Origin of the sequence: Winogradskyella sp. (assembly GCF_965656915.1) — a bacterium.
In the GTDB taxonomy this organism is placed as follows: domain Bacteria; phylum Bacteroidota; class Bacteroidia; order Flavobacteriales; family Flavobacteriaceae; genus Winogradskyella.
The window spans coordinates 1-57,671 of sequence record NZ_CBFHMI010000001.1; the positions used below are offsets into that span (position 1 = coordinate 1).

Annotated in this window: 50 protein-coding genes and 1 pseudogene (1 of these 51 running past the window's edge); 29 read left to right on the forward strand and 22 right to left on the reverse strand. The window is 33.3% G+C overall.

Going from position 1 to position 57,671, the window contains the following annotated elements; genetic code table 11:
* Positions 1 to 552 (forward strand): RNA polymerase sigma factor (locus tag ACTG3Y_RS00005; protein WP_439150868.1); only part of this gene is annotated, 552 nt, incomplete at its 5' end.
* The gene (locus tag ACTG3Y_RS00010; RefSeq protein WP_439150869.1) at positions 539 to 943 is read left to right on the forward strand and encodes a hypothetical protein; all 405 of its coding nucleotides are present in this window, start codon (positions 539 to 541) and stop codon (positions 941 to 943) included. The genes ACTG3Y_RS00005 and ACTG3Y_RS00010, both read left to right, overlap by 14 nt.
* Positions 944 to 1,050: 107 nt before the next feature.
* Here the strand turns inward: ACTG3Y_RS00010 and ACTG3Y_RS00015 are convergent, their stop codons facing one another.
* Positions 1,051 to 2,127, reverse strand: a complete 1,077-nt coding sequence (locus tag ACTG3Y_RS00015) for a hypothetical protein (protein WP_439150870.1) — start codon at positions 2,125 to 2,127, stop codon at positions 1,051 to 1,053.
* Between the two features lie 245 nt (positions 2,128 to 2,372).
* Between ACTG3Y_RS00015 and ACTG3Y_RS00020 the strand changes: the two genes are divergently transcribed.
* The 3 genes from ACTG3Y_RS00020 to ACTG3Y_RS00030 are packed head-to-tail and all read left to right on the forward strand — an operon-like array spanning position 2,373 to position 4,558.
* Positions 2,373 to 2,921, forward strand: coding sequence for an RNA polymerase sigma factor (locus ACTG3Y_RS00020; protein ID WP_439150871.1), 549 nt, complete (start codon positions 2,373 to 2,375; stop codon positions 2,919 to 2,921).
* Entirely contained in the window at positions 2,905 to 3,417 is a 513-nt protein-coding gene (locus ACTG3Y_RS00025) for a hypothetical protein (RefSeq protein ID WP_439150872.1), read from the forward strand. The genes ACTG3Y_RS00020 and ACTG3Y_RS00025 overlap by 17 nt, the downstream gene beginning before the upstream one ends.
* A complete protein-coding gene (locus ACTG3Y_RS00030) occupies positions 3,401 to 4,558 on the forward strand; it encodes a hypothetical protein (protein ID WP_439150873.1) in 1,158 nt (385 codons plus the stop codon). Before ACTG3Y_RS00025 ends, ACTG3Y_RS00030 begins: the two co-directional genes overlap by 17 nt.
* Before the next feature lie 79 nt (positions 4,559 to 4,637).
* On the opposite strand, the gene ACTG3Y_RS00035 is transcribed toward ACTG3Y_RS00030, so the two are convergent.
* From ACTG3Y_RS00035 to htpG, 6 genes are all read right to left on the reverse strand, one after another.
* The gene (locus ACTG3Y_RS00035) at positions 4,638 to 5,873 is read right to left on the reverse strand and encodes a DEAD/DEAH box helicase (protein WP_439150874.1); all 1,236 of its coding nucleotides are present in this window, start codon (positions 5,871 to 5,873) and stop codon (positions 4,638 to 4,640) included.
* 35 nt (positions 5,874 to 5,908) lie between these two features.
* Positions 5,909 to 6,862, reverse strand: coding sequence for a 23S rRNA (adenine(1618)-N(6))-methyltransferase RlmF (gene rlmF, locus ACTG3Y_RS00040; RefSeq protein WP_439150875.1), 954 nt, complete (start codon positions 6,860 to 6,862; stop codon positions 5,909 to 5,911).
* A 226-nt stretch (positions 6,863 to 7,088) separates the two neighbouring features.
* A complete protein-coding gene (locus ACTG3Y_RS00045) occupies positions 7,089 to 7,673 on the reverse strand; it encodes a Crp/Fnr family transcriptional regulator (protein WP_439150876.1) in 585 nt (194 codons plus the stop codon).
* A 692-nt stretch (positions 7,674 to 8,365) separates the two neighbouring features.
* Complete coding sequence (locus tag ACTG3Y_RS00050) at positions 8,366 to 9,019, reverse strand: transglutaminase domain-containing protein (RefSeq protein ID WP_439150877.1); 654 nt, start codon at positions 9,017 to 9,019, stop codon at positions 8,366 to 8,368.
* 14 nt (positions 9,020 to 9,033) lie between these two features.
* Positions 9,034 to 9,714: a carboxypeptidase-like regulatory domain-containing protein gene (locus tag ACTG3Y_RS00055; RefSeq protein ID WP_439150878.1), complete on the reverse strand. Its 681-nt coding sequence runs from the start codon at positions 9,712 to 9,714 to the stop codon at positions 9,034 to 9,036.
* Positions 9,715 to 9,916: 202 nt separating this feature from the next.
* Complete coding sequence (htpG, locus tag ACTG3Y_RS00060; RefSeq protein ID WP_439150879.1) at positions 9,917 to 11,830, reverse strand: molecular chaperone HtpG; 1,914 nt, start codon at positions 11,828 to 11,830, stop codon at positions 9,917 to 9,919.
* Between the two features lie 180 nt (positions 11,831 to 12,010).
* Between htpG and ACTG3Y_RS00065 the strand changes: the two genes are divergently transcribed.
* Entirely contained in the window at positions 12,011 to 13,015 is a 1,005-nt protein-coding gene (locus ACTG3Y_RS00065; RefSeq protein ID WP_439151095.1) for a 3-oxoacyl-ACP synthase III family protein, read from the forward strand.
* Between the two features lie 333 nt (positions 13,016 to 13,348).
* On the opposite strand, the gene ACTG3Y_RS00070 is transcribed toward ACTG3Y_RS00065, so the two are convergent.
* Positions 13,349 to 15,823, reverse strand: a complete 2,475-nt coding sequence (locus ACTG3Y_RS00070) for a TonB-dependent receptor domain-containing protein (protein ID WP_439150880.1) — start codon at positions 15,821 to 15,823, stop codon at positions 13,349 to 13,351.
* Between the two features lie 101 nt (positions 15,824 to 15,924).
* Here ACTG3Y_RS00070 and ACTG3Y_RS00075 point away from each other — a divergent pair, with 101 nt between their 5' ends.
* The gene (locus tag ACTG3Y_RS00075; protein WP_439150881.1) at positions 15,925 to 16,287 is read left to right on the forward strand and encodes a CoA-binding protein; all 363 of its coding nucleotides are present in this window, start codon (positions 15,925 to 15,927) and stop codon (positions 16,285 to 16,287) included.
* A gap of 5 nt (positions 16,288 to 16,292) precedes the next feature.
* On the opposite strand, the gene ACTG3Y_RS00080 is transcribed toward ACTG3Y_RS00075, so the two are convergent.
* The 3 genes from ACTG3Y_RS00080 to ACTG3Y_RS00090 form a co-directional block, all read right to left on the reverse strand.
* Positions 16,293 to 17,582, reverse strand: a complete 1,290-nt coding sequence (locus ACTG3Y_RS00080; RefSeq protein ID WP_439150882.1) for a vanadium-dependent haloperoxidase — start codon at positions 17,580 to 17,582, stop codon at positions 16,293 to 16,295.
* 45 nt (positions 17,583 to 17,627) lie between these two features.
* On the reverse strand, positions 17,628 to 20,888 hold the full coding sequence (locus ACTG3Y_RS00085; protein WP_439150883.1) for a VCBS repeat-containing protein: 3,261 nt from the start codon (positions 20,886 to 20,888) through the stop codon (positions 17,628 to 17,630).
* A gap of 101 nt (positions 20,889 to 20,989) precedes the next feature.
* Positions 20,990 to 22,432, reverse strand: coding sequence for a sodium:solute symporter (locus ACTG3Y_RS00090; protein WP_439150884.1), 1,443 nt, complete (start codon positions 22,430 to 22,432; stop codon positions 20,990 to 20,992).
* A gap of 77 nt (positions 22,433 to 22,509) precedes the next feature.
* On the opposite strand from ACTG3Y_RS00090, the gene ACTG3Y_RS00095 reads away from it, so the two are divergent.
* The 4 genes from ACTG3Y_RS00095 to ACTG3Y_RS00110 all read left to right on the forward strand — a co-directional run bounded on the left by ACTG3Y_RS00095 (position 22,510) and on the right by ACTG3Y_RS00110 (position 28,733).
* Positions 22,510 to 25,497: a VPS10 domain-containing protein gene (locus tag ACTG3Y_RS00095; protein ID WP_439150885.1), complete on the forward strand. Its 2,988-nt coding sequence runs from the start codon at positions 22,510 to 22,512 to the stop codon at positions 25,495 to 25,497.
* Between the two features lie 82 nt (positions 25,498 to 25,579).
* Positions 25,580 to 26,197 (forward strand): recombination mediator RecR, encoded by a 618-nt coding sequence (recR, locus tag ACTG3Y_RS00100; RefSeq protein ID WP_439150886.1) that lies wholly within the window; start codon positions 25,580 to 25,582, stop codon positions 26,195 to 26,197.
* A gap of 6 nt (positions 26,198 to 26,203) precedes the next feature.
* A complete protein-coding gene (locus tag ACTG3Y_RS00105; RefSeq protein WP_439150887.1) occupies positions 26,204 to 27,304 on the forward strand; it encodes a glycosyltransferase family 2 protein in 1,101 nt (366 codons plus the stop codon).
* A gap of 88 nt (positions 27,305 to 27,392) precedes the next feature.
* The gene (locus ACTG3Y_RS00110) at positions 27,393 to 28,733 is read left to right on the forward strand and encodes a dihydrolipoamide acetyltransferase family protein (protein WP_439150888.1); all 1,341 of its coding nucleotides are present in this window, start codon (positions 27,393 to 27,395) and stop codon (positions 28,731 to 28,733) included.
* Positions 28,734 to 28,949: 216 nt separating this feature from the next.
* On the opposite strand, the gene ACTG3Y_RS00115 is transcribed toward ACTG3Y_RS00110, so the two are convergent.
* Positions 28,950 to 29,501: a MarR family winged helix-turn-helix transcriptional regulator gene (locus ACTG3Y_RS00115; RefSeq protein ID WP_439150889.1), complete on the reverse strand. Its 552-nt coding sequence runs from the start codon at positions 29,499 to 29,501 to the stop codon at positions 28,950 to 28,952.
* 216 nt (positions 29,502 to 29,717) lie between these two features.
* Between ACTG3Y_RS00115 and ACTG3Y_RS00120 the strand changes: the two genes are divergently transcribed.
* Entirely contained in the window at positions 29,718 to 30,020 is a 303-nt protein-coding gene (locus ACTG3Y_RS00120) for a hypothetical protein (protein WP_439150890.1), read from the forward strand.
* A gap of 176 nt (positions 30,021 to 30,196) precedes the next feature.
* On the opposite strand, the gene ACTG3Y_RS00125 is transcribed toward ACTG3Y_RS00120, so the two are convergent.
* Positions 30,197 to 31,282, reverse strand: coding sequence for an NADH:flavin oxidoreductase (locus tag ACTG3Y_RS00125; RefSeq protein WP_439150891.1), 1,086 nt, complete (start codon positions 31,280 to 31,282; stop codon positions 30,197 to 30,199).
* A 122-nt stretch (positions 31,283 to 31,404) separates the two neighbouring features.
* On the opposite strand from ACTG3Y_RS00125, the gene ACTG3Y_RS00130 reads away from it, so the two are divergent.
* From ACTG3Y_RS00130 to ACTG3Y_RS00140, 3 genes are read left to right on the forward strand one after another with little or no spacing between them, the layout of a single operon-like run.
* Positions 31,405 to 32,181, forward strand: coding sequence for an exonuclease domain-containing protein (locus tag ACTG3Y_RS00130; RefSeq protein WP_439150892.1), 777 nt, complete (start codon positions 31,405 to 31,407; stop codon positions 32,179 to 32,181).
* On the forward strand, positions 32,181 to 32,792 hold the full coding sequence (locus tag ACTG3Y_RS00135) for a fumarylacetoacetate hydrolase family protein (protein ID WP_439150893.1): 612 nt from the start codon (positions 32,181 to 32,183) through the stop codon (positions 32,790 to 32,792). The genes ACTG3Y_RS00130 and ACTG3Y_RS00135 overlap by 1 nt, the downstream gene beginning before the upstream one ends.
* A complete protein-coding gene (locus tag ACTG3Y_RS00140) occupies positions 32,793 to 33,134 on the forward strand; it encodes an Hpt domain-containing protein (RefSeq protein WP_439150894.1) in 342 nt (113 codons plus the stop codon).
* Here ACTG3Y_RS00140 and ACTG3Y_RS00145 read toward each other — a convergent pair whose 3' ends face one another.
* Positions 33,135 to 33,587, reverse strand: coding sequence for an acetamidase/formamidase family protein (locus ACTG3Y_RS00145; RefSeq protein WP_439151096.1), 453 nt, complete (start codon positions 33,585 to 33,587; stop codon positions 33,135 to 33,137).
* A 62-nt stretch (positions 33,588 to 33,649) separates the two neighbouring features.
* Positions 33,650 to 34,165, reverse strand: coding sequence for an acetamidase/formamidase family protein (locus ACTG3Y_RS00150; protein ID WP_439150895.1), 516 nt, complete (start codon positions 34,163 to 34,165; stop codon positions 33,650 to 33,652).
* Positions 34,166 to 34,260: 95 nt separating this feature from the next.
* Between ACTG3Y_RS00150 and ACTG3Y_RS00155 the strand changes: the two genes are divergently transcribed.
* The 6 genes from ACTG3Y_RS00155 (at position 34,261) to ACTG3Y_RS00180 (ending at position 39,169) form a co-directional block, all read left to right on the forward strand.
* A complete protein-coding gene (locus tag ACTG3Y_RS00155; RefSeq protein ID WP_439150896.1) occupies positions 34,261 to 35,508 on the forward strand; it encodes a competence/damage-inducible protein A in 1,248 nt (415 codons plus the stop codon).
* Between the two features lie 79 nt (positions 35,509 to 35,587).
* On the forward strand, positions 35,588 to 35,824 hold the full coding sequence (rpmB, locus tag ACTG3Y_RS00160; RefSeq protein ID WP_439150897.1) for a 50S ribosomal protein L28: 237 nt from the start codon (positions 35,588 to 35,590) through the stop codon (positions 35,822 to 35,824).
* A 28-nt stretch (positions 35,825 to 35,852) separates the two neighbouring features.
* A complete protein-coding gene (gene rpmG, locus ACTG3Y_RS00165; RefSeq protein WP_439150898.1) occupies positions 35,853 to 36,035 on the forward strand; it encodes a 50S ribosomal protein L33 in 183 nt (60 codons plus the stop codon).
* A gap of 49 nt (positions 36,036 to 36,084) precedes the next feature.
* The gene (locus ACTG3Y_RS00170; RefSeq protein WP_155089338.1) at positions 36,085 to 36,237 is read left to right on the forward strand and encodes a DUF4295 domain-containing protein; all 153 of its coding nucleotides are present in this window, start codon (positions 36,085 to 36,087) and stop codon (positions 36,235 to 36,237) included.
* Between the two features lie 139 nt (positions 36,238 to 36,376).
* Positions 36,377 to 37,351: a signal recognition particle-docking protein FtsY gene (gene ftsY / locus ACTG3Y_RS00175; RefSeq protein WP_439150899.1), complete on the forward strand. Its 975-nt coding sequence runs from the start codon at positions 36,377 to 36,379 to the stop codon at positions 37,349 to 37,351.
* A 144-nt stretch (positions 37,352 to 37,495) separates the two neighbouring features.
* A complete protein-coding gene (locus tag ACTG3Y_RS00180) occupies positions 37,496 to 39,169 on the forward strand; it encodes an amidase family protein (protein WP_439150900.1) in 1,674 nt (557 codons plus the stop codon).
* On the opposite strand, the gene ACTG3Y_RS00185 is transcribed toward ACTG3Y_RS00180, so the two are convergent.
* Positions 39,166 to 40,245 carry a serine hydrolase domain-containing protein gene (locus ACTG3Y_RS00185; RefSeq protein WP_439150901.1) on the reverse strand — a complete coding sequence of 360 codons (1,080 nt, stop codon included), beginning with the start codon at positions 40,243 to 40,245 and terminating at the stop codon, positions 39,166 to 39,168. The two genes, ACTG3Y_RS00180 and ACTG3Y_RS00185, sit on opposite strands and share 4 nt — an antisense overlap.
* An 83-nt stretch (positions 40,246 to 40,328) precedes the next feature.
* Here ACTG3Y_RS00185 and rimO point away from each other — a divergent pair.
* A pseudogene (gene rimO / locus ACTG3Y_RS00190) lies at positions 40,329 to 41,633 on the forward strand (30S ribosomal protein S12 methylthiotransferase RimO).
* Between the two features lie 5 nt (positions 41,634 to 41,638).
* On the opposite strand, the gene ACTG3Y_RS00195 reads toward rimO, so the two are convergent.
* The 6 genes from ACTG3Y_RS00195 to ACTG3Y_RS00220 form a co-directional block, all read right to left on the reverse strand.
* On the reverse strand, positions 41,639 to 42,445 hold the full coding sequence (locus tag ACTG3Y_RS00195; RefSeq protein ID WP_439150902.1) for a hypothetical protein: 807 nt from the start codon (positions 42,443 to 42,445) through the stop codon (positions 41,639 to 41,641).
* Between the two features lie 150 nt (positions 42,446 to 42,595).
* The gene (locus ACTG3Y_RS00200) at positions 42,596 to 43,282 is read right to left on the reverse strand and encodes a hypothetical protein (protein WP_439150903.1); all 687 of its coding nucleotides are present in this window, start codon (positions 43,280 to 43,282) and stop codon (positions 42,596 to 42,598) included.
* A 142-nt stretch (positions 43,283 to 43,424) separates the two neighbouring features.
* Positions 43,425 to 43,799, reverse strand: coding sequence for a VOC family protein (locus tag ACTG3Y_RS00205; RefSeq protein ID WP_439150904.1), 375 nt, complete (start codon positions 43,797 to 43,799; stop codon positions 43,425 to 43,427).
* 45 nt (positions 43,800 to 43,844) lie between these two features.
* Complete coding sequence (locus tag ACTG3Y_RS00210) at positions 43,845 to 44,204, reverse strand: bleomycin resistance protein (protein ID WP_439150905.1); 360 nt, start codon at positions 44,202 to 44,204, stop codon at positions 43,845 to 43,847.
* 3 nt (positions 44,205 to 44,207) lie between these two features.
* A complete protein-coding gene (locus ACTG3Y_RS00215; RefSeq protein WP_439150906.1) occupies positions 44,208 to 47,048 on the reverse strand; it encodes a M16 family metallopeptidase in 2,841 nt (946 codons plus the stop codon).
* 19 nt (positions 47,049 to 47,067) lie between these two features.
* The gene (locus ACTG3Y_RS00220) at positions 47,068 to 49,548 is read right to left on the reverse strand and encodes a M14 family metallopeptidase (protein ID WP_439150907.1); all 2,481 of its coding nucleotides are present in this window, start codon (positions 49,546 to 49,548) and stop codon (positions 47,068 to 47,070) included.
* 114 nt (positions 49,549 to 49,662) lie between these two features.
* Between ACTG3Y_RS00220 and bshC the strand changes: the two genes are divergently transcribed.
* The 7 genes from bshC to yidC form a co-directional block, all read left to right on the forward strand.
* Positions 49,663 to 51,258, forward strand: a complete 1,596-nt coding sequence (bshC, locus tag ACTG3Y_RS00225; protein WP_439150908.1) for a bacillithiol biosynthesis cysteine-adding enzyme BshC — start codon at positions 49,663 to 49,665, stop codon at positions 51,256 to 51,258.
* 55 nt (positions 51,259 to 51,313) lie between these two features.
* Positions 51,314 to 52,849: a glutamine-hydrolyzing GMP synthase gene (gene guaA / locus ACTG3Y_RS00230; RefSeq protein ID WP_439150909.1), complete on the forward strand. Its 1,536-nt coding sequence runs from the start codon at positions 51,314 to 51,316 to the stop codon at positions 52,847 to 52,849.
* A gap of 57 nt (positions 52,850 to 52,906) precedes the next feature.
* A complete protein-coding gene (locus tag ACTG3Y_RS00235) occupies positions 52,907 to 54,811 on the forward strand; it encodes an amino acid ABC transporter substrate-binding protein (RefSeq protein WP_439150910.1) in 1,905 nt (634 codons plus the stop codon).
* Positions 54,812 to 54,902: 91 nt separating this feature from the next.
* The gene (locus ACTG3Y_RS00240) at positions 54,903 to 55,421 is read left to right on the forward strand and encodes a DUF922 domain-containing protein (protein WP_439150911.1); all 519 of its coding nucleotides are present in this window, start codon (positions 54,903 to 54,905) and stop codon (positions 55,419 to 55,421) included.
* A gap of 1 nt (position 55,422) precedes the next feature.
* The gene (locus ACTG3Y_RS00245) at positions 55,423 to 55,653 is read left to right on the forward strand and encodes a DUF3820 family protein (protein ID WP_439150912.1); all 231 of its coding nucleotides are present in this window, start codon (positions 55,423 to 55,425) and stop codon (positions 55,651 to 55,653) included.
* A gap of 280 nt (positions 55,654 to 55,933) precedes the next feature.
* The gene (locus tag ACTG3Y_RS00250) at positions 55,934 to 57,550 is read left to right on the forward strand and encodes a CTP synthase (RefSeq protein ID WP_439150913.1); all 1,617 of its coding nucleotides are present in this window, start codon (positions 55,934 to 55,936) and stop codon (positions 57,548 to 57,550) included.
* Positions 57,551 to 57,636: 86 nt separating this feature from the next.
* Positions 57,637 to 57,671: the 5' end (the start) of a membrane protein insertase YidC gene (yidC, locus tag ACTG3Y_RS00255; RefSeq protein ID WP_439150914.1), read on the forward strand. The gene runs 1,873 nt beyond the window's last position; the window shows 35 of its 1,908 coding nt (coding positions 1-35); it begins with the start codon at positions 57,637 to 57,639; its stop codon lies off the right edge, out of view.

Sequence of the window (57,671 nt, forward strand, 5' to 3'; positions counted from 1 at the left end):
GCTATTAAAAATGGCGATACTAGAGCTTATGCACAATTAGTTGATCGCTACAAGAACTTGGTCTATACTTTAGCGTTACTTATGTTAAAACACACAGAAGAAGCTGAAGAGGTTGCGCAAGACACGTTTATTAAGGTTTTTAAGTCGTTAGATAAGTTTAAAGGTGATTCTAAATTTTCGACATGGATCTATAGAGTAGCTTATAACACCTGTTTAGATAATATCAAGAAGAACAAGAAGCATCTAAATAATGTCGCTATAGATGAGTATACATTTAATAAACTAGATACTATAGATAATGCTTTAGATACTATTATTAATGAAGAAAAGAGTGCTCTAATAAAAAATTGCATCAATAAGCTACCAGAAGACAGTAGCGCATTATTGACACTTTTTTATTTTGAAGAACTATCTCTAGAAGAAATTTCTAAAATTATAAATGTTGAAGCGAAAACAGTAAAAGTGAAACTTTTTAGAGCTCGAAAAAAACTAGCTGTAATCTTAGAGCAGTATTTTCAACTACAAAACAACATCAGTTATGGAAAAGGATGATAAAAGAATTGAAGACTTGGTAAATAAGTTGATGGAAGCAGATGCGTTAGAATCACCTTCATTTGATTTTACGGATAAGGTAATGTCTAAAGTTGAAGCTTTAAACACTTCTGAAGTAACGGTGTATAGACCTTTAATTCCTAAATATATCTGGTGGTTAATGGCTTCAGGTTTTATAGCTTTGGTTGGTTATATGTTCTTTAAACAACCTAATGAAACGGCAAGTTTATCTGAACGCTATAATCTACCGGACGTGTCATTTAATCTGCTAGAAAGTTTATCACTTAATTTTTCTAGTACAATGATGTATGCTACAGTATTATTGGCAATTATGTTAAGTGTACAAATACCATTATTAAAACAATATTTTAATAGTCGATTGTCTTATTAGTTTGGATAATACCAGAATGGAATACGCGCTTCGTACACATTCATAGTATCTTTTTTCGTAACTCGTTTTCTCAATAAGTTCATAAGATGTTTTCCCTCTGGCAAATCTTAAATACTTATATAGGTTTCAATTCCTTGTTGCTTCCGTTTGCTTTCTGTGAGAATAAATTTGCTGTTATAAACTACACTATCAATTTTAATTGTAAATATTTCGTTTAATGTCATCATGTATAGGCGTCTGATACTATCTCTTTTATTCCAGGACATTTCATTAATAATAATCATGTCAGAGCTAAAGCCCCTAATGTCTTTTTCGGGTTTTAAACTGGGCTTATAATTAAAGATATAATCATCAACAGAGTCGTCAAAAACCATAAAAATTTTTAAGAAATTATCAGTAATTACTTTAGAGGGAATCACTACATCTTCAATAAAATCTTTTTCGTCTATTAAGTGATCTTCGTAGTTTGTGCCATTACCAATAATTTCGCTAGAGTTGAGGTTTCTATTAAAATAGTTGGATGTTTTGTTATTATAAGACGATGCAATTATTAAACAAATATAAAGAGGTAGTAAAAGAAAGCTTAATCGTCTACCAAATTTATTATCTAAAAAATTATATACTAAGGGACGATAAAGAAAAGAAAATGTAATAAAACTAAAAACCCAGTAAAACGGAAAATAAATTTTACTTAACCATTTTTTCTTTTTTAACCAACCTTGTGTCGCAAAATCAATAAAGACTAATAACATACCAATAATCATGAAAATGATTAGAGGTATTCCAATGATTTTTCCGTAAGGTAAAGCGTCATTATCTATTAGAAAGTTTACAATTAAGACAATAACACCTAAGGTAAAAACAAATGCGAAGACATAGAATACTAATAAAAATGAAATAGCGAAAATAACACTACAATAATTCTCTAAACGTCCAATATACCTATCAAAAGACCCAACTTTTTTTCGAAGATAATTACTGAATTTTTCACTATAATTTAAAACATCATAATCTATATCACCTGAAACATACCTTAATCCCAACGCTCCAATCCATAAACCTCTTAGTATAACATGAAGCAACAAGTTAAAAACTAGAATAACACAAGAAATTAAAGCCACCACATACATAAAAGTAATGAGTTTATTGCCATCTGCCACAGCCTCAGTATACAATAAATCCAATGGAGTATAGGTGCTAAACAAACCAAAAATCGCAAAACCAGAAATCAGCAACTCTAATTGCCAGCTTTCTTCCTAGAGCTTTTTTAGCAGTTTCTTAAATGCAGGATTATTATAATCTTGACTCATGTTAAGGTTGGTTTAATTTCCTCTAAATTTAGGCATAATACATTAAATTCAATTTTTATTCAAAATTTGAAACCCTATTACTTTTTTTTCGTTTTTAAAATAGAACGCTAACCAATTACATGCAAAATAAAGATAGTAAACTAATAGAAGCCTGTGCAAAAGGGAATGAAATTGCTCAAATGCAAGTTTATGATATGTACTGTCAGGCTATGTTTACAGTGGCTTGCCGCTATCTAATTAATGAAGAAGATGCCAAAGATGCTATGCAAGACGGGTTTTTAAAAGCATTTAGAAGCATAAATACCTATAAACCACAAGCTACATTTGGAGCTTGGTTAAAGCGAATTATTATTAATCAATGCTTAGATGTTTTAAAGAAAAGATCGTTAAAAATTAGTGATGATGAGGTTGAAGATTTAAAAATTATTGAAGACGAGGACTGGAATTTTCACAGCACAATATCTAAACAAGACATCTTAAAAGCTTTAGAGCAACTAAAAGAAAAGCATAAGATAGTTGTGAAACTGTATTTAATTGATGGTTACGATCATCAGGAAATTTCAGAGATTTTGAAAATTCCAGTGAAAACATCAAGAACACATTTAAGTAGAGGTAAAGCCACATTGCGAGACCTTTTAAAACCAAAGTATAATGAAGCGAGATATTAGAGATTTATTTAAAAAGGAAGATGAGTTAAAAACACTTCCTGAGAATCACAGAGTAGAGTTTTTAGATAAACTTAAAAAGATACCAAAACAAAAATCAAATACGTTCTTTTGGTTCAGTAGCGCGGCAGTTGTTTTGATAGCATTAACCATTGGTTTCAATATGTTTTTCAACCAAACTGAAACAGAAGTGTCTCCAATGATTGCACAAATAGAAGCTGTTGAAGCTGAGTATTTAAAGGATATAGAAAACGAGTGGAATAATTTTGTTGCTCTCGCCAAAGACGAAGTTTTGGTTGAAAGGTTTAGAAAACGATTTGTTGAGTTAGATAAAGATTATCAAGAGATTTCAATTCAGTTTAAGAACGATACAAATAATTTATTGGTCATTGAAGCACTTATAGACAACCTACAAACGCGATTAAAACTTTTAAAAGATATTCAAAAGCACATCAAAATATTAAATCAAAATAACGAACAAAATGAAAACAAAATTTAAAGTATTACTACTGTTGCTCATCACATCGGTATTACTAAACGCACAACAACATGATATTTATAAAAATAGCTTTGATGCAGAAAAGTTGACAACCTTAGTTCTAGATTTAAATAGCTCCTATATTCAGATTGAAGAGTCTAATGATGGCAGGGTATATATAGACTATACCATAGAATTTAAGAATTACTCAAAGAAAGAAATTGAAGATATTATTAGTAAAATAGAGACATCTGCTGTTTTAGAAAACGAAAAACTTGTTCTTAAGTCTAATAGCCAGAGTACTATGGGAGATGTAGTTTATAGCATAGAAACACTCTTCGGAATTACTTTTGAAGGTAACAATATTACTTTTAAAGAACCATCAACACGAATGTTTAGAAAAGGGAAACAGTATTTCATGAATATAAACGACGGTTCAAGAACTAAAAGTCTTAAAGAGTATCTGAAAAATATAAGAACATTTGATAGTAAAAAGAAAAAGAAAAAAGTAAAAATTAAGAACGTAAAGAGCTACCGAACTAATTTCGTAATTAAAATACCAAGTCGCGTTAGCATTAGAGCAACAGCCATAAACTCTAATATGACATTTAAATTAGACCTAAAAAACCAAATGACATTAAATGCCAGAAATACAAAGTTGCAGTTTCAAAGCTTAAGTAACGTTTTAAATAATTTTGATATTGTTAATGGCGAGTTTAGAGCAAATGCGTTAGAAGGAGGTACATACAAGTTTAATCATGTAAGTAAAGTTCAGTTTTCAGAAATAAGAGCTGTAAATATAGATAGCGAGTTTACCGACATACGAATTGGAGAGGTAGGTGAGAATGTGAAAATTGTGGATTTTAATAGTGAGTTTTGGTTGCATAATTTCTCAAACAATTTTGGGGATTTTAAAATGACAACTGAATATTCGGAAATCAATTTATTTTATCCAGAAGACATGGAATTTTACATTGAAACATTTGGGCATGACACGGTTCATTATTGGGATAATTTAACAACAGAAAGTCAACCAAGCCGAAAAAACAAATCATCTAAAATGATGATTATAGGAAAGGAGGTGGCACCTAACAAAATTCAGATTAACACCATACACGGTATCATAAGATTTGGAGAAGACTTTATAGATTATGGAGAGTAATTATATAGAATTTTAATACTAAAAAGTACTTAGGTTGTCTAAGTGCTTTTCGTCTTCATTCTTGGTTCTAATATCTATTTTAATACCAACGTTTTTTCTTTTTCTTGGAAGCTACACTTTTTCTGCCTTTTTTATACTTACTGCCTTTCTTTTTATGAACAATTGGTTTTGCCTTTGGGTCTAAAGGATAAGGATGTTCAGTCTCAATAGGAATTTGAACATTGATATATTGCTCAATCGTTTTTACGTAGTTTTTTTCGTCTGCAGAACACATAGAGTAAGCTTTACCCATATTACCAGCACGACCTGTTCTGCCAATTCTATGCACATAGGTTTCGGCTTGGTTTGGCATGTCAAAATTGAAGACATTATCGAGCTCATTAATATCAATTCCTCGAGCAGCAACATCTGTTGCAATAAGGATTTTTACGTAGCCATTTTTAAATTTGTTAAGTGCAGTTTGCCTGTCACTCTGGTTTTTATCACCATGAATGCTGTCAACCTTATAACCATTTTTAATTAAGGTTTGTTCAAGCTTATTTACACCAAATTTTGTACGTCTAAAAATTAGAACATTGCCTTTTATGGTGTTTCGCATTAAGTGTAAACACAATTCTATTTTATTACGTTTTGGCACGTAGTATAGTACCTGGCTAACATCTTTTGCTACCGATTTTGTTGGTGTAACATCAATCCGCTCAGGATTTTTGAGAATAGTATTGGCGAGTTGTTCTATTTTATAAGGAATGGTTGCTGAGAATAAAAGTGCCTGCTTAACCTCTGGACAAAGGCGTTCAATTTTTTTGACATCGTCAATAAAACCCATAGCTAACATTAAATCCGCTTCATCGAGGACTAAAGTTTCTATATAATCTAAGTTGATATAATCTTGTTTATGCAAATCGAGTAGACGTCCAGGAGTCGCTACTAAAATATCTACACCTTTTTTGAGAATGTCAATTTGTGGTTCTATAGATGTTCCACCAAAAACCACTAAAGACCTTAGGTTAGAGAACTGGGCATACGTTTTAAAATTTTGTTGAATCTGAACTGCTAATTCTCGAGTAGGACTTACAATTAATGCTCTTATTTTTTTACCACGTTTTGGCGCATCTTGCTTATCAAATAATTGTTGAAGAATAGGCAATGCGAAAGCTGCTGTTTTACCTGTTCCTGTTTGTGCAGAAACAATAACATCTTTGCCTTCTAATATTACGGGTATAGTGCGCTGTTGTACCAAAGTAGGCTCAACATAACCTGAGGCTTCAATCGCTTTTAAAAGCGGTTTTATAAGTTTTAAGTCTTTAAATGACATTTAATTTTATTTAGTGTAAAGGTAGAATAATAGTTTTACCAACGTTCTTCCATCCATTGCTTTTGTTCTTTTGGAGATAAAAACGTCCAGGCAATAAATCGACTTACTTTTTGTCCTTGCCTCATTTCAATAGTTTTTACGTCTAGCGCTTTTACGTTTTCTAAAATCTTATAATTTGGTTTTAGAGTCACTTCTTTTGAAATTAAACTAGTAAACCACAAACATTGCTTCCCAAAGTTTCTACTTTCATAAATCATGTCTTTAACAAATCGGGCTTCACCACCTTTGGTCCAAAGCTCGTCTTGTTGTCCGCCAAAATTTAAAAGTGCTTTACTTGGTCGTTTTCCTTTTAGGTTCTTAAGTTTTCTCAAACTTGCTTTTTGAGCCTCTTCTAGTGAGGTATGAAAAGGAGGGTTGCACATGGTGAAATCAACGTTTTCCTCGGGTTTTAGAATATCTTTAAAAAATGCATTAGATTGTTCCTGGCTCCTAATTTCAACAGTAGATTTTAGTTTAGAATTGCCTTGTTCTATGGCTTTTGCAGAATTAATGGCAGTTTCGTTGGCGTCACTTCCAATGAATGACCAACCATATTCATAATTGCCGATAATAGGATAAATACAACTTGCGCCAACACCAACATCTAGTCCTTTGATATGATTTCCTTTCGGAATTTCAGTACTATTTCCTTTTAAAAGGTCTGCAATATTATGAATGTAATCTGCACGGCCAGGAATTGGTGGACATAAATAATGTTCTGGTATTTCCCAAAAATCAATACCATAGTGATGCTTTAAAAGTGCTTTATTTAGAGCTAAAACTGCTTTTGGATTGAAAAAATCAACAGAATCATCACCATATTTATTGGGTGCTACAAATTTTGCTAATTCTGGTGAACTTTTTATTAGTCCGTCAAAATTATAACGTTCTCTATGTTGACTTCTAGGATGAAGTTGTGATTTTACTTTGGGATGTTGTTTTTTTTGCAAGTTACATGCTTTTATTGTCGCAAAGGTATAGTAATCTTAGCAGCATATCATTTTATTTCGTCATCTGCTTTGACATAGGTATCTAATGTTACAAAAAAAAAGCGCGAGTTGAATGAACTCACGCTTATTAGCTATTAATTAATAAAGGAACTACTTAAGCTCTTCTTATTAGTTATCGCGAAACTAAGTTTAACTAGTGATTTAAAAATTGACTTATGTTAATTAATTAAGATTGAGAAAGGTCCTTTCGTATTCTGCTCAGACTTTCTGCAGTTATACCAAGATAAGAAGCAATGTGATAGTTCTTTACCACTTTTGCAATTTCAGGATAGGTTTTTATAAAATTAAGATATCTTTCTGTGGCATTTTGAGACAAATTCCTTAAAATTCTGGATTGAAACCCCGCAAATGCTTTTTCTAGTTTTAATCTAAAGAAGTGTTCAATTTTAGGTATTTGCGTATATAAGTATTCTTTATCTTTTTTACTGATTTTGTAGATCACAGCATCTTGAATAACTTCAATTGCCATAATAGATTTTGAAGACGTGAAAAAAGAGGTATAATCGCTAATCCACCAATCTTTAATGCCAAATTGAACAGTATGTTCTTTACCATCTCTATCGATATGAAATGCTCTCAAACAACCATCTAAGACATAATATTGATCAGTTGTATTATAACCAGGTTGTAGTAAAGTAGTTCCTTTTTTTACATCTTCTTTATGAAATACAGACGTTATAATTTCTATTTCGTTTTCAGTGAAAATAAGGTCTTTGAAGATTTCTTTTATTTTGGAAATATCGGTGCGCACAACAACACAATTAATAACCCACACAATATAGGTAAAAACTTTTAAATGAGAAGTTGATTTATTTGGTAAAGCTAGAAAAAAAAAGGCTTGTTTGATAAGTTAGTTTTTCACAAGTGATATTGTCAACTAATTTTTGATTATTCTATATCCTCTGGTTTTTTGAGTTTCATTTATGAGATTTATTGTAAAAAAGAACGCTAATTTTATATGAGTATATATCAGCATAGTTCTTTACAATTAGTAGTTGAAGTTCTTAATTTGTTTATCAGAAATATTGTAAATCTATAAACCTACAGGCGTTTATTAGTGACTTAAGTATTAAAATTATATTTCTAAATACTAGGTCTGGTAACTTCAAAACTATATGAGGCTACTATATCATTCTTTATTTTTAAATGCACATCATGGAAGCCTTTGTATTTAAATTTATACTTGAAAGTAATGACTCCTTCAACATTTTTTAAGTCATATATTTTTAAAGAATTATGAGTTTTGCCAGCGAGCTCTACTAATGAAATATTTTCAATAGAAATTGCTTCTAACGCTCTAAGTGTAAAACTGATCTCCTTGTTTCTTTCAATAACAGTATTTAATTGCTCCGGACCAATTGGAATAACTTTGTGCCTAAAAGTCTCACCATAAACAATTGGTTCTGGGATAAAATTACTCGCGATAATGCTATCGTTTAAAAACTATTTTTGTCTTAGGGGATAGTGGTTTTTGGCAAAAAGTATAGGGTCGGTTAAAAAGTAACCATTGTTATAATCCTTTACAAAAATACTTCCGTTAATCATATAACCACTAGACCATGTTGCATCACACAAGTACCATTTGTTATTTAGTTTTACAGCGTTCCATGAATGATTAATAGACTTCAATGCTTCTACATTAGTTTCAAAAGATCTTGCATAGCCATCGATAATCTCACATTCAATATCAGCAATAAAACATAATTCTTTTATAAGATATGCGTAACCTGTACACATGATTGTTTTATACTTCAATAACTTTTTAAAAGCGATTTTTTTAAAATCTTCATTCCATGCTATATAGCCTAAACTATCATTTTTGAATTTTTTTCGTTTTCTACTTACTTTATTGTGTTGGTAAGCATCACCATTAATATTAAGACAAACCCATAAGTAAATGGCTCTAAATTTCTCCACACCTGTTGGAAGCTTGGAAGTTAGCTTATGAGCCAATAAGGGCAAATTATTCAATTCATTACCTTCATGCAGTTTTACAATATTATCTACTTTTGTAAAATCAATATGTTTAAAATCTGAAATTTGAGCAAGCGTTAGTTTAGAAAAAATAATAAAAGCCCAAATAAATAAATATTTCATAGGGCTTAAAGCCATTAGTTTCTCTTTGATTTAAAAACCTCTTTAACAGCCACTTTGCCCATAATGATGCAAGTTGTTTCATTCATATTAATTTTTAATGCAATATTAGAAGCAAATTTTTTGTTTTCTATAATCACTTTTTGAGATTCCATGCCAACATAACTTATTATTAAGACATCACCTTTTTTTAGTTTTTGAGGAAATTCAAAATAACCTTCAAAATCCGTTTGAACACCTACTTCTGTGCCTTGTAATACTATACTTGCACCTGGTAATGGTAGTCCATCAATTTTTGTGGTAACGGTTCCTTTTACAGTTATTTTTTGCTTGTTTTTTAAATCTTCTACTTTTGAGTCGTCTTTTAAAGTTCCTGTTTTGTCTTGCTCTTGAGCTTCAGCTAATGTTATGGAAAAAAATGATAAAACAGCCATTGCAATTCCTGTAAAGAAGCTGTAATAGTTGCTTCTTTTATGAGTATTAAATGAAGAGTTAAGTTGTTGCTCACTAAATCGGCCACAGGTGTTTTGTGAAGATTTAGTTTTAAAATAAGTAACAATCTCTTCACTATTCATTTTGGTAAAATTAATAACTTCTTTTTGGCAAGAATCACAAAAGCTACCTTTTTTTGTAGGCTGAAATTGATCATAGTTCTCCGAACATGGTTTTTTAATGTCTAGCCTAAATTGCGTATTCATAATATGTTCATTTAATGTTAGTATACATCAAACCTATAGAACTTAATAGTTAAGAAATACCAATATTGAGTTAACGATACTTTTCGAATAGTAAAAGGTGCATTTTAATGAGTTTGTAAATCAAAAAAAACCACTTTGAATACACAAAGTGGTTTTTGGAATATGTGAGATGCTAAAACAAGTTCAGCATGCCAAATAATGCTTACTTAATCATATCATAGCTACGCTTAATAAAGTTTGTTAGTTCTTCACCTTTTAAAAGGCCTTGAGATAAACGTGCTAAATCTAAACTCTGATTAATTAAGCGTGTCTGCTTTTTCTTGGTTTTGGTGTTAAGAATCTCACCAACTAATTCAGAATTTGTATTGACGATGAGGTTATACATTTCTGGCATATTACCCATGCCAAACATTCCACCTCCACCACCTGTGGCTTGCATCTCTTTCATACGGCGCATAAACTCTGGTTGTGTAATGATAAATGGTGACGCATCACTATCCATAGCTTCTAACTGTACCATAAACTTTTCAGATGGCACAACGTTTTTCAATAACTCATCAAGTTTTGTCTTCTCTTCATCAGTTAATTTAGAAATCGTGGTATCGTCTTTCTTAATTAAGTTATCGATATGATCACCATCTACACGTGCAAAAGAAATATTTTCCTTAGTGGTTTCTAATTTCTGAATCAAATGCGATACGATAGGTGAGTCTAGCATTAAGACTTCATAATCTTTTGCCTTAGCAGATTCAATATAACTGTGTTGCTCATCCTTATTAGACGCATAAAGAATCACCATTTTATCATCCTTATCTGTCTGCTTGGCTTTAATAGCGTTGGTTAATTCTTCAAAGGTGTAATACTTTCCGTCTACTGTTGGGTAAAGCGCAAAAGCATCTGCTTTTTCAAAGAATTTCTCTTCAGATAGCATACCGTATTCTATAACGATTTTTATGTCGTCCCACTTCTTTTCGAAATCTTCACGACTGTTGTTGAATAACGATTTGAGTTTATCAGCTACTTTTCGCGTTATGTAAGATGAAATCTTTTTTACGTTGCCATCAGCTTGCAAGTAAGAACGTGATACATTCAATGGAATATCAGGTGAATCTATTACACCGCGTAACATCGTTAAGAATTCTGGCACAATACCTTCTACATTATCTGTGACGAATACCTGATTTTGATACAATTGAATCTTATCCTTTTGAATGTTGAGATCATTCGTCATCTTAGGGAAATATAAGATTCCTGTTAAGTTGAACGGATAATCAACATTAAGATGAATGTGGAATAAAGGCTCTTCAAATTGCATAGGATACAACTCTCTGTAGAACGTGCTATAGTCTTCATCTTTTAAATCTGTTGGCTGCTTTGTCCAGGCAGGATTAGGATTATTAATAATATCATCTACTGTAATCTGCTTGTGTGGTTCAGTAGTTTCTTTACCGTCTTTATCTTTGGTTGTTTTAGGAGTAAACTCTGGATCGTTTATTTCCTTTGTTCCAAATTTAATCGGAATAGGCATAAACTTATTGTATTTCATTAAGAGTTCACGGATTTTAGTTTCTTCTAAAAAACTCGTTTCATCGTCAGATATATGCAGAATGATTTCAGTTCCTCTATCTTTTTTATCAGATTCTACTAAGTTAAATTCCGGACTTCCATCACACGTCCAGTGTGCAGCTGGCTCATCTTTGTGAGATTTAGTAATAATTTCAACCTTGTCTGCCACCATAAACGATGAATAGAACCCTAAACCGAAGTGCCCTATAATACCAGAGTCTTTTTCAGAATCTTTATATTTTTCTAAAAATTCTTCAGCACCTGAAAATGCAATTTGATTGATGTATTTTTCAACTTCTTGAGCCGTCATCCCTAAGCCTTGGTCTATGACATGAAGTGTTTTTTGGTCTTTATCAATCTTAATTTCAATTTGCGGATTACCGTATTCAGATTTAGATTCGCCAATACTGGTAAGGTGTTTTAATTTCAAAGTAGCGTCAGTGGCGTTACTGATGAGTTCACGTAAAAATATTTCGTGATCACTGTATAAGAACTTTTTAATTAACGGAAAGATATTCTCAACCGATACATTAATACTTCCTTTTGTCATAATTTATAGTTTTTTGAATAATTAATTTTAATCAATTAGTTATAGTCAAATAAAATACCAAGACTGATAATATGACAAACTGACACAGTTGCTATGCATGCATAATAATTGCAAAACTGATTAAAACCAGTTCGTTTATAAATGATTATTTTTGTTATTCACAATTTTTCCCCTTTAAATATGTATAATTCTAAAATAATTGGTTTAGGGAAGTATGTTCCTGATAATGTTGTTACTAACGATGATCTGTCAAAAATGATGGATACGAATGACGAATGGATACAAGAACGTACTGGTATAAAAGAAAGACGTTGGATAAAAGAAGGATCTGAAGATACCTCTGCAGTAATGGGAGCGAAGGCTGCTAGAATTGCTATTGAGCGATCAGGTTTAACTAAAGATGATATTGATTTTATCGTCTTTGCTACATTAAGCCCAGATTATTATTTTCCAGGTTGTGGTGTTCAGGTACAAGATATCCTAGATATGCCCACCATTGGCGCTTTAGATGTGCGTAATCAATGCTCAGGATTTTTATATGCTATATCTGTAGCAGATCAATTTATAAAAACTGGGATGTATAAAAACATTTTGGTAATTGGTGCAGAATACCATAGCAACGGATTAGATAAGAGTACAAGAGGACGTGGAGTAACCGTAATTTTTGGAGATGGGGCAGGAGCTGCCGTTTTAAGCAGAGAAGAAGATACTACAAAAGGAATACTATCTACGCACTTACATAGTGAAGGTAAATATGCAGATAAGCTAATTGTGGCATCGCCAAGTATAGCGCATTGGGTACCAGAGATTATTGAAGCTGGTGAAGAGGATTTATCGTATTTCCCGTATATGGATGGCACCTTTGTGTTTAAAAATGCGGTGGTGCGATTTAGTGAAGTCATAATGGAAGGCTTAACAAAAAATGACTTAAAACGCGAAGACATAGATATGTTAATTCCGCATCAGGCAAATTTAAGAATTGCACAGTTTATACAGAAGAAGTTTGGTTTACGCGATGACCAGGTTTTTAATAATATTATGAAATACGGAAATACTACAGCAGCCTCTGTAGTTATTGCACTTACCGAAGCTTGGGAAGAAGGCAAAATAAAAGAAGGTGACAATGTGGTATTAGCTGCTTTTGGTAGTGGTTTTACCTGGGGAAGTGCAATTATTAAGTGGTAAAAATACATCGCTCAATTAAAAAAAGCCCAGACAATTCGTCTGGGCTTTTTCAGCTATTAACCAACTTTAACTAACACTTCATTATAAAACCGAGATTTTATAATATCATTACTTAAAACTTATCTCTTTACTATAGACGTAATTGTCTCTGTTTTATTTCAAACTTTAACACATTTGGCTAAACTTTAACAAAAACCCGAAACAAGACGTTTCGGGTTTTCTTTATTTAATAGACAAACATTAACACTAACCATCAACTATTTCTGTCGGCTATTAAATATCCTAATACTCTATTAAAGACCATAAATTATATTATTTGTGACAGTTTTTTTATTATAAAAATCCACTGCCTGATTTTTCATCATTATCTCTTTGTTTTCTTGATTTAGCTCTGTATTTGCCACCTCCAAAACGATAAGATAAACCTGCAAATATTGTTTTAAATTCTGGTACAAAATTTACTTCTTGTCTAAACGGTCTTTCACTTAAAATATTTATTTCTTGCGTATCAAAAACATTATTAAAGTTTAAACTAAATATTGCTCTATTTTCCTCTAAGAAGCTATATCTCATCCCTAAGTTGACAAAATACATAGGGTCCATCTCAAAGTTTAGACCTGTATCCTTTCCGCGATACATGGCAAAAGCTGAAAATGACAATTTCTTAGTTGCCTTAAAATTGTTGAATATTCTAAAATTATAGATTAGGTTATCTACTTCAACTTTATTTAATTCTATGTCATTTTCTGTAGGGTTTGGTATGGATGGATCTAATTGTTCAGCAAATCCTCTTTGCTTACGACCATATAAATCAAAACTAGCATTAAAACTCCACCATTTAGTTGGTCTGTAGTTACCGGAAACTTCAAACCCATAAGCAGATGTATTATCAAAGTTATCTATTCTTAATATCACTCTACCACTTCCTAAAGTTGACCTATCTACAAAGACTCCTTGATTTATTTCATCTTCAATAAGTCTGTAAAAAATGCCTGCAGTAATGCTTCCTTTTTCTAAATTTCGCGTATAGTTTACTTCTAAAGAATTAGTGAATTGAGGTTCTAATTCTGGATTTCCAAATTGAGAAATCAGAGGTGTGTTAAATTCTGGTATTGGATTTACCTGACCAACACCTGGTCTATCTACTCGACGACTAAAACTAAACTGATACGAGTTTTTTTCTGAGGCTTCATAAGTTACAAAAGCTGAAGGATACACTTGAAAATAATCATTTTCGAAAGGAAATTCACTTGTTATATTATTGGTAAGGTCTGTGTCTAAAGCTAGTGCGTTTACATTTACCGATTCTGCTCTCAAGCCGAGTTGATAAGACCATTTTTCTAACTTTTTGCTATAACTAGCATATGCAGAGTAAATATTTCTTTCATAATTAAAATTAGTTGCGGATGGAATGTATGCACCCAATTGATTCTGTAAACGTGCATTAGAAAAATAGTCAATTTCATTTTCAAATAAACGCGCCTGTAAACCTACTTCTAGTTTTGCAGATTCTGATAAAGGATTGACATAGTCTAGATTTAATTCGGTTCTTGTTCTTTCCACATCTGTGAATTCATCGAAGTCTGGTCTGCTTCCTATGCCACTAAAATTATTATCTGTAAAAACATCATTGTCAAAAATATTGTGATCTACTTCAAGCTCAATATTATGACCTTCTTTATCAAAATCTAATTTGTAATTGACATTATATTGCTGACTATTATTTTGATTGTTATTATCAAATAGTTGAATTTGATTATTACTAGAATTATTACCAAAAATCAATTCGGTTTCTCCAAGTGCTCCACCATCAAATATATTTTGATTTGTAAAAATTGAAAAGGTGTTTTTTTCATTAATGTAATAATCTACACCAACTTTAAATAAATGAGAATTTCGTTCGTCCGTGATATCAAATAATTGTGTAAGATCAGATTCGGTTTGTTCTAGAATTCCAAAATTGGCGTTTTCAGAAATGTTATTTCCATAACTCCCATAGAAATTGAGTTTACCGTTTCTATAATTCATATCAATAGAACTATTGAATTTTGGAACAAGTTGATAACCAAGTCCGAAATTAACATTACCATTAAAACCTACATTGATATTTTTATGAAGAATAATATTAATGATGCCACTCATACCATCTGGATTATATTTTGCAGATGGATTAGTAATTAATTCAATCTGTTTTATAGATGTTGAAGGCAACTGCTTTAATAATTGTGCTGCAGGTATATTAGATAATTTACCATCTACCATCACCTGTGCGTTTTGGTTACCTCGTAAGGCTATATCACCTGTTTGCTGATCTACATTTACAGATGGAATATTATTCATAATATCTGATGCTGTTGGTCCAGATGTTGTTAAATCCTTACCTACATTAATGACCTTTCTATCTATTTTTTGTTGAATAGTCGAAGTTTCTGCCACAACGACAACTTCATCTAAGTTTTCGGCATCTTCCTGAAGGTATATGTCACCTACATCTATTTTATAGCCATTTTTACCTATGTTTACTTCTTTTTCAATGGTTTTGTATCCAATGAACTTAATTTCAACTTTAATAATACCTTCTGGTATTTTTACAATATTAAAAGTTCCATCATTATTTGTGATACTACCTGTAATGATTTTGTCATTATTATCCTTAATAATTACATTGACATAAGGCAGTGGTTCATTGAGTTCGGTGTCCATTATTCGGCCTGAAATAGAACCATATTTAATTTCTGAATTTGAACTGGGTTGTGCGCTTAAAATGGCTGATGAGACCATTAAAAGCATTACGAAGAAATGCTTCATTTTTTGATTGTTTTTTGATTGATTGATAGTTTCTTAGAATTAAGACGACTATTTTTACATCATGTTACTCTAATTAACAGAGCTTAACAATTTTTTAACATATGAAGAAAAAAACTTTAGTTCTTGGCGCTTCTTTAAAACCACGGCGTTACTCAAATATTGCAATAAACCGATTACGAAATTATAATCATGAAGTTAAAGCCTTAGGGCTACGGAGTGGTGTTGTAAATGATGTTGAAATTGATACAGAACTTATACTATATACTGATATTGACACAGTGACTCTTTATTTAAATCCTAAACGTCAGGAAGCGTATTATGACTATTTGGTAGGTTTGCAACCACAGCGCGTTATCTTTAATCCTGGAACGGAGAACCCTGAATTATACACAATCTTGAGAGCTAATAATATTGAGGTCGAAGTGGCATGTACTTTAGTCTTGTTAGCTACTAATCAATATTAAAATCATTATTTAAGAAACGAGATATTTGAGTTTACCAGTTTCCCTACAAGAATACCTTGGTCAAGACCAACTTCTACTGCGGCTTTATAATGAATACCACCATAAAGTCTACTTACAGCAGCTTCTTGCGCAGCTAATCTAAAGGACTTAAAACTTCGCATTGGTAAGCCATATGGTAATTCTGTAGTATCATCAAATGCAAAATTATCACCAAAAATCTCAGTTAATACTTCTGAGGAGGCACCAGAAACCACGGAATGCCCACTTGTATATTCTGGGAAAGGTGGTGTTTGCAAAATAGGAGCCCATTCTAAATCGATGTGCTTATTTATTAGTGTTTCTGGCCGTACCAGATTGCTTCGGTATTTTTCATCCCAACAACTAATAAAAGCGTCTGCAATAGCGATAGACGTTTTGGTATAAGCGTAAACAGTTTTTTCGAAGTCAGAATTTGATTGTTTTGAAGCAATTTTACAGATACCAATCCAATGAGCACCAGGTGTAATCTTTTTTTCTGCAAACATAAAGTGTCCTTTATTTACGGAAACAAAAGGGTTACAGTCCCAAAACCTCGCGATTTGTATTTCTTCACAATCATTTCCTTTGGCTCTAATTTCATTATTTAGATGAAATACATCCATTAACTCTTTATGGAACTGTGTGCCTTCTTCCAAAGAAAATTTTGGCGGTGGAATAGGTTTAAATTGTGCTGCTGAGTCTAAAACAAAAGTTCGTAATTTATTCCAATTCGGTTCTATGCCTTTCATGTAAGCAGGTGGAGTAGGTTCCCAACGCCATTCATCATCTGTATAGATATTATAATCTGGCATATTACGTGTTTTACCATAATTATCCGCGTTCATCCAGGTTATTATCTGTTCAGAAATTTCTAAACCGTAAGTCTTAGCAGAATTAAATGCATCAGGGTTTAAGGCTTTCCAATTTGTATATAAACTGTCTCTATAAGCTTCGATACGTTCTTTAGAAAATACAAGTTCTTTAGCGACATCCAAATAAGCAATAACTGATGCCAGTTTTAAATTTGTAGTATTCTCGTTTTGGCTAGATTTTAATTCATCTAAGCCATTTAATTGATTCACCAGAGAATTATAAGTTGTGCTGTTTTGATTAAGTACTTCATATGCAGCAATATTAGGATATACGTAAAGTCTACTCGCAACAGGTGGCGAGAATATATCGTGTATCATAACTTCAGTTAATTTATCGACAACGTTATGATAATCGTCTGTGTCAATGGTAATGGGCTGTATGTTTTTTTTGCATGTCAATAACATGCTACAAGCGCATACAAATAGTATGAAATGTTTTAGTTGCATAAATTAATCTTGAAATGAATAAATTTTAAGCTCATCATTATTTGAAAGCACACATATGATTTGCTTATTCTTCATTTTAATAATTTCAATTTGTTTTATCTGCTGATTAAAAGGATCCATGCCTAATGTCTCAACAGACTTGTAATTAGTCGCATCTTTTGCTAAGAGGCCTTTCAATGCAGTATATGACCCATGATAGGTGTTTACCTTATAAGAATTACCACCAACCAATAATTGACTTTCTTTACCCATTGTTAGAGTTGAAAATGTGTTTATTGGTGCGAGTTGAAAAGCAGCATCGAATTTAATAAATTCAGCAAATGAACCACCATCATTTCTTAAATAGCCTGACGCTAACTTGTGAGCTTCAAATTTTTCTGCTAAATCCAAAGATCCTTTAGTAATGGCTTCTTCAATAGTTTTACCTGCATAAGATTTATGGTCAATATAAATCTTGTTAATCACGTTCATCTGAGCTGCCAATTCATCTTTAGAATTCAATGGATAATAGTTACCGTCTTTATTATAGGCAATTAAAGTTTCATTTACACCATTTTCATCAAAATCTGAGTGATACATAACTAGTGGACCATCAAAATTCAGGTTGAATTTCGTATTAAGTCCCCAATTTCCTAAAAGGATATCTTGGTCACCATCGCTATCAATATCAAAAGTAGAGATTGATTGCCATAGTCCATTCATGTTTTCAGGTACGTCTAATAAATCTAAAGAACCATTAATGTTCCTGTAAATTTTTGGTGGGTCCCATTCTGTAGCTACTAAAAGATCCTTTGTGCCATCTCCATTAATATCTCTCCATTCGGCAGCACTAACCTTAGTCGATAGTTCTAATTTAGTATCTATAGAAAATTTTCCTGTACCATCATTGTTAAGTATGTAAGACGATACATTTTTACCAAAGTCTTTTGAGTCAGCAAGGTTGCCGATGAACAAATCGGTGTCACCATCAGAATCGTAATCATAAGCCGCTACGGAAGATGTTACTAGGATGTTATTAGGAATCTGACCTTCAGTTTTTTCAAATTTTCCATTGTTGTTAATGTATAATCTATCATTTTGTAGTACATCATCTTTAGATTCGGTGATACCAGAACCAACATATAGATCCATATCTCCATCATTATCCGCATCAAAAAATACCGCATCATTATCTTCAAAGGCCCTGTCTTCTTCAAAATTGATTTGTTGTGATTGAGAAAATCCTGTACCAGAATTCATATATAAAACAGCTGCTTGTCCCGAAGAATTTCCCATAAAAATATCTTCAAAGCCATTATTATCTATATCTGCAACGGCCATTGCAGGACCTTGCATTGAAATCTTATATGGGATTAATTTTTGTTCCACAAAATCATTGTAATTATCTTCTTGGTGTTTATAACTAATCAGTTGTTCTTTTTTAAAGAAAGTGTTGTTAGATGATTTGTTGTAATCATAGAATTGCTCTGTGAATTGCTCTGTTGGAGCATATGTAATTTTTAGTGACTGATTAATATCTAAACCTTTTAAAGTCTGATACTCATTATTTGGCCAAATGATTTTAATAGAATCAATGGTTTCGGCATTATTTATTCCAAAATGTAATTTACTCTCTAATGATGACAAAAATCCTCTGGATTTGAATAACTGTTTTAATTGTTGTTTTCCTTTGTTATAAAGAATGGCTTTGGTTCCAATACCTTCTTTATTAGCTCCTTTATATTGAAAGTCTAGCATAATGAAATTATTGCTATCGTTTGTTGTATTTGTATAGATACCAGCGGCTTCATTAAAGTTATTGGTTACAATATCCAAATCACCATCCAAGTCTAAATCAACATAAATAGCTCCGTTAGATAAGTTTGGTTTATCCTCTATCCAGTTACCAGTTTTATTACTGAATTTTTTTGAGTCACCTTGAAAAATTTCATTTGACACTTCACCACCTGTCATTTCACTTATAGAATTAAAGAGCCATTCTAATCCTTCGCTTTCTGACCTGCCTTTAAACGCACTTGATACGTACTTTCTAAAGTCTAATCCATTAGGTCTACGAAGTATGCCATTAGAGATAAATAAATCCTGATGACCATCATTATTAAAATCTGCAAATAGTGGTGCCCAACTCCAATCGGTATCTGCTACTTCATTAAATAAGGCAGTTTCCTGAAAATGGTCTCCAGAATTACTGATTTGAAGCATATTTCTGGAATACTGGTCTTTATAGCCTAAATTAGTGAGATGCACTTGCATATTGAACATGGCATCATCACCTTCTGTTTCTTTTAAGATACGCTCATCCTTAGGAAGCATATCTAGCGTCATCAAATCTTGAAAGCCATCACCATTTATATCAGCAGCATCACTACCCATTGAGAATCTACTAATTGTTGTAAAGGCATCTCCGAGACTTTCTCTAAAAGTACCGTCCTGGTTGTTTAGGTAATAATAATCATCTTCATGAAAATCATTACAAACGTAAATATCATCCCAACCATCGTTATTAAAATCTGCTACGGTAGCGCTTAATCCATAGCCATTAACACCACCATATATATTGGCCGATTCACTTATGTCAGTAAATTTACCATTGTTATTGTTTAATAATACGTCTCCAACCAAAGGAGCACGTTTATTCCGCAGTTCTGCTCTACCATGAGATAGTGTTGTATGTACGGCATGATTTACGATGTATACGTCTAAATCATCATCTTTATCATAGTCAAAAAAGTAAGCTTGAGTGGAATAACCTGTAAAATCTAAACCGTACTCTTTAGCGCGTTCTGTAAAAGTACCATCACCATTGTTAATATACAATTCATTATGCCCTTCAAAATCTAAAAGATTAGAAACAGCACATACATAAATATCCAAGAGTCCATCATTATTTATGTCTATCATCGTTGCTCCGGTTTGCCAGCTGGCATTGCCTTTGATGTTGGCTTTCTCAGAAACGTCTTCAAACTTTAAATCACCTTTATTTAGGTACAATTTATTGTCACCCATATTAGAGACAAAAAATAAATCTGGTAAATTATCATTATTAATATCTCCTGTAGCAACTCCGCCACCGTTATAATAATAAATATAGTTAATAATGCTATGTTGTGGGTCTTCAGTTATAAGATTTACAAAATCTATTCCTGAGTCAGACTCAGAAACTTTAGAGAGAAGATAATTGGGTTTGTCACTTGTTGTTTTAGGATCTTCTGAACACCCAAAACTAAAAAATAATACAGCTAAAAGTAGACCTAATTTTTTCATGTAAACAAATGATAAATGGTGTATGGCAAATATACTAAATATTTATGGTTGGCGACTTTGAATACGGTCTGTATGACTATTCTTAGCTTTAGTCGTACTTATTACTTTTTCTTTATGAAAAGTAAACCTAAGAATGTAATTAATCCGTTAATAATAAGAATTTCAAACCCAATCTCATAACCATCAAAAAGATCTTTTGAATATAGATTTAAAACATAAGATAGAATAGGAGCTGCAATAGCAATTATCCAGACATACTTGTCTCTAATTTGAGATTTAGTTAATAATCCAAAGGCGAATAATCCTAATAACGGACCGTATGTGTAACCTGCTGCTTTAAAGAGCTCCCAGATAACTGAAACATCTTTAAAAATGAGATCAAATAATATGATTACTATAACCAAAACAATACTAAACGCCACATGAATTTGTTTTCTAATGCGTTTACGTTCTTGCTCTGGTTTCTTCTCAATACCAATAATATCAATGCAAAACGAAGTCGTCAAAGATGTTAAAGCAGAATCTGCACTAGAGTAAGCTGCTGCTATTAAACCAAGTAAAAAGAATGCCGAGATGACAATTCCAATTTCTGGAAGCATCGCAATGGTAGGAAATAAATCATCTTTGGTCGCCAAAATATTATGAGCTTCAGCATACTGTGTTAGCATAAGCCCAAGTACTAAAAAGAGAATATTGACAAAAATTAATATTATACTAAATGTCACCATGTTTTTTTGAGCATCTTTTAAATTTCTACAGGTAAGATTTTTTTGCATCATATCTTGGTCTAAACCTGTCATTGTTATAGTAATGAATATTCCAGATAAGAAACTTTTCCAGAAGTATTGAGCGTCATTAGTATCGCCAAAAAAGAATACCTTACTTAATTTACTATCCTTAGCGTTTGTTATAATATCAGAAACACTATCCAAGCCTAGTGCAGAAGCTAAAAATATAATAGTTACCACTACAGAAACCAACATAAAAAGGGTTTGAAGCGTATCTGTAAATATGATGGTTTTTATTCCTCCTTTAAATGTGTATAGCCAAATTAGAGCAATAGTAATTATTACGGTGATGGTAAAAGGAATATTATATAAATCAAAAACTAAAAGCTGTAATACTTTAGCGACAAGAAATAATCTAAAAGATGCGCCTACAGTTCTCGATATTAAAAATGCTACTGAACCCGTTTTGTAACTCACATTACCAAAACGATCTCTTAAATAAGTATATATCGATGTTAAATTAAGTCTATAGTACAAGGGAAGTAACACATAAGCGATGATGAGATAACCAAAGAAATATCCAAAAACCACCTGCATATAGCCAAATTCTTTGGCTTCTACAGCTCCTGGAACAGAAATAAAAGTAACGCCTGATAGCGATGCACCTATCATACCAAACGCTACAAGATACCAAGGGGCCGATTTATTGGCTTTAAAAAAGGCAGCGTTAGAATCTTCTTTTCCTGTAAAATATGAAATGACAACAAGCACAGCAAAGTAGCAAACAATTAAAATAAGAATAGAAGTTGGTGTCATAAATACAGCCTTGTGTTTAGAAAATTTTATGAAAAATAGTACATTTGGAAAAAATAGCTACTTAAAAAATTAGATTTATGAAAAAGATTGCCCTTTTTTCAGCGTTATTAATGCTTGTTTCGTTTACCTATTCTCAAAACTATCAAGACTTAATAGCTGAAGGAACTCACACTGTAGAATATATTGTAGAAATAGCGGAAAGACACTTTGATTCCGTTGGAAGAGAACGCGGTACAGGATATAAACCATTTAGAAGATGGCAATATTTTGCAGAACGTGCTATGGACGAAACAGGAAAATTAAAATCTCCAGAGTTTTATTATAACGAATTACAGAATTATAGTGCCAGAATAAATGACGAAGGTTTAGCTGCCAGAACTGTTGTTGGTACTTGGGAAGATATGGGACCTACCTATTGGAATGCAACTGCAGGATGGAATCCAGGTGTAGGCCGTATTACTTCTTTAGCGATTGATGAGAATAACTTAAGCCATATTATTGCTGGAGCCAATACAGGTGGAGTGTGGAAAAGTATGGATGGAGGAACAACGTGGGTTGTTTTAACCGATAATCTTGCTAATATTGATGTCTACGCCTTAGCTATTGATCCTTTAGATAGTCAGACTTATTATTGGGGTTCTACAGGAGGTTCAATATTTAAGTCTACAAATGGTGGTTCAACCTGGACTTTGCACGGAGATTTATCCGGCGGAGGAACCGTAAATAAAATATTAATTCACCCAACAGACACATCAAAAATGTATTGTAGTGCTCAAGGTGGTGGATTATATAAATCGACAGATGGTGGTGCAAATTGGACTATAATAAACGGAAGTGCAACGACAGGTTATGACGTAGAATTTAAGCCAGGTGATCCAAATACTGTTTATGCGTCAGGGGAACAGTTTTTCATTTCAACTGATGGAGGTAATACCTTTAATACTAGTGACGGACTAGGTGGATGGTCTCAGGAGTTTGTATCAGGCACTAATAACTGGACAACGTCTGGTTCTAATCAAAATTCTACAGTTTTACCTAAAACAGGTAATGCTATGGCATTCTTTTATATTGGAAATTTCTCATCTCCTGTAACAAGATTAATATCACCATCTTTGAATTTGTCGGGTGCAATTAATCCAGAGTTAAAGTTTTCATATACACAGGTGAATTGGGAAGGAGACCAAGATACGGTTAAAGTACTTTATAAAACTTCTGCTGGTGGAAATTGGGTAGAATTGGCAAATTATTCTTCAGAAGTTACAAACTGGGCAGATATTACGCTTAGTCTCCCAAATGTATCAGGCGATTATTATATCGCGTTTGAAGGTACTGCGAACTATGGAAGAGGTATAACACTAGATGATGTTTCAGTCGAGGCTAATAATTTAGGAGTTGTATTTTCGGATGGTTTTGAATCAGCTCCAAATGAGTTTGCTTCTGGACCAAAAATGATTGGAGTATCTGCAGATGATCCTTCTGTAGTTTATGTTTTAGAAGCAGCAGGTAGTATTTTTGGAGGTTTCCATAAATCAACCAACAGCGGGACAACTTTTACAAAAATTAATCATGGAACCACTAATTATTTTGGTTATGATTCTAATGGCTTGGATAGTAGAGGTCAGGCACCAAGAGATATGGATATTGTAGTGCATCCAAATAATGTGAACGATGTTCATATTGCAGGAATAAACACCTGGAGATCTACTAATGGTGGTTTAACATTTGGTATTACATCACAATGGACACCAGGTGGAGCAGCAGGTCTAAATATTGGCTATTGCCATGCTGATGTAGACATTATGCATTTTGCAGGAACAGGTGTTAATGCTAAACTTTATGTAGGTAGTGACGGTGGAATTTTCAGAGCTGATAATCCAACTTTAGTTAACACAAATTATTATACAGATTTAACAGCAGGAATGGGAATTAGACAATTCTACAAAATTGGTGTGAGTCAAACTGATCCAGTTGTAGTAACCGGTGGTTCTCAGGATAACGGCACCTCAGTTTTAAGTGCTGATGGTAACTGGACAGATTGGTTAGGGGCTGATGGAATGGAAGGATTTGTAGATAAAAACAATTCTCAGGTATTGTATGGTACTGTACAATTTGGAAGTTTAAATAAAACAACTAATGGTGGTGCGAGTAGATTTGGATTATCAAATCCTGCGGGAGATGGTAACTGGAATTGGATTGTGCCTTTTGAGCAAGATCCTATCACGCCAAATACAGTTTATGTGGCATACAATCAGGTGTTTAAATCGACTAATGGAGGAACGTCTTGGGTAGCAGCATCGCAAAATTTCGGAGCTAACATTGATCATTTTAAAGTAGCACCATCTATTAATAACATAATGTATTTAGCCATTAATGGTCAGTTCTGGTATACTACAACTGGTGGATTACTATGGACGCAATCAACACTAAATCTAAATGGTGGTAGAATAAATGAAATAGCTATACATCCTACAAAACCAGATAAAATAGCAATAGCTACTACAGATAGTCAGAAAGTATATGTGAGTATAGATGGTGGTCAATCATGGACATCTAACCGTTGGGATTTACCAAACTTCGCTTCGCAAGCATTGACTTGGCAAAATAATGGAAAGGATGGTCTATATGTGGGCATGAATTATGGGGTATATTATACAGATAACGTTTTAGGCGATACATGGACACCGTTTAATAATGGATTACCTAATGTGAGAATAAACGAGCTGGAAATAAATACGGCAGACAATAGAATCTATGCCGCGACCTACGGAAGAGGGCTTTGGAGATCAAACGTTTATGACGAAAGTCTAAGTGTTACTGATTTTGAATTCAATAATTTAGAATTATATCCAAATCCTGCGACAAGTGAAGTTAATTTAAAATGGAATAAACCAGAAGATGTTAGCGTTAGAATTTATAACACCTTAGGTAAACTAATGTATTATGGGAAAAGCGTGAATCTTATTGATGGTTTGAACATTGACGTGTCTTCATTTGGCTCTGGAATGTATTTTGTGAAATTGAATAGTTCTCAAGGCGAAATCACTAAAAAATTGATTTTAAAATAGTATTTAAAACTTATCGCAAAGCCCAGTTGTAAAATAGTTATAATTGGGCTTTTTTATTTCTAAAATCTGTAACTTCGTACTTATGGAATTTTCGTCTAAACTCTTAGAAAATGCGATCAATGAAATGGCACAATTACCAGGAATTGGTAAGCGTACCGCTTTACGATTAGTCTTGCATTTATTGAGACAGCCAGAAAATCAAACCTTTCAATTAGCAAACGCATTATCAAAAGTTAGAGCAGAAATTAATTTTTGTAAATCATGTCATAATATTAGCGATCAGGTACTTTGTGAGATCTGTGCAAATCCTAATCGCAATAAAGAATTGATCTGTGTCGTTGAAGATATTAGAGATGTCATGGCAATAGAGAACACAAGTTCTTTCAAAGGTTTATATCACGTTTTGGGTGGTAAAATATCTCCAATGGATGGTATTGGTCCACAAGATTTAAATATAAATTCTCTGGTTCAGAAAGTTAAAACAGGTGAAGTTAAAGAACTCATTTTTGCTATGAGTCCAACCATGGAAGGAGATACTACTAACTTCTATATTTTTAGACAAATTCAGGATTTTGAAGTGGCTACCTCAACAATTGCTCGTGGAGTTGCAGCAGGTAATGAACTAGAATATACAGATGAAATCACTTTAGGACGTAGTATTATTGATAGAATACCTTTTGAGGCATCATTAAAATCATAACAGACTTTGCAATTATCGGTTGTCATTCTTAATTATAACGTAAGCCACTTTTTGCAGCTATGTATCAGTAGTGTTCTAGCGGCGACAAAGGATATTGATGCAGAGATTATAGTTGTAGACAATAAGTCTTCTGATGATAGTTGTGCAATGGTGAAATCAGTATTTCCTGGTGTAAAGCTGATTGAGAATCAGGAAAATTGGGGTTTTTCAAAAGGAAACAATATTGGTGTTGCCGAAGCTAAAGGTGACTATTTTTGTATTTTGAATCCGGATACTGTTGTTGCTGAAGATATCTTTGTTCGACTTTTGAATTTTGTTACATCTAAACAAAATATAGGAATTGTAGGATGCCAACTCATAGATGGTAAAGGTGAATTTCTTCCTGAGAGCAAAAGAAATGTTCCCACAGCGAAAATTGCCTTTCAGAAGATGATTGGTTACGCAGAAAATTATTATAATCTAGCTTTAGACAAAGATGATTGCGGTAAAACGGATGTATTAGTTGGCGCGTTTATGGTGATAAAACGAGAGGTTTATAATAAGGTCGGTGGCTTTGATGAAGACTATTTTATGTATGGTGAGGATATCGATTTGTCATTCAAAATGCTAAAGGCAGGTTACAATAATTATTATTTTGGAGAGGTAACTATAATTCATTTTAAGGGTGAAAGTACGTTAAAGGATAAGGTATATGCAAGGCGTTTTTATGAAGCTATGGAAATTTTTTATAAAAAACACTTTAAGAAGAATGTTATGTTTTCTGCTTTGGTAAGAATGAGTACCAAACTAGCTTCAAAAAAAGGGAGAACTGTCCCTGAAATAAATGAAAACAACACATTAAATGCTATATTAGTGTCCTCTACTATTCCTAAAGCATTACAAGGTGTATTAGAATTGCCTTGCTTTTTAGAATCAAGTTTTCCGGATGACATTGAAAATACATTAGTGATACTTGATGCGGATTACCTTAATTATAAGACGATTATCGATTATATAAAATCTAACAGTGCTTCAAAATCGAATTCATTTAGAATTTTACCAAAAAATAGTACTTTTATACTTGGTAGTGACAGTAGTGTTGGAAGAGGACAAGTACTGCACTTCTAAATTTTTAGTTGAATAAAAATCAATAAAACATCTGTTTTTTTATTAATTTTGCATTCAATTAGCTAATAAAGACCTTTAAATTATAGAAATGGCAAAGTTTGAACTTAAGTTACCTAAAATGGGTGAGAGTGTTGCAGAAGCAACAATTACCTCTTGGCTTAAAGACGTTGGTGATTCAATAGAAGCAGATGAAGCAGTTTTAGAAATTGCAACAGATAAAGTAGATAGCGAAGTACCTAGCGAAGTAGATGGTGTTTTAGTAGAAAAACTATTCAACGTAGACGATGTGGTGCAGGTTGGGCAAACGATTGCTGTCATAGAAATAGAAGGTGATGATACCGCTGAAGTAAAAGCACCTGCTGCAGAACCAGAAGTAAAAGAAGAAACGCCAAAAGCAGTTGCTGAGGTTGCTCAGACTGTTGTTGCAGCAAAAGAAACTGCTGCACCAGTAAAATCATCTGGTGATCGTTTTTATTCTCCATTGGTAAAAAACATAGCTAAAAAAGAAGGTATTTCTCAAGCAGAACTAGACTCAGTTCCTGGAACAGGCAAAGATGGTCGTGTCACTAAAAATGACATTAAAGCCTATTTAGAATCACGAGATTCTGCGCCGCAATCTGAAGCAACTACACAACCAGCCGGTGAACAACCAAAATTAGAAACTCCTTCTTCTGCAAAAACTCAGGAAAAGGCAGTTGAAACTTCTGTATTAGCTTCTGGTGATGATGAGATTATTGAAATGAGCCGAATGGGTAAACTCATTGCAAAACACATGGTAGATTCTGTACAAACTTCTGCGCATGTGCAATCGTTTATTGAAGCAGATGTAACTAAAATCCGGAATTGGAGAAATAAGCACAAAGACAATTTTAAAAAGCGTGAAGGTGAAAACCTGACGTTTACACCGATATTTATGGAAGCTGTAGCAAAAGCTATTAGAGACTTCCCTATGATTAATATCGCTGTTCAAGGAGATAGCATCATTAAAAAGAAACATATTAATCTTGGTATGGCTGCTGCATTGGCAGATGGAAACTTAATTGTACCAGTAATAAAAGATGCAGATCAGTTAAATCTATTTGGGATGGTTAAAAAAGTTAATGATTTAGCTAAAAGAGCAAGAGAAAATAAATTAAACCCAGACGATATACAAGGTGGTACTTACACGGTAACCAATGTTGGTACATTTGGGAGTATAATGGGAACACCAATTATTAATCAACCACAAGTTGGTATTTTGGCATTAGGTGCTATTAGAAAAGTACCTGCTGTTATTGAAACACCAGAAGGAGATTTTATTGGTATTCGTTACAGAATGTTCTTATCGCATTCTTACGACCATCGTGTGGTGAATGGAGCACTTGGCGGCCAATTTGTTAAAGCTGTAAAAGACTATTTAGAGGCTTGGGATTCTAATAGAGAGATTTAGTTTTTATACCTACCAAGGCAGAATTCCTATAAAAAACAGAAGCACGGTTTTGCAACTGTGCTTTTTTTATGTGTTGTTTGAAGTTCCGTTTAAAGGTTTTGTATATGGCTCGTAGCGTGCAAATTTTTAAATTTTGCGACTTTCCAAATATGCCCTAACTTTGATTAAGCAACTGACTAGCTATAAGTTATATACGTTGTTGTGCCTCCTTATTTTTTATTTTATTAGTTTATCCAATAATCCACTAACTTGAATTTTTTCATTTAGATTTAGTGACTTTGTCAATCTATCGAATATTAAATCAATCTTTGGTTTAAGTGATAATAATTCCGAAATGCCTTTTTTTGTTATTTTTATCCTCTTTGCTCTTTTATCTTTCTCATCTGGAAATTCGTCAATCAATCCATTTTTAAGAAGTCGTTTTATAATTTCTATTCCTGTTGGTGCTTCTAGATTGTGCAATTCCACTAACTCCATTTTTCTAAAGCTTTCTTGATAATCCAAATGCAATAAAAAGCTGTATTCATCAATAGAGGAAACATTCGATTTGGATAAAACGTTTTTAGTCTGTTTTTTCAGTTCCTTGTTTAGCAACATTATTTTAAAAGCAATCAATAATTCGTCTTGAGTTGAATGTGGGTCACTTTTTTTTACCGAGAACAATTTATTGTTGAGCCATATAATAAAATCCTCTGTTTTTTCAGAGGTGTTAGTGGCTTGATATTCTTCGATAAGTTTAATTATATCTTTAAGTAATGTAAATTCCATAGCGTGCATAAACTATTATAATGAACAAAAATATAAATAAATATTATGTATTTGATATAAAATTATATATTTGTATCAGAAACATTATAAAAACAATAAATAACAATGAATTTGAATAAAGTAGCATTATTATCAATTCTATTATTGTCATTCTCTTGTAAACAAATAGAAAATCAAAAAATGGAAGAATCAATGAAAAAACCAGAGTACACTTTTATGTCAGTATCAACTGCAAAACCAGGAAAGCTTGATGAGTTAGTAAGAATTGCCAAAGCTCCGACTATGAAAATGGATAAAAAATCTGATGGTCTTCTTGCTTATCAGGTTAGTGTCGATGAGGAAAGAAATTCTGTTGTTGTATGGGCAACTTATGATAAAAAGGAAACACTTTATAATTACCTTGAAACAGCAGAAGGGAAAGAAGACCACGGTGAAAACGAGGATATGGAAAGCATTATCGAGACATTTGTAATGTACGACCTTGAGCCAGTTAGTGGAAGACTTCTTCCTAAAAAATAATTTCTAATTAAACAGAGTTCTTTCGTTTTGTAAGGGCTCTGTTTTTTAATGAGAAACAATGATTAGCGGATAAAAAAGCGTTTCAATGTCTTACATCTAACGTTACTAAAACAATTTCAGCAAAAGTAAATTAAGTTAGTTGATAATTTTCACAAAGTTAAGGGCTATTGGCAACGCTACTTTGCATTTTCAACAAATCCATCCCAACGACGCATATAAGTAATAAAAGTGTCGCTTAAGCCTTCTGCTTTTAAATGGTCTATTGAAACAGGATTTTCAATAGGTTCAAAATGAGGATTTGCAATTACTTTTTTAGGAAAGTCATGATGTAAAATTCCAGAACGCCCAATGGTTACAAAATCAACACCAGCATCTAAAATACTTTGCACGTCTTTACCAGTTCTAATATTTCCTGCGACGGTAAGTTTTACATCTTTATATTGCAATTGTAAAATATGTTCTAAGATATTCAATTCACTATCCGGTTGTTCTTCTGGAGTTTTAAAACAGTCCCAAAGTGATAGATCTAAAAAGTCTATGTTGCCATCATCTATTAATTGTTGACTCACGGTTTTAATATCAGAGAGTTGCATGCCAAAACGCTCTGGTGAAAGCCTTACACCGACTAAGAAATTTTTACCACATGCGTTTCTAATACCATTAACGATTTCAAATAGTAAGCGAGCTCTGTTTTCTAAAGATCCGCCATATTGGTCTTTTCGCTGATTAATTTTAGAGCTTAAAAACTGAGTTAAAATATAGCCATGTGCACCATGTACTTCAACACCATTGTAACCGCAGTTCTGAGCTCTTACAGCTGCTTCGATAAAATCGTCTCTTAATTTAAATACCTCTTCTAAGGACAATGCCCTGGCATTATGTTTTTCGCTTTCAGATGGGCAAACTGCTTTTTCTTTAATGACCTCAAAAGGAGAACGCATACCAGCATGGTGTAATTGAATTACAGCTAGGCTACCATGAGAATTTAGCTCTGCTGCTAATTTCTTATGACCAGGAATTAAGGCATCAGAATAGACACCTAACTGACCAGCAAAACCTTTACCAATTTCTTGAACATGAGACGCACATGTCATCACCAATCCAAAGCCACCCTTGGCGCGCATAGTTAACCAATGCAATTCATTATCAGATAAACTTCCATCGTCATGACTTTGCTGGTTAGTAAGCGGTGCTAGCATCAAACGGTTTTTCATTTTAGCACCACAAGAAAATTCAATTGTTGTTTCTGGTTTTACTGCCATCTGTATAGTTGAAGGTTATATTTATGATGACGAATTTCGGTTAAAAATTTGTATTCTCAAATATGAAATTCACTAAACCCATTCTATTAAATCTCCCTACATTTGCACAAAAGTTATTTTAGATGCAACTCAACCTTAATAAGCCGATCTGTTTTTTCGACTTAGAAACAACAGGAATCAATATTTCAAAAGATAGAATTGTTGAAATTTCAATTCTCAAGGTACATCCAGATGGAAAAGAAGAGACATACACAAAGCGGGTGAATCCAACAATACCAATTCCACCAGAAGTAACGTTGGTCCATGGTATATCAGATGCAGATGTTGCTGATGCTCCAACGTTTAAGGAGATTTCTAAAGAAGTGTATAACATGATTAAGGATTCTGATTTGGGAGGATTTAATTCTAATCGTTTCGATATCCCTTTATTAGCTGAAGAGATGCTACGTGCAGAAGTAGATTTTGAAATGAAGAACACACAATCTGTAGATGTGCAAACTATTTTTCATAAAATGGAACAGCGTACACTTAGTGCAGCTTACAAGTTCTATTGTGATAAGAATTTAGATGATGCACATAGTGCAGAAGCGGATACAAAAGCGACTTACGAAGTGTTAAAAGCACAATTAGATAAATACGATACTCTAGAAAACGATACAAAATTTTTGGCAGAATTTAGCTCACGCAAAAAGTTCGCCGATTTCGCTGGGTTTTTAATCTTTAATAAAAAAGGAGAAGAATGTTTCTCATTTGGTAAACATAAAGGAAAACGTGTGGTGGATGTGATGGAACAAGAACCAGGGTATTTTGGTTGGTTACTCAATGCCGACTTTCCATTGTATACTAAAAAAGTGTTAACGGCTATTAAATTGCGTCAGTTTAATAATAAATTAGACTAATGAAATTAATCTGCATAGGTCGTAATTACACAGACCACATCAAAGAATTAGAAAACGAAAAACCCACAGATCCGGTTGTATTTTTAAAACCAGATACAGCCATACTGCTAAAAAAGCAGCCTTTTTTTATTCCGGATTTTTCTGATGATGTTCACCATGAGGTTGAAGTATTGGTGAAAATTAAAAAGGTAGGGAAATACATCAATAAAAAATTCGCCCACAAATATTACGATGAAATAGGTCTTGGTATTGACTTTACTGCTCGCGATTTACAAGCTCAACTCAAAGCAAAAGGTTTACCTTGGGAAAAAGCAAAAGCATTTGATGGTGCAGCAGTAATAGGAAAGTGGTTACCAAAAACACAATTTGAAAATATTGACGAAATTAATTTTAGTTTGGAGAAAAATGATGAGATTGTTCAGTCTGGTAATACAGCGTTAATGCTTTGGAAGATTAATGAACTTATAGAATATGTTTCAAAATATTTCACTTTAAAAATTGGAGATATTATATTTACAGGCACACCAGCCGGAGTTGGTAAGGTTTTTGCAAACGATAAATTAAAAGGATATATTGAAGATCACGAAATGTTTTCGATTAAAATCAAATAGATGGCAGAGTATTACAAATTAGATCGCGTTCGGGAAATGGCAGATAACGATGAAGATTTCGTTTTGGCTTTAGCAGCCGCATTTATAGAAGAGGTACCAGACGATGCTGAACGACTTAAAAAAGCAGTGCCAGAAAAAGATTATCGTGAAACGTATCAGGCAGCTCATAAGATGAAACCTACGATTGAATTATTTGGCTTAAGCGTTTATGATGAACTCATTGTAGTACAAGATTGGGGCAAATTTGAACAGGAAGGTAAAGATATCGATCTTGAACTTCAAAAGGTATTAACTGCAGTTGAGAATGCAACTGCTGAGATTAAGTCTGATTTTAATTTATAATTATTTTATTCCTAAGACGTCTTTAGACATATGCATGGTAACTAGCATATGCGGTAAATCTACAGTTTCAGCTATTTTAAGATCTCCATCTAAAGAGCACAAAGCATAGGCTTCGTTTTCACTGAGTTTATGTTCATTCATTAAATAATCTATCATGTAGAGCGTCGCTTTTTTTGCGGCACTATCGATGGTAGTTCCAAATCCTGTGGTTGCGTAGTAATCTTTGGTTTCGTATTGTGGCTCTTCTATTGATTTGTCTTTTATCAACTCAATTTCGTAGATCACTCTTAGCGGAACTTCTATGGCAGTACCACAAACTTCACCCAAGCCTTGTACTGCGTGCCCATCACCAATAGAGAATAATCCTCCTTCAACAAACACTGGGAAATAAAGCGTGGTTCCAACCGTCATGTTAGGGTCATCCATATTTCCGCCATTTGCTCTTGGTGGAATGGTACTTAATAACTCTTATGTAGCCGGAGCGACACCCATGACTCCTGGAAACGGATCAAGTTTTAATTGAATAGAATCATTAAAATTAACTTTAGTTTTATCGTCTTTAAATCGTAAATTCTTAAATACTCACCTTTAATAGAATCAGCAACAAAGCTAAAGCCTGGATAGATGGCATTCCAGCCCCAATCACCTAATTCAATCTCATGTAGTGTTACTTTTAAGACGTCTCCTGGTTGAGCTCCTTCAACAAAAACAGGTCCTGTTAAAGGATGGATAGGTTCAAAATCTAGTTTTCTGAGATCTTCAATGTTTGAACCTAGTTTAAACTGTTCGTCACTAGCATCTTCAGTATAAGCTTCAATTATAGAACCAGACTTAACTGTAAGTATAGGTTCAATAGTGTTACTGAATTTATTATGAGTCTGATCTTTGGTAAGTGTAAAATCTGGTTTTAAGCTGTTTTTTACTTCTAATTTATCTTCGATTTTAGTTTCCTTTTTTTCTTCACATTGATAGAATAAAGAAGAAGTTATTATACAAAAAACGACTGTTTTAAAAATAGATTTATTGATCATGATTGGTTGAGATTTTTATTAAAGCTTGTTTAAAATTAATGAATTAACTTTTTAATAGCATTATCTTTGCAGCTATCATTTAAATAAATCAACTTTTGACAGCAGAAATAATAACAATTGGGGATGAAATTCTCATCGGTCAGATTATTGATACAAATTCAGCTTATTTAGCAAAAGAATTCAATAAGATAGGTGTTTCTATCTATCAAATTACGTCAGTACAAGATGATAAAGATCATATTCTAAAAGCTTTAAAAGAAGCCGAAGATAATGCTGATATCATCATTATAACAGGTGGATTAGGGCCTACAAAAGACGATATTACGAAATTGACCTTATGTGAATATTTTAAAGATGAGTTAATAGAAGATAAAGATGTACTTGCGCATGTAGAACATTTATTTTCAAAATATATAAAAACACCTATTTCAGAAATTAACCGTCATCAGGCGTTGGTACCCTCTAAGTCTAAAGTATTAATGAATAAGTATGGTACCGCACCAGGTATGTGGATGGAGAAAAAGAACAAGGTCTTTGTGTCGCTGCCAGGAGTACCTTATGAAATGAAAGCCTTAATTTCTGATGAAGTTATACCGCAATTAAGGAAAAAATATAAATTCCCATACATACAGCATAAGACATTATTAACTTATGGATTAGGCGAAAGTGCTATTGCTGGACGAATAGAGCAATTTGAAGGCCAATTGCCAAATTATATTAAACTAGCGTATTTACCAAGTTTAGGTAGAGTAAGATTAAGACTATCTGCAAAAGCTTTTGATAAGATTAAAGTTGAGTCAGAAATGGAAAGACAGGTACAACGCCTATTACCATTTGTCAAAGATATATTTGTTGGTTTCGAGGATAATAGTTCAATAGAGACCATTATCGGACAGCGACTCACAGATTTAGGAAAAACGCTTTCTATAGCAGAAAGTTGTACAGGCGGCAGAATTGCACAATCATTCACAGCAAATGCGGGAGCTTCAAAATATTTCAAAGGTAGTATTGTAACTTATGCTACGGAATCTAAAGTTGAAGTTTTGGATGTGCCAGAGGACGAAATATTCAAGCATTCGGTAGTAAGTAGAGAAGTAGCAGAAGCTATGGCCAAAAATGTAAGAAACCTTTTTAATACCGATTATGGATTAAGCACAACAGGCAATGCCGGACCAACAAAAGGCGACTCTGATGCTGAGGTTGGTACAGTATGGATTGCTATTGCCACAAAAGACAAGGTGTATTCGGAAGTTTTTAATTTTAGTAATCACCGAGAGAAAGTGATTATGAAGGCAACAAATAAGGCCTTTGAAATGCTTCAAAAAGAAATTTCAAAAAAGTAGAATTATATGTTTGTTGAAACGTAAAGTTTTCTTAAATTTGCATCCTGTTAAAAAATAACATACTTAAAGAAAGAATACCATGTCAAGAGTTTGTGAACTTACTGGGAAAAAAGCAATGGTTGGGAACAACGTTTCTTTTTCTATGAACAAAACAAAACGCAAGTTTAATGCTAACTTGATGAAAAAGCGTTTTTTCATTCCTGAAGAAGATAAGTGGGTAACATTAAAAGTTTCTACATCTGCATTAAAGACTATCAATAAAATTGGTATCTCAGCAATGTTAAAAAAGGCAAGAGAAAACGGATTTTACAAATAATAGCTTAAAAGGCTAAAGTCAATATACAATGGCAAAAAAAGGAAATAGAGTACAAGTTATATTAGAGTGCATAGAGCATAAAGCTTCTGGAAAGCCGGGAACTTCTAGATATATAACAACAAAAAATAAAAAGAACACGCCAGACAGAATGGAGATTAAAAAGTTTAATCCTATTCTTAAGCGTATGACAGTTCATAAAGAAATTAAATAATAATTAGAGATTTGCACGCCAGTGCAAATGTCAAATAACTCGAAGAGGTATGGCAAAGAAATCAGTAGCGTCCTTACAGACAGGATCAAAGCGTTTGACAAAAGCTATTAAAATGGTGAAATCACCTAAGACAGGATCTTACATGTTCGTAGAATCAGTAATGGCACCAGAATTCGTCAATGACTTTTTAAACAAAAAATAAGCTAAACATAGCTATAGATTTATAGAACTGCTTTCGTTTGAAAGCAGTTTTTTTATGGCTATATTTGAGCAAATCTGACAACTTAGCAGTACTATTAAAAAGGCAAGGTTGTTGCTTTTAGCAATGCAAATACATTACAATGAGTTTTTTTAAAAAAATATTTTCTTCTGAAAAGAAGGAAACCTTAGATAAAGGCTTAGAAAAATCTAAATCTTCGTTTTTTAATAAATTAAATAAAGCAGTTGCTGGTAAATCTAAAGTAGATGATGACGTTTTAGATAATCTCGAAGAAGTTTTAGTGACCAGTGATGTTGGTGTAAATACGACTTTAAAGGTTATTGAACGTATAGAGGAACGTGTTGCGAAGGATAAATACTTAGGCACATCTGAGTTAAATCAAATATTAAGAGAAGAAATTGCCGGTTTGTTGTCAGAAACCAACTCAGGCGAGGATACGGATTATACGATTCCAGAGTTACCGGCTCAACACGACGGTCAAAAAACACCGTATGTACTTATGGTTGTTGGTGTTAACGGTGTAGGTAAAACAACAACTATTGGTAAATTAGCCTATCAGTTTAAAAAGAAAGGATTAAAAGTGGTGCTTGGTGCAGCAGATACCTTTAGAGCAGCGGCAATTGACCAACTACAAGTTTGGGCAGATCGCGTAGATATACCAATGATAAAACAAGAAATGGGTTCAGACCCAGCTTCAGTTGCTTTTGACGCTCTACAATCTGGTGTAAACCAAGATGCTGATGTTATCATTATTGATACAGCAGGTCGATTACACAATAAGGTGAACTTAATGAATGAGCTCACAAAAGTAAAACGCGTCATGCAAAAGGTGGTTGGAGATGCTCCTCATGATGTTTTACTAGTATTAGATGGATCTACAGGTCAGAATGCTTTTGAGCAAGCTAAGCAATTTACAGCCGCAACAGAAGTAACTTCTCTTGCTGTAACCAAATTGGACGGTACAGCTAAAGGTGGAGTTGTGATTGGTATTAGTGATCAGTTTCAAATTCCCGTAAAATATATCGGAGTAGGAGAAGGTATTGAAGATCTTCAGGTATTTAATAAATATGAGTTTGTAGATTCATTTTTTAAGTAAAAATTGACTTATGCGTAGCTGAACTCATTTTCAGCATTTCACTTAATTACAATAATCTTTTATATCTTTTTTATTAGATTGAGGATAGTCTAAATTCATTTTATAATAGCTGCGTATTTCGTATTTTTATGAAAAAATACAACCATGCGCTATATCTCTTTTCTATTTGTTTTTCTATTTATTATTTCTTGTAAAAATTCTAATTCTTCAGATCCTAGAAAACCAATAGAATCTTCAAAAACTAAAATTGATAATACAGAGGTTGAGACGACTTCGGACTTAGAAGCTATTTCAACAAAGGACTTTAGAGAGTTTAAAATTTTAGATTCTAAAAATCTTAGTAAGTCAGAAATTTGGGCTGAAATAAACCCTAAGATGGATGACTTTACTGCGGCTGATTATAATAAACTTAAATCATTGATATTAGAACAAAACATTCCAACCTTGCAACAGCATATAGCAGATGATAAATTTAATTATGAGGAATTAACCAAGTTCTATTTATATCGCATTAGAAAATTTGATCGTGAGAATTCTTTGTCTTTAAATTCAGTAATAGCTATTAATCCTCAAGTTATTGAGCAGGCAGAAGCACTAGATTTTAATAAATTAAATTCAAGTCATCCAATCTACGGTATGCCAGTTTTATTAAAAGATAATATCAATGCATCTGGTATGGCCACAACTGTAGGAGCGGTTGCACTTAAAAATAATATGACGGAAGATGCATTTATTGTGAAGCAACTAAAATCTAAAGGTGCTTTAATACTTGGTAAGGCCAACCTAAGCGAATGGGCTTATTTTTTCTGTGGAGAATGCCCAAGTGGCTATTCTGCTATTGGTGGACAAACCTTAAATCCTTATGGTAGACGTATTATTGATACTGGTGGATCTAGTTCTGGAAGTGGAGTAGCGGCTTCAGCCAACTTTGCTGTGGCAACAATAGGTAGTGAAACAGCAGGTTCTATATTATCACCAGCCAGTCAGAATTCTGTGGTTGGTTTAAAACCAACTGTTGGATTAGTAAGTCGTAGTGGTATAGTACCTATATCATCCACATTAGATACAGCAGGACCTATAACAAGAACGGTTATGGATAATGCTATTGTATTAGATGCTATTTTTGGAGAAGATGAAACGGACGGTAAATCTTTTATGATGATGTGGGAATCTGGCTTTTATACAAAAGATTTAAAAAATACCAGTTTACAAGGCAAACGTTTTGGAGCGCCAAAACGACTAATTGAAGATACACTTTTTATCAAAGCCTTAGATGTTTTAAGGTCCGAAGGTGCAGAAATCGTAGAGATTGAAGAAGAAAAATTAGGACTGCCAAACTTCATCCGTTTATTGAATTTAGATATGAAAAAGGACTTGCCTGCTTACATGGAAAACTATGCTAATAAAGCGATAAAACTTAGGACTGTTTCCGATGTTATGGCATTCAATTTAGAAGACTCTTTATTAACCATGCCATATGGACAAAGCCTATTTAAAGGTATTGCAGATGATAAAGGAGATGCTGTTTATTTAGAGCGTATAAAAGATACTTTAAAAACCAATGGTTTACAATATTTTAATAAGCCATTGGAAGCAAATAATTTAGATGGATTTTTATCTATTAATAATTACCATGCGGGTTTTGCTGCTGTTGCAGAATATCCTGCATTAACAGTCCCAATGGGTTACACAGAAAAAGGAGTTCCTAAGGGCTTAACGTTTATTGCTAAACGTCTACAGGAAAAACAACTATTAGAATGGGCTTATGTTTATGAGCAGGCATCAAAAGCCAGAGTAGCACCTAAAAATTACAACTAATTAATTATAGCATTTATTTTTATCCAAAGTTGATTGTCAAAATCAGATAAAGCAAAATTCTCTGCATCTGCCGAATATCCCATTCTAATTATGACTAATTTTTTGCTTGGTGAGATGTAGACTTTTTGATCATTTTTTCCTAAAGCACAATACATGTCACTTGGTGCATCTTGAATGAGTTTTCCGTTAAATTCTATTTGTGATTGTGGTAATTTAAATGAGTTTTTTCCATTTAACCACCACATGTATCCATAGGCTTCATTTAAGTTTTGAGATGTATTTACAGCATCATTTAAATAATTTGATGGGATTATTTGGTCATTTTCCCACTTGCCATTTGCATAAACAAGCAGGCCAAATCGCGCCATGCTGCGCGTTGTACTCCAATAAACACTGAAGTCACCATTTTGAATCCATGCACCAGTCATTCCTATTTTGTCCTTAAGTTTCGTATTAAAGTAACTCGACCAATTTTGATTACTGGCAGAAGCAACAACATCTTGAAGTTTTACATACACATTGTGATATGCCCATCGGTCACCAGCATCAGCAACATATTGTAGATTAGCAGGAGATACATTATCTCCAATGCTATCATCCAATCCAGAATCCATTGATAATAAATTCTTACAGGTGATTAAATTTTCCTTTTCAATAGGAGCACTGGTCCAACCTGTACCAATATAATCAGATACTTTATCAGTTATGTTTAAAAACCCTTCGTTTTCCGCAATTCCTGTAATTGCTGTCGTTAATGTTTTTCCTGCACTGGCCCAATACCAAGGGGTTGTATTTGTATGTCCATCAAAATACGCTTCAACAATAATTTTACCATCGTGAAGTATCATAAAACTTTTACTGTTTTTAACTTCTAAATAGTCTAAAAGTGGCTGAAGTTGGGTTTCATCCCAATTTAATTCATTCAGAGATTTACTATCCCAAGTATCTGAAGTTAATGGTGGAAAGTAAATACCTTCATTCGAAGGGCTTTCATCTGGTTCGCTATTATTATCTGAAGAACATGATATAACGGCCGTTGTACAAACAAATAATAAAAAAAATCGAAGTAGTTTCATGGTTAACTTTCTTATTTAAGACCTATAAATATACTAAAGGTTTAATTTACGTTGTATCTTTGCGCACTGATTTGCACAATCGTATGAGAACAAAAACCCTAAAGAAAAATAGAATTAATGTTGTAACTCTTGGTTGCAGCAAGAATGTTTATGACAGTGAAGTCTTGATGGGACAATTAAAAGCCAGTGGGAAGGATGTTGTGCATGAGCAAGATGGTAATGTCGTTGTCATTAATACTTGTGGTTTCATAAATAATGCCAAGGAAGAGAGCGTTAACACCATTTTGGAATTTATGCAAAAGAAGGAAGCTGGTGAAGTTGATAAAGTATTTGTTACAGGTTGTTTGAGTGAGCGTTATAAACCAGACCTTCAAGAGGAAATTCCAAATGTAGATCAGTATTTTGGTACTACAGAATTACCTAGTCTTTTAAAGGCTTTAGGAGCGGATTATAAGCATGAATTAATAGGTGAACGATTAACGACTACACCAAAAAATTATGCCTATTTAAAAATTGCATAAGGCTGCGACAGACCTTGTAGTTTTTGTGCTATTCCATTAATGCGAGGGAAACATAAAAGTACTCCAATAGAAGAAATTGTTATTGAAGCTGAAAAACTAGCTGCAAACGGAGTAAAGGAATTAATTTTGATTGCCCAAGATTTGACCTATTACGGTTTAGATTTATACAAAAAACGAAACCTAGCTGAGTTATTAGAGCATTTAGTTAAAGTTGACGGTATTGAGTGGATTCGTTTGCATTACGCATTTCCAACAGGTTTTCCGATGGATGTGTTAGATGTGATGAATCGTGAACCTAAAGTTTGTAACTATTTAGATATTCCTTTGCAACATATATCAGATTCAATTTTGAAGAGCATGCGTCGTGGAACCACAAAGGAAAAAACGACAAAATTACTTAAGGATTTTAGGGTGAAAGTGCCTGAAATGACCATAAGAACAACCTTAATTGTTGGTTACCCTGGTGAAACAGAAGAAGATTTTGAAACCCTTAAGGAATGGGTAAAAGAGATGCGTTTTGAACGTTTAGGCTGCTTTACTTATTCGCATGAAGAAAACACACATGCCTTCAACTTAAAAGACGATGTTCCAGAAGAAGTGAAAATGCAGCGTGCTAATGAAATTATGGAAATACAATCTCAAATTTCCTGGGAATTAAATCAAGCCAAAATAGGGCAGAAGTTCAAAGTGGTTATTGACAGAAAAGAAGGTAACTACTTCATTGGTCGTACAGAATACGATTCGCCAGATGTGGATAATGAAGTCTTAATTGATGCGACTCAAACCTATTTAAAAACAGGTGAATTCACAACCGTGAAAGTTATAGAAGCAGAAGACTTTGATTTGTATGGTGAAGTTGTAAACTAATCTAATTAACAACCATCTCTTGGTCCAAAAGTAAACACCAATTCTTGATCTATTTTTGCTCCCCTAGCATTTTCCGCAGGAATCCATTTCCCAGGAATATTTTCTAGGAGTTTTCTAAGTCTTTCATCTATGGAAGGATAACCTGTTGTCATAGCATCGTGTTTTACATCTTTAACGATTCCTTCCTTTGAAACTATAAATGAAAGCTTAATAGCTCCGAGCTTGTTATCTTTAATAGCATTCATACTTTCTGCGCTGTTCTGTTTAAGGTAATTTAATAGGGCATCCTTTCCATCTATATAAGATGCTTGTCGTTTTGGAACAACAGTAATGTGCGGTCCAAAGAATTTATCTTCAATTTTACCAGTTTCTAGATTCTTTCCTTTAAACTCTGTTCTTATCGTAAAATGAGTAAAATAATCTGTTGATTTTATAATTTTTAATTGTTGGTCCGTAAGTAGGTCTGTAGTTCCGCTTGCTCTTATTTCTGACAGCTGATTGTTCTTTACAAGAATAACATCTACAGAATAAATATGCTCTATCTGAGCTTTTTCACCTTCATTAAGAAAATCGTAAATAGTAGTGGCATTGTGTACATCTGCTTTTGTTACAGGTGCAAATCTTGCATCTATGCCATAATATAGATCTGGAATAAAATTAAAATTAGGTCCTTCTATTTTTTCTTGATTTTCTGCAACAAGAGATTTATTTATTGAAGATTTTAATTCTGAGTTATTTTGGTTTTTACATCCAAAACTTAATAGACTGACTGTAGTTATACCTACTACGAAAATGATAATGCTTTTTTTCATGTTTATTGAATTATAAAACGATTTCAATCAAATATATAGACGATCTATGGTTATACTTTTAAATAAAGTGTCAAAAAAGTGCAAATTTATTGTCAATCATTAATGGTGAACGTCATTTACATCTAGAGGTAGTTAGTTAACCTAACAACTTTATAATTTAAAGCCTATTAGGTCTCCTTGAACTTCAAAAGGATGAAAGCGAGAAAATAACTCTTCAGAATACCATCCTAATTCTCGAGTTTTTTTCACCATATCTGCATGCTTTTTATTTTGATATGCATAGGACATCATATCCTCTCCCGACTCCCATAACGAAAATGTTGCTTGCATCAAAATTGGCCATTCTCCAATTCCTTTAGAATAAATTAATCCTTTATGACCATCCATAGATTTTGAAACGGATGGTACATAACGCCAAAATTTGTACGCTAATTTTGGTTTAATGGTTGCTCTGGTGATAACTGACAAAGGTTTAGAATTATCATAAGTTACGGAAGATTTGAAGGGTTCTTGCTGGCTCCATTTGCCATGGGCTTTTATAGCATGCATTAACACATGGCTATGTTGAGAAGCGCCTTCTGTATAAGTACTTATTTCCGGAGAATTTAGAAATTCATTGGCATTGTCTTCAGAATTAAAAACGGTGAGTAATCCAAATGTTGAAAAATCTGGCCAGATTGAAAATCCGTTGCCACTGCCACTACCAAGCGCTTTCCAAAAGGTTAAACCTTCAATAGATGACTTTAATAAAGGTGGTCTTCCCATTCTGGCTAAGGCATTCCATTTGTTTTTTAGCCCTTTATATTTAAAAAATGAAATAACAGTAGTTTGCGGCATTCGGTGAAAAATCTTGCTTTAGTACAAAGGTAATAGCTGTAGCAGCTTTTTAAAAGAGAATTAGCAAAGATTAACTAAACCAATTGGTAGTAATGCTATTTGATTTAGGCTTTTAATTCATTTTCAAAATTAACCCACAATATTAGATATGCTGATCTATTAATATGGCATTACCATCCGGATCTAAGATCACAAAACTAGCAGGACCAGAATTTGTATCTGAATCTATCTCACTCGCAAAGGTCACCTCTTTTGATTTTAAATGCTCTTGAATCTCGCGCACATCTTTATAATTTTCTATTGGCTTAGCATCTTGGTCCCAACCAGGATTAAACGTAAGAATATTATTTTCAAACATACCTTGAAACAAACCTATAAGTGTAGATTCATTTTTCATGATGAGATAATTCTTTTCAATATCACCACCAAAAACAGAAAAGCCTAAGTTTTCATAGAACGTCTTAGAGGCTTTAATGTCTTTTACAGCAAGACTAATTGAAAATGCACCTAGTTTCATAATAGTTTTATTTTAATTAGTACTTAAAGATAGTGAAACTATGCTTTATGAGGTCTCTTGCCCAAAAGTCAATAAATTAGAGTCAGGATCAAGCAAAGAAAATTCCTTTTGTCCCCACGGTCTCATTCCTAATTTTCCATTTGGGTGTATGGCTATTTTTTTATCTAAAAGCTCTTGGTAAAATTGGTCTATACTACCAACTCTAATATAAACCTGTACATAATTTTCTTTTGGAATTAAGTCTTTAAATTCAAAAAAATGAATTTCAATATTATCTTTTTTAAGCATTAAATACCCATCATAATCTTTAGTTCCAATTTGTTTAAATCCCAGATGATCGATATAGTAATTCCGAGTTACTCCTTTATTGCGCATGGGTAATTTCGGATGGATGTCTGTGAGCATTTTTTATTCATTAAGGTTATTATCGTTTAATAAAACAGGTTTTCCAAAACCTAAATCTTCTAATTTATCCATTTGCGTTGCAGCATCTCCTACAATTAAATATATCATTTGATTAGGCTTAATATAATTTTCAATTAATGCTTTTACATCCTCTATACTTAAGTTATTTACAATCGCTTCGCGTTGTTTGGCATAATCATCAGCAAAACCATAATTACTTATATTGGTAAGCATATTCAATTTGGCTCCGAGCGTTTCAAAAGCTCTTGCCGTACTTTTAATGGTGTAACCTTTTGTGACTTTTAAATCTTCTTCAGAATAATTCTTACCGTAATTCTCTAAAATCTCTTTCACTAAACTTGTGGCTTCATAAGTCACGTTAGTACGTATACCACTACTAATTGAGAATTCGCCTTTATGTTCGGTGCCAGAGAATCTAGATCTAATACCATAGGTATAACCTTTGCCTTCTCTAAGTTGTTGCGTTAACTGAGAAGCAAATCCACCACCTCCTAAGCGGTAATTCATCACTGTTGCGGAGTAATAGTCGTCATCAGTTGCTTTTAATGCAGGATATCCAAAACGAATTACAGACTGCTTGGCACCAGGTACATCATAAAAATAGACTTTTGATTTTTCTGGATACAAAGGTATTGGCAATTCTGGTAACGTAACATCTTTAGTTTCCCAATTGCTATCCAAAGTCCCTAAGGCATTAACTACATTAGATTTAGAGATATCACCAACCACATGCATATAGGTTAAATGTGGTGATAAGTTGTTGTTGTAATAATTCTTTAAATCTATAATTGAAATTTGATCTACAGAAGCTTCAGTTCCACTATTGCTATACGCTAATATATTTTTGTTACCATAAAGTAATTTGGCAAATTCGTTTGAAGCTATACTGTTTGGATTCGCTTTACGTCTTTGAATGCCACTAATTGTACTTTGTTTTAATAATTCAAATTCGTTCTCGTCCCAACGTGGTTCTAACAAAATTTCTGAAACTAAAGCCATTGTTGCATCAAAATGTTTTGATAATGTGGTACCAGATATTGTAATATTATCATCTGTAGCATAAGCATTAATGCTTGCACCAAGACTTTCAATAGCATATTGTAATTCTTCTGTAGACTTATTTTTTGTTCCCTTGGTCATAAGACTAGCAAGTAGATTAGACACACCAACATTATTTTTTTTCTCTAATAATAAGCCTCCATTTATTTGCATTTGAAATTGTACCAGAGGAACTTCATCATTTTGAATACCAAATACTTTAATGCCAGAATCCAAGTTGTGCTTCCAAACTTCAGGAATATTTAATTCTGGGCTTTCACCGTATGGTGGTTCAATACTTCTGTCGAAGCTACTTGGTGTTTTTTCGTATGTGGCAGCAATACTTGGGTCAAAAGATTCTTCGGCACCTTCTATAATTTTCTCTTCAACTACATTCGCTAATTGCGAATTTTCAAGTACTAAATTCACTTGTCCTTTAGGAACAAAGCTAGTCGCAATAAAATTTTTAGCCTTGATGTATGTATTATAAACTCTCATGACATCATCTGCAGTGACGGCCAATATATTTTTGACATCTTGATTTATAAATCCAGGATCTCCAGCAAATATTTCGTATTGTGCCAATTGAAATCCTTTACCAAGCACACTAGATAAGCCATTGTAAAAATCGGTTTCTTGTCCTGCTTTAATTCTGTTTAAATCAGCTGATGAAATTCCGTTATTTTCAAAATCCTTAAAACCATCTTGAATCGCATCCATTACTACATTTAAATCAGTTTGTTTAAAAGCTGTGACACTCAACATCAATTGCCCTGCAATCTCCGAGTTATTCTGATAAAAAGACACATAGTCTGTAAGTTTTTGGTCATCAACTAAAACTTTGTTTAAAGGGGCTTTTTTACCGTTTGCTAAATAATCTAGTAAAACGCTTAAGGCATAAGCGTCTTTGTGGTATTGTGGTACTCCAGGCCAAGTGACACTTAGTCTTGGTAAGCGTGCAAAATTGTCTTCGTAAAACAAACGTTTAGATGTTTTTAAGGTAACTGGTTGTTTTTCTACCTCTGGAATGTTCTCACCTCTTGGGATTTCATCAAAGTACTTTTTTACCCAAGCTTTGGTTTGTTCAACATCAATATCGCCAGCAATGGTCAGTGTTACATTGTTAGGCACATACCAACGTCTAAAAAATTCTTTAACATCATCTAGCGTTGCATTTTGTAAGTCTTCTAAAGAGCCAATGACTTCCCAACTGTATGGATGTCCTTCAGGATATAGATTTTTATTGATAACGTAAGAATTATGACCATAAGGTTGGTTATCAACTCGCTGACGTTTTTCATTTTTAACCACTTGTTTTTCCTTCGCTAAAACTGGTTCTGTAACTGTATTTATAAAATAACCTAGTTTGTCTGCTTCTGCCCAAATCATTTTTTCTAACGCGTCTTTTGGCACTGTTTGAAAGTAATTGGTTCTGTCTCTACTTGTAGAGCCATTAGCACCAGAGCCACCAATACGCGCACTCATTTGGTCTAGACCACCTTTACCTAAATTTTCAGATTCTAAGAAGAGTAAATGCTCAAATAAATGTGCAAAACCAGTACGTCCTTCTTTTTCTCTCGCCGAACCAACATGTGCCGTTAACGCTATTGCAGCCACAGGATCTGATTTATCAACGTGCAGAATGACTTGTAAGCCATTATCTAAGGTGAATTTTTCAAAATCAACTTTAAATTCTTTCGTCTCCTCATTGGTTTCGTTTTGTTTACAGGAATTGAAACTTAATAGTATAAATAAAGTTAAAAGGGCTAATTTTAAATATTTCATAGATGAGTTGATTAATGATTTATAATTCGTAAGCATTATTATTAACAAAGAAAATAGAATTGACTAAAAATAGTTTCCCATTTTCCCAGAAGCTTCTGAATAGTGTGTTGTCTACCATGTAGATAAAACTTCCGCTTCCCATACGCTCCTCTCCAAAAACTAACGTTTGATTTAAGTTGTTTAGTGCGTCTTTTCCGGCGAACCCTGAATAAACTTTTGTGTTTTCTAAATGAGCGACATTATAGCCACTATCTAATAAGCTGTATGATGTGCTGCCGAGTTTTAAAGTGAAATAATGGTCTTTGTATCCAAATGCCATAGGATGTGTGTGATCTACTTTACTTTTAAAAATGGCACCTGTAATTAAGTTATTCGTATACTCACGCTCGCGATCTGCGTAAGGTATCAGGTTGTCATTGTCTTTATCATTCTCAGAAGGCTTGTAAGTCAAACTAAATCCGTCTTTACCAGCAAAACTTCTAAGAGCACCATCAATAGCAATGACTTTTCCTCCAGCACGTACCCATTCTTTGAGTTTTTTCATATTAGCATCATTTAAAACACTACCGTAATACCCATTTGGAATAATTAATACGTTATACTTACTGAGGTTGGTTCTAATTAAATTATCCGTGTTTATTGATGTTAGAGGATACTTTAATTGTTTTTCAAAGAAATGCCATATTTCGCCATAGCTTAATGATGATGTACCTTCACCTGATAATACGGCAACTTTTTGTTTGTTAATTAACTTCACATCTGGCGAACCTATATCTGGCGTGGATTGGGAGAACCCTGAGTTAATCTTATTAAGCGTTTGTGCATAATTTTGAGCAAGGGTATTTAAGGTATTCACAAAATCTTTTATATGTTTATTGTCACCTTTGGTTATGATTAATGAACCACGTTCAAAATTAGTTCCTGCTGAAGAAAAAGGCTTCTCTGTAAAGCGCACTTTAAACCCTTGTTTTAACAATTCAGCCAAAAACTGAGCATCTTTAATAGAATTCCATTTACTAACATACCCATAAGCATCTGTTAGAATTTCTACAGTCTTTTTCTCCATCATTTTGTTACTTGCCACTCTAGACGTGGCAGCAATTGCATCTAATCCATAGGCGTAAGGTACAGACCATGCTGTAATGTCATAGGTTAATGAGTCTGCCAGTTTTGCATTTGGCTCAAATAACACCTTTACCATTTTACCTTTTGGTTGATTGGAATGTACAACTAGTGCATTAGCATTTATATTAATACTACCTTGCTGTCCTGTCTTATAATTATAACCAGATATTTTAGATTCAGTAGGATTTTCATAAGAAATCTCATGTTTATCTAGAAGTACTTTTAAACTATTGAGGTTATCATGGTTGCCATTTATCACGTAACTTTTATATTTCAAATTAGTAGTGTCAAAAAACTTAGCGAATTCTGCATTTAACGCTGTGGCATTTTTAGATGCAATTTCTATAGTAGAAATACCTGAAGTTGTATGATGCGTTAGTCGCTCCACTAAAGTTAACACATGCCCTTCATCATTTAAAATTGCAAGTCCAGCCATACCATGACCACCTTGCTCGTAGGTCATACCAATAGCTCCCATATAAGTTGGATACGTATCACCATAACTTGGATAAAATAAATCGAACCGCTCTCTAGTAAAAAATAACCAACCCTCTGCATCAAAATACTTAGCGTGGTTTTTACCTATTTGTGTCTGAAAATCGCGTTGCCAATCTGTAATGACCTCATGAAATGGTTCTGCAGCTGGTGCAAAATAATAAGGTTCATTTGGACCTTGTTCATGAAAATCTACATGGATATGTGGCAGCCACTTATTGTAGACTTTGAGTCGTGATTGTGTTTCCACTTGTGTTGCCCAAGCCCAATCTCTATTGAGATCGAATAAATAATGATTTGGACGTCCTCCTGGCCAAGGTTCATTATGTTCACTAGCTTGTTTGTCTATATTATAGGGTTGGCTAGTAGTTTCATTATACCAGTTGACATAGCGATCTCTACCATCTGGGTTTATACATGGATCTATTATAACAACTGTATTTTCTAATAATTCTTTGTGCTCAGTGAGTAGTTTAAAAAGTGTTAGCATCGCTGCTTCTGAGCTAGATGCTTCGTTACCATGCACATTATAACTTAACCATACTATAGCAACATCAGTGGAACTCGGCTTACCGTCAATTATTCCAGTATTTTTTAAATTATTTTCTCTTATAGTTTCTAGCTTGTTCATGTTTGCTTCACTGGTCACATATGCTAAGTACAAAGGTCTTCGTTCATTTGTTGTGCCATATTGTTCTAACTTAACTTGGTTAGGAACGGCATTTGAAATAGCTTTAAAATAATCTACGACCTGATGGTGACGACTAAATTGAGTACCAATATCATAACCTAGAAATTCGCTAGGTGATTGAAGATTTTGAGCAATTACTATAGTTTGAAGACTTAAAGAAACTAGGAGGACAATTATTAATTTTTGCATTTAAAGTTGAGTTAGTTTGACTAATCGTAAAGATACATAGCGCAAGCGAATTAACTAAAAATTAGCAGTTAAAAAAATGAAGTACCTTATATTTATGCCATAATTAACATTTGTATGCCAACTGACTGTATTGCTTATAGAGATACTGGTTATTTCTCTGATTTTATTTGTGATTATATAGAGCAAAAGCCCAAGCTTAATGCATTGTACAATAGATTTCCAACGTTAGAGAATTTTAAAGAACAAATTAACGAAAAGTCATTGTCATTTCGAAGCGAAGCGAGGAATCTCATCACAGAAGTAATTACTAATCAATATTCTAAGATTGAAGTTTCTGAGCTTACCCAGAAAAATATTCAGAATCTTAAATTAGAAAATACATTTACGATAACCACAGGTCACCAGTTAAATTTATTTACTGGGCCTTTATATTTTCTATATAAAATTATTTCAACCATCAATCTAACAAAGCGGTTAAAGGATACCTATCCAAAATATAATTTTGTGCCTGTGTATTGGATGGCTTCTGAAGACCATGATTTTGAGGAAATTAATTTTTTCAATTTTAAGGGTAAAAAGATGCAATGGAACTCAAATCAAACAGGAGCAGTCGGACATTTTAATACCGATGGGTTAGATGATGTTTTTAAAGTCATATCTGCAGAATTTGGAGCAGGTAAAAATGCAGATCAGTTAAAAAGTTGGTTTAAAGAGGCGTATTTGAATCATAAAAATTTATCTGAAGCCACGCGCTATTTAGCTAATCAATTATTTGGCGAGCATGGCTTGGTTATATTAGATGCAGACTCTATAGAGTTAAAACGGTTGTTTATACCTCAGTTAGAAAAGGAGTTAATTGATCAAATAGCTTTTAAAGAAGTTTCTAGAACGAATAGAACCCTTGAAGATTTAGGATTAAAAATACAGGTAAATCCTAGAGAAATCAATTTGTTTTACATGCATAATGGCCTAAGAGAACGAATTATATACAAAGATGGAAAGTTCAGTGTTTTAGATACGAATTTGTCTTGGAGTAAAACAGAATTATTACAACATCTTAATGATTATCCGCATCGATTTTCGCCAAATGTTATTATGCGACCTTTATATCAAGAAGCTATTTTACCTAACCTTTGTTATATAGGTGGTGGTGGTGAGATGATTTATTGGCTGCAGTTAAAATCTAATTTTGAAGCTCAAGGTGTAGTGTTTCCAATGTTGTTATTACGCAATTCAGCAGCAGTAAAAACAATAAAGCAGTCAGAAAAATTAGAGAAACTCAATATTTCAGATCAAGACTTATTCTTAGACCGTCATTCATTTATTAACAAAAAGGTTAGAGATATTTCTAATATTGATATAGACTTTTCGTATCAAATTAAACACTTAGAACAGCAATTTACAGATCTTTACAAACTTGCAGAACAAACTGATAAATCATTTTTAGGAGCTGTAAAAGCGCAAGAAGTGAAGCAATTAAAAGGTTTGAAAAATCTCGAAAGACGATTGCTTAAAGCACAAAAGCGTAAGTTAGCAGATGAGGTAGAGCGTTGTACAGAATTACAAGAGCAATTGTTTCCTGGACAAAGTTTACAAGAACGAAATACTAATTTTTCAGAATTTTATTTGGAGTATGGTGAAGATTTAATCCCAGAGTTGATGAAGACCTTAGAACCATTAAAAGGAAAGTTCTTACTGTTAACAAATTGAAGTAAAATTTATTTGCTTGGTATCTGAATTTTATTTGCAATTATTACTTTTGCACATGCAACATAACAAAGTCCTTATTTTAGATTTCGGATCGCAGTACACGCAACTTATAGCTAGGCGTGTAAGAGAGTTAAACATCTATTGCGAAATCCATCCTTTTAATAAAATTCCAACAGAAGTTGAAAGTTTTAAAGCAGTGGTTCTATCTGGTAGTCCTGTTTCAGTTCGGTCAGAAGATGCTTTACATCCCGACTTGTCAAAAATAAGAGGTAAAATCCCAATGTTAGCTGTTTGCTATGGCGCACAATACTTGGCTCATTTTTCAGGTGGTGAGGTTGCAGAATCTAGCACCAGAGAATATGGAAGAGCTAACTTAGGATATATAAAAGAAAATGAAGATTTCTTAGAGAATATCCATGAAGGTAGTCAGGTCTGGATGAGCCATAGCGACACCATTAAACAACTGCCAACACGTGGGCTATTATTGGCCAGTACTGAAGATGTAGAAAATGCAGCTTATAAAATTGAAGGAGAAGATACGTATGCCATTCAATTTCATCCTGAGGTGTATCATACAACGGACGGACACCAACTATTACAAAATTTTTTAGTTAAAATCGCAGAAATTAATCAAGATTGGACACCAAATGCATTCGTTGAAGAAACAGTAGATGAACTTAAAGCTAAGCTTGGTAATGATAAGGTAGTTCTCGGTTTATCTGGTGGAGTTGATTCCTCAGTTGCAGCAATGTTGTTGCATAAAGCTATCGGAGAAAATCTGTATTGCATCTTTGTTAATAATGGCTTACTCAGAAAAAATGAGTTCGAAGATGTATTGCATCAATACGAAGGCATGGGATTAAAAGTTAAAGGTGTAGATGCTTCGGCACGCTTTTTGGATGCTTTAGCAGGAAAGAGCGACCCAGAAGAAAAAAGAAAAACGATAGGTCTTGTATTTATTGAGGTTTTTGATGATGAAGCACACGAAATAAAAGATGTAAAGTGGTTAGCACAAGGTACAATTTACCCTGATGTTATAGAAAGTGTTTCTGCAACTGGCGGTCCGAGTGCAACAATAAAAAGTCATCATAATGTTGGTGGCTTGCCAGATTTTATTAAACTTAAAGTGGTAGAACCACTTAAAGCTTTATTCAAGGATGAAGTAAGGCGGGTGGGAGCTTCAATGAATATGGATTCTCAGCTGTTAGGAAGACACCCATTTCCGGGACCCGGACTAGCAATTCGAATCCTCGGAGATCTAACTCGTGAGAAAGTACGTATATTACAAGAGGTCGATGCTATTTTTATAAATAATCTACGTTCTTGGAATTTGTACGATAAAGTTTGGCAGGCAGGCGCAATGTTGCTTCCAGTAAATAGTGTAGGAGTGATGGGAGATGAACGTACATACGAGAAGTGTGTGGCATTAAGAGCTGTAGAAAGTACAGATGGTATGACCGCGGATTGGGTGAATTTACCATATGAGTTTTTGCAAAAAACCTCAAATGAAATTATAAATAAGGTTAAAGGTGTAAACAGAGTTGTTTATGATATCAGTTCTAAACCACCAGCAACTATAGAATGGGAATAAATTTGGTGACTTGTATGCTATTTTTGTTTCAAAAGAATGAGTAGCAAATTATAATAGATGAAACGTTTTATTACAACCCTTTTAATTGCATTAGTATTTACTGTTAATGCTCAAAATTATACTGAGCATAAAGTGGAGGCTGGTGAAACTATTGAAAGTATTGCCAAAAAATATTTGGTGACACCTTTTGATATATTCGCTTTAAATCCGGATGCAAAATCAAGTTTTCAACCTAATATGGTATTGATTATACCTAAGTCTAAGGTTAAAAATGATCCTATTGAGGAAGAAACCAGAGAACTTATTGGTTATAGAAATCATAAAGTTAGACGCAAAGAAACCTTATTTGGGCTAGCAAAAAAATACAATGTATCTGAAGATGAAATAAAAAAAGCGAATCGTTTTTTATATTCTGAAAATCTTAGAAAAGGTGACAAAATCAGAATACCGAAGTATAGAACTGTTATCTCCAAACAAACTTTAAATAATACTGTTAAAAAATATATTGTAAAGCCTAAAGAAGGGAAATGGCGTATTGCATATAAATTTGGAATTACAGTTGCTGAGTTAGAAGCTTTAAATCCGAACATGAACGCAGTTATTCAACCAGGTGATGAATTAAATGTTCCAAACATTAACGACAAAGAAGTAAAACCTATTGAATCTAAATATGGCTATTATGAGGTTTTGCCTAAAGAAGGATTTTATAGATTAAAAGTAAAGTTAGATTTAACGCAGGAACAACTAGAAGCACTAAATCCAGAGTTAAAAGATAACGGATTGAAAGCAGGTATGGTTCTTAGGATACCAGCTTCGTCAGAAATAAATAGTAGTCTTTCACAAGTAGAAACAACACGTCTTGTATCTAATATTAAAAACTACGATACAAGGAAAATAGCACTAATGATGCCTTACAGGTTGCATAGAGTAGAAACAGATTCTGTACAAGACACTAAGGACATGATAAAAAAAGACAAGCTAATGTCTATAGTCTTAGATTTCCATATTGGAGTTGTTATGGCCTTAGATTCTGCAAAACAACTGGGCTTGTCGACAGATTTAAAAGTTTTAGATACAAGATATCAGGCATCAACAATTTCACAATTATTAAAGGAGAATGATTTAACAGAATATGATGCTGTCATTGGGCCGATGAAAGAACAATGTTTTGATAGAGTTGCCTCTGCTTTAAAAGGTGATAAAGTTCCTGTAATTGCAGCATTAAATAAGCCTTTAGAGTTATACCGAAATGTTTTTCAGACCATACCTGATGATGAATTATTAAAAAATGCCATGGTAGATTTTGTTAAGGCAGATAGTTTAAAAACTAAAGTTGTAATTATAGCAGACCAGGCACATAGAGCAATGAGTGAAATGTTAAAGGAGAAGTTCCCGGATGCACATCAAATTTTTTCACAATCAATAAAGAAGACAGGTAAAGATGGGTTTTTTATTTATCCACAAGATTTAGAAAATGTTTTTGCAGAAGGTAAAACTGTAGTTTTTCTTGAAACAAAAAGTAAATCGTTTGCTTCAAGTGTAATTAGTATGCTTAATGGGCTAGTTGTAAAAGACACTAATATTGTGCTAGTAACATTAGATAAAAACAAAGCTTTTGAAGGTAAGGATATAGATAATAATAATTTATCGAATCTCAACTTTCATTACGCCTCAGTTCACAGAGAATTCGACGAAATAAACACTAATGGATTTGTAAAAGCCTATCGCAAAGAATATGGCGTTTCACCAAGTAAGTATGCGGCAAGAGGATTTGATATCACATTAGACATTTTATTAAGATTGGCTGCCGAAAATGATTTATATGATGCTTCTGGTGAAATGATAGAAACCGAATACATAGAGAATAAGTTTAGATACAACAAAAGCTTATTCGGTGGATATAAAAATGAAGCGGTTTATATTGTGAAATACGATAACTTAAGAATTGTAAAAGCAAAATAAATGACGTCTAAAGTACAGTCTAAATCCAGATATAGAAAAAGCTGCATCAAATAATTGGTAATATTTACAATTGAGAACTTTATTTTTTTGTTTGGTTTTTCTATTAGTTGGAAGTAGTTCCAATGAAGAAACTTTGTCTTGGACAGAAAGTCGAAAATTAACCTGGCAAGATTTTAAGGCAGAGCCTAGTGAAGGCGTTGAAGCTGTAGCTCTTACTGCATCTGGAATAACCTTTGGCTATTCTTTGAAAACTTCTGGACAACGTATTATAGATTTTAGTACTTCCGTACATGCCCATTTTTATCCTAACAAATCCTGGTATTTGGAAGACAGAAGTAATGCCTATATACTGCAACACGAACAATTGCATTTTGACATTACTGAGTTATATGCAAGAATGTTTAGGCAGCAATTAGAACGACTAGAGGTAAATCAGAACTTAAAAGAACAAATGAGTCGTTTACATACGGCTATAAATGAAGCTGTCAATGAAACCCAAAAACGTTACGATGCACAAACCAATCATTCTATAAATACCGAAATGCAAGAGCAATGGAATACATTTATCAATAAAGAATTATTGAAATACAGTAAATATAAGTCGCTATAAATTGGAAGGAAGTAAAGAAGCGCTCATTGAGTTAGCACATTATAAAATGCCTTTCGGAAAATACAAAGGAGACTATTTAGTGGATATTCCAGAATACTATTATACATGGTTTAAGCAAAAAGGATTTCCTGAAGGAAAGTTAGGTCGTATGATGGTGCAAATGTATGATATTAAAATCAACGGGCTAGAGGAATTGATTTATAAAATAAAACGCGATTTTAAAAAAAAATAGGCGATTAATAAAAACTCATTAATCGTTGATTTTAATTCTCATATCAGTTAAACGAACATTTCAACACTAAAAATTATTGTACAACAGTTTTTTACTAACTCATTACTATTCTGAAAACAATAAAACTGAAAAGGTTCATCTCTTTACACAAAAATATGCATTAATTGTCGCGGTAAAAATCCTATAAAAGTACTACGAAAGTTAACATATTAACAAACCGTAAACATTTCTGTAATTACTCGTTTTATTTTGTAAATTTGCCTGCGTTTAACAACGCAACATGACCACAAACCCTAAGTATATTTTTGTAACAGGCGGAGTGTCTTCCTCTTTAGGTAAAGGCATAATAGCCGCATCTTTGGCTAAACTCTTACAAGCACAAGGTTACAGAACGACCATTCAAAAATTAGACCCTTATATCAACATTGATCCAGGTACTTTAAATCCCTATGAACATGGAGAATGTTATGTTACCGATGATGGAGCAGAAACGGACTTGGATTTAGGCCATTACGAGCGTTTTTTAAATGTACCAACGTCTCAGGCAAATAATGTAACCACTGGTAGAATTTATCAAAGTGTTATAGATAAAGAAAGGCGTGGAGAATTTTTAGGGAAAACAGTACAGGTTATTCCTCATATCACAGATGAGATTAAACACCGTATTCAGATTTTAGGAAATTCTGGGGACTATGACATTGTAATAACAGAAATTGGTGGTACGGTTGGAGATATAGAGTCCTTACCTTATGTGGAAGCTGTAAGACAATTACAATGGGATTTGGGTGAGCATAATGCTTTAGTAATCCATTTAACCTTAATACCATTTTTGTCAGCGGCAGGCGAATTAAAAACAAAACCAACACAACACAGTGTTAAAACCTTAATGGAGAGTGGAGTACATGCCGATATTTTGGTGTGTAGAACTGAGCACGAGTTAAGTGAAGGTCTTAAAGCTAAACTGGCACGTTTTTGTAATGTAAAACAAGAAGCAGTAATACAGTCTATTGATGCATCAACAATCTACGATGTTCCTAATCTAATGTTAGAGGAAGGTTTGGATAAAGTGGTTCTTGAGAAACTAAATTTAAAAAGTGATAAACCAGATTTAGGACGATGGAATGAGTTTTTAAAACGACATAGGAACCCAAAAGGTGAAGTCACTATTGGTTTAATTGGAAAGTATGTAGAGCTTCAAGATTCTTATAAGTCTATATTAGAGTCTTTTATTCATGCCGGAGCTGAAAATGAAGTTAAAATTAATGTTGAACCAATACATTCAGAATATCTAACACCTGAGAATGTAAAATTTAAGTTAGAGCATTTAGACGGTGTACTTGTAGCTCCAGGTTTTGGAGAACGTGGTATAGAAGGTAAAATTGAGGCAGTCCGTTATGTGCGTGAACATAATATTCCTTTCTTAGGTATATGTTTAGGAATGCAAATGGCGGTTATAGAATACGCAAGAAATGTGCTTCATCTCGAAGATGCCAATTCTATTGAGATGGATGAAAACATTAAGCATCCTGTTATTAATTTAATGGAATCTCAAAAAGATGTCGTCAATAAAGGTGGTACCATGAGATTAGGAGCATGGGATTGTACTTTAATTAAAGATAGTATTGCCTATATTATTTATGGGGAAACTGACATTGAAGAGCGACACAGACATCGTTTTGAGTTCAATGATGCTTACAAAGAACAATTTGAAGCTGCAGGTATGAAGGCTACCGGAGTAAATCCTGAAACTGGATTGGTAGAAATCATTGAGATACCAAGCCATAACTGGTTTGTGGGTGTACAATACCATCCTGAATATAAAAGTACAGTAGCTAATCCGCATCCGCTTTTTATAGCATTTGTGAAAGCAGCATTAAAATTTAAACACAAAAAATAATGTGCCACTTTGGCGCAATTCAAAGTTTGGATAGCTTTTTGGGTAATCTAAAGCATTAATATAGTACCGCAGTAACGCCAATTTATATGGAAGAAAAGAAATTCGATATCAACTCAATAAT

Coding starts and splice junctions, on each gene's coding strand:
- ACTG3Y_RS00020 (WP_439150871.1), top strand. CDS start 2,373: ATGCAAAATAAAGATAGTAAACTAATAGAAGCCTGTGCAAAAGGGAAT.
- ACTG3Y_RS00140 (WP_439150894.1), top strand. CDS start 32,793: ATGGCAGAGTATTACAAATTAGATCGCGTTCGGGAAATGGCAGATAAC.
- ACTG3Y_RS00010 (WP_439150869.1), top strand. CDS start 539: ATGGAAAAGGATGATAAAAGAATTGAAGACTTGGTAAATAAGTTGATG.
- recR (WP_439150886.1), top strand. CDS start 25,580: ATGGAATTTTCGTCTAAACTCTTAGAAAATGCGATCAATGAAATGGCA.
- ACTG3Y_RS00200 (WP_439150903.1), bottom strand. CDS start 43,282: ATGCCGCAAACTACTGTTATTTCATTTTTTAAATATAAAGGGCTAAAA.
- ACTG3Y_RS00125 (WP_439150891.1), bottom strand. CDS start 31,282: ATGGCAGTAAAACCAGAAACAACAATTGAATTTTCTTGTGGTGCTAAA.
- ACTG3Y_RS00120 (WP_439150890.1), top strand. CDS start 29,718: ATGTCAGTATCAACTGCAAAACCAGGAAAGCTTGATGAGTTAGTAAGA.
- ACTG3Y_RS00035 (WP_439150874.1), bottom strand. CDS start 5,873: ATGTCATTTAAAGACTTAAAACTTATAAAACCGCTTTTAAAAGCGATT.
- ACTG3Y_RS00220 (WP_439150907.1), bottom strand. CDS start 49,548: ATGCAAAAATTAATAATTGTCCTCCTAGTTTCTTTAAGTCTTCAAACT.
- ACTG3Y_RS00180 (WP_439150900.1), top strand. CDS start 37,496: ATGCGCTATATCTCTTTTCTATTTGTTTTTCTATTTATTATTTCTTGT.
- rpmG (WP_439150898.1), top strand. CDS start 35,853: ATGGCAAAAAAAGGAAATAGAGTACAAGTTATATTAGAGTGCATAGAG.
- ACTG3Y_RS00135 (WP_439150893.1), top strand. CDS start 32,181: ATGAAATTAATCTGCATAGGTCGTAATTACACAGACCACATCAAAGAA.
- ACTG3Y_RS00030 (WP_439150873.1), top strand. CDS start 3,401: ATGAAAACAAAATTTAAAGTATTACTACTGTTGCTCATCACATCGGTA.
- bshC (WP_439150908.1), top strand. CDS start 49,663: ATGCCAACTGACTGTATTGCTTATAGAGATACTGGTTATTTCTCTGAT.
- ftsY (WP_439150899.1), top strand. CDS start 36,377: ATGAGTTTTTTTAAAAAAATATTTTCTTCTGAAAAGAAGGAAACCTTA.
- ACTG3Y_RS00050 (WP_439150877.1), bottom strand. CDS start 9,019: ATGAAATATTTATTTATTTGGGCTTTTATTATTTTTTCTAAACTAACG.
- ACTG3Y_RS00185 (WP_439150901.1), bottom strand. CDS start 40,245: ATGAAACTACTTCGATTTTTTTTATTATTTGTTTGTACAACGGCCGTT.
- ACTG3Y_RS00095 (WP_439150885.1), top strand. CDS start 22,510: ATGAAAAAGATTGCCCTTTTTTCAGCGTTATTAATGCTTGTTTCGTTT.
- ACTG3Y_RS00025 (WP_439150872.1), top strand. CDS start 2,905: ATGAAGCGAGATATTAGAGATTTATTTAAAAAGGAAGATGAGTTAAAA.
- ACTG3Y_RS00250 (WP_439150913.1), top strand. CDS start 55,934: ATGACCACAAACCCTAAGTATATTTTTGTAACAGGCGGAGTGTCTTCC.
- ACTG3Y_RS00210 (WP_439150905.1), bottom strand. CDS start 44,204: ATGCTCACAGACATCCATCCGAAATTACCCATGCGCAATAAAGGAGTA.
- ACTG3Y_RS00235 (WP_439150910.1), top strand. CDS start 52,907: ATGAAACGTTTTATTACAACCCTTTTAATTGCATTAGTATTTACTGTT.
- ACTG3Y_RS00130 (WP_439150892.1), top strand. CDS start 31,405: ATGCAACTCAACCTTAATAAGCCGATCTGTTTTTTCGACTTAGAAACA.
- ACTG3Y_RS00150 (WP_439150895.1), bottom strand. CDS start 34,165: ATGATCAATAAATCTATTTTTAAAACAGTCGTTTTTTGTATAATAACT.
- ACTG3Y_RS00070 (WP_439150880.1), bottom strand. CDS start 15,823: ATGAAGCATTTCTTCGTAATGCTTTTAATGGTCTCATCAGCCATTTTA.
- ACTG3Y_RS00080 (WP_439150882.1), bottom strand. CDS start 17,582: ATGTTATTGACATGCAAAAAAAACATACAGCCCATTACCATTGACACA.
- ACTG3Y_RS00090 (WP_439150884.1), bottom strand. CDS start 22,432: ATGACACCAACTTCTATTCTTATTTTAATTGTTTGCTACTTTGCTGTG.
- guaA (WP_439150909.1), top strand. CDS start 51,314: ATGCAACATAACAAAGTCCTTATTTTAGATTTCGGATCGCAGTACACG.
- ACTG3Y_RS00215 (WP_439150906.1), bottom strand. CDS start 47,048: ATGAAATATTTAAAATTAGCCCTTTTAACTTTATTTATACTATTAAGT.
- ACTG3Y_RS00065 (WP_439151095.1), top strand. CDS start 12,011: ATGTATAATTCTAAAATAATTGGTTTAGGGAAGTATGTTCCTGATAAT.
- ACTG3Y_RS00085 (WP_439150883.1), bottom strand. CDS start 20,888: ATGAAAAAATTAGGTCTACTTTTAGCTGTATTATTTTTTAGTTTTGGG.
- ACTG3Y_RS00115 (WP_439150889.1), bottom strand. CDS start 29,501: ATGGAATTTACATTACTTAAAGATATAATTAAACTTATCGAAGAATAT.
- htpG (WP_439150879.1), bottom strand. CDS start 11,830: ATGACAAAAGGAAGTATTAATGTATCGGTTGAGAATATCTTTCCGTTA.
- ACTG3Y_RS00055 (WP_439150878.1), bottom strand. CDS start 9,714: ATGAATACGCAATTTAGGCTAGACATTAAAAAACCATGTTCGGAGAAC.
- ACTG3Y_RS00075 (WP_439150881.1), top strand. CDS start 15,925: ATGAAGAAAAAAACTTTAGTTCTTGGCGCTTCTTTAAAACCACGGCGT.
- ACTG3Y_RS00170 (WP_155089338.1), top strand. CDS start 36,085: ATGGCAAAGAAATCAGTAGCGTCCTTACAGACAGGATCAAAGCGTTTG.
- ACTG3Y_RS00110 (WP_439150888.1), top strand. CDS start 27,393: ATGGCAAAGTTTGAACTTAAGTTACCTAAAATGGGTGAGAGTGTTGCA.
- ACTG3Y_RS00205 (WP_439150904.1), bottom strand. CDS start 43,799: ATGAAACTAGGTGCATTTTCAATTAGTCTTGCTGTAAAAGACATTAAA.
- ACTG3Y_RS00195 (WP_439150902.1), bottom strand. CDS start 42,445: ATGAAAAAAAGCATTATCATTTTCGTAGTAGGTATAACTACAGTCAGT.
- rpmB (WP_439150897.1), top strand. CDS start 35,588: ATGTCAAGAGTTTGTGAACTTACTGGGAAAAAAGCAATGGTTGGGAAC.